General features: G+C 66.2%; 52 protein-coding genes and 1 tRNA gene (2 of these 53 only partly in view). 28 read left to right on the top strand and 25 right to left on the bottom strand.

From position 1 onward, the window contains the following. The 6 genes from CAL28_RS12300 to CAL28_RS12275 all read right to left on the bottom strand — a co-directional run. On the bottom strand, nt 1–383 hold the 5' portion of the coding sequence (locus CAL28_RS12300) for a retention module-containing protein (protein WP_094841649.1). 10,603 nt of this gene lie to the left of the window's left edge; 383 of the gene's 10,986 nt are visible here — the first part of the coding sequence; the start codon lies at nt 381–383; the stop codon falls past the left edge of the window. Between the two features lie 293 nt (nt 384–676). Beyond that, nucleotides 677–1,303 (bottom strand): response regulator transcription factor, encoded by a 627-nt coding sequence (locus CAL28_RS12295; protein ID WP_094841648.1) that lies wholly within the window; start codon nt 1,301–1,303, stop codon nt 677–679. Nucleotides 1,304–1,408: 105 nt separating this feature from the next. Beyond that, nucleotides 1,409–2,830: an HlyD family type I secretion periplasmic adaptor subunit gene (locus CAL28_RS12290; protein ID WP_094841647.1), complete on the bottom strand. Its 1,422-nt coding sequence runs from the start codon at nt 2,828–2,830 to the stop codon at nt 1,409–1,411. Nucleotides 2,831–2,832: 2 nt separating this feature from the next. Beyond that, on the bottom strand, nt 2,833–5,004 hold the full coding sequence (locus CAL28_RS12285; protein ID WP_094841646.1) for a type I secretion system permease/ATPase: 2,172 nt from the start codon (nt 5,002–5,004) through the stop codon (nt 2,833–2,835). Next, a complete protein-coding gene (locus tag CAL28_RS12280) occupies nt 4,982–5,209 on the bottom strand; it encodes a hypothetical protein (protein WP_094841645.1) in 228 nt (75 codons plus the stop codon). Before CAL28_RS12280 ends, CAL28_RS12285 begins: the two co-directional genes overlap by 23 nt. A 6-nt stretch (nt 5,210–5,215) precedes the next feature. After that, nucleotides 5,216–6,799: a TolC family outer membrane protein gene (locus CAL28_RS12275; RefSeq protein ID WP_094841644.1), complete on the bottom strand. Its 1,584-nt coding sequence runs from the start codon at nt 6,797–6,799 to the stop codon at nt 5,216–5,218. Between the two features lie 568 nt (nt 6,800–7,367). Between CAL28_RS12275 and CAL28_RS12270 the strand changes: the two genes are divergently transcribed. The 3 genes from CAL28_RS12270 to CAL28_RS12260 all read left to right on the top strand — a co-directional run bounded on the left by CAL28_RS12270 (nt 7,368) and on the right by CAL28_RS12260 (nt 8,624). Continuing rightward, nucleotides 7,368–7,443: transfer RNA gene (locus tag CAL28_RS12270), tRNA-Ala, on the top strand. A gap of 411 nt (nt 7,444–7,854) precedes the next feature. Then, entirely contained in the window at nt 7,855–8,181 is a 327-nt protein-coding gene (locus CAL28_RS12265; protein ID WP_094841643.1) for an ArsR/SmtB family transcription factor, read from the top strand. Then, nucleotides 8,178–8,624 carry an SRPBCC family protein gene (locus CAL28_RS12260; protein ID WP_176463974.1) on the top strand — a complete coding sequence of 149 codons (447 nt, stop codon included), beginning with the start codon at nt 8,178–8,180 and terminating at the stop codon, nt 8,622–8,624. Before CAL28_RS12265 ends, CAL28_RS12260 begins: the two co-directional genes overlap by 4 nt. On the opposite strand, the gene CAL28_RS29750 is transcribed toward CAL28_RS12260, so the two are convergent. After that, nucleotides 8,606–8,782 (bottom strand): hypothetical protein, encoded by a 177-nt coding sequence (locus CAL28_RS29750; RefSeq protein ID WP_176463973.1) that lies wholly within the window; start codon nt 8,780–8,782, stop codon nt 8,606–8,608. The two genes, CAL28_RS12260 and CAL28_RS29750, sit on opposite strands and share 19 nt — an antisense overlap. A gap of 205 nt (nt 8,783–8,987) precedes the next feature. Beyond that, nucleotides 8,988–10,190 (bottom strand): pyridoxal phosphate-dependent aminotransferase, encoded by a 1,203-nt coding sequence (locus CAL28_RS12250; protein WP_094841641.1) that lies wholly within the window; start codon nt 10,188–10,190, stop codon nt 8,988–8,990. A gap of 257 nt (nt 10,191–10,447) precedes the next feature. Here CAL28_RS12250 and CAL28_RS12245 point away from each other — a divergent pair, with 257 nt between their 5' ends. Beyond that, the gene (locus tag CAL28_RS12245; protein WP_094841640.1) at nt 10,448–11,419 is read left to right on the top strand and encodes a LysR family transcriptional regulator; all 972 of its coding nucleotides are present in this window, start codon (nt 10,448–10,450) and stop codon (nt 11,417–11,419) included. Nucleotides 11,420–11,487: 68 nt separating this feature from the next. Here CAL28_RS12245 and CAL28_RS12240 read toward each other — a convergent pair whose 3' ends face one another. The 3 genes from CAL28_RS12240 to CAL28_RS12230 form a co-directional block, all read right to left on the bottom strand. Next, nucleotides 11,488–12,468 (bottom strand): Bug family tripartite tricarboxylate transporter substrate binding protein, encoded by a 981-nt coding sequence (locus CAL28_RS12240; RefSeq protein WP_094841639.1) that lies wholly within the window; start codon nt 12,466–12,468, stop codon nt 11,488–11,490. Between the two features lie 75 nt (nt 12,469–12,543). Then, nucleotides 12,544–14,175, bottom strand: coding sequence for a hydantoinase B/oxoprolinase family protein (locus CAL28_RS12235; RefSeq protein WP_094841638.1), 1,632 nt, complete (start codon nt 14,173–14,175; stop codon nt 12,544–12,546). Next, on the bottom strand, nt 14,172–16,280 hold the full coding sequence (locus CAL28_RS12230; protein ID WP_254926104.1) for a hydantoinase/oxoprolinase family protein: 2,109 nt from the start codon (nt 16,278–16,280) through the stop codon (nt 14,172–14,174). The genes CAL28_RS12235 and CAL28_RS12230 overlap by 4 nt, the downstream gene beginning before the upstream one ends. A gap of 421 nt (nt 16,281–16,701) precedes the next feature. Between CAL28_RS12230 and CAL28_RS12225 the strand changes: the two genes are divergently transcribed. The 14 genes from CAL28_RS12225 to CAL28_RS12160 all read left to right on the top strand — a co-directional run bounded on the left by CAL28_RS12225 (nt 16,702) and on the right by CAL28_RS12160 (nt 28,355). After that, a complete protein-coding gene (locus CAL28_RS12225; protein ID WP_094841636.1) occupies nt 16,702–17,445 on the top strand; it encodes an IclR family transcriptional regulator in 744 nt (247 codons plus the stop codon). 46 nt (nt 17,446–17,491) lie between these two features. Beyond that, the gene (locus CAL28_RS12220) at nt 17,492–18,241 is read left to right on the top strand and encodes a glutamine ABC transporter substrate-binding protein (RefSeq protein WP_094841635.1); all 750 of its coding nucleotides are present in this window, start codon (nt 17,492–17,494) and stop codon (nt 18,239–18,241) included. An 8-nt stretch (nt 18,242–18,249) separates the two neighbouring features. Beyond that, entirely contained in the window at nt 18,250–18,918 is a 669-nt protein-coding gene (locus CAL28_RS12215; RefSeq protein WP_094841634.1) for an amino acid ABC transporter permease, read from the top strand. Beyond that, a complete protein-coding gene (locus CAL28_RS12210; protein WP_094841633.1) occupies nt 18,915–19,685 on the top strand; it encodes an amino acid ABC transporter ATP-binding protein in 771 nt (256 codons plus the stop codon). The genes CAL28_RS12215 and CAL28_RS12210 overlap by 4 nt, the downstream gene beginning before the upstream one ends. Next, entirely contained in the window at nt 19,678–20,415 is a 738-nt protein-coding gene (locus tag CAL28_RS12205; RefSeq protein WP_440588381.1) for a HutD/Ves family protein, read from the top strand. Before CAL28_RS12210 ends, CAL28_RS12205 begins: the two co-directional genes overlap by 8 nt. Further along, on the top strand, nt 20,412–21,803 hold the full coding sequence (locus CAL28_RS12200) for a formimidoylglutamate deiminase (RefSeq protein WP_094841631.1): 1,392 nt from the start codon (nt 20,412–20,414) through the stop codon (nt 21,801–21,803). The genes CAL28_RS12205 and CAL28_RS12200 overlap by 4 nt, the downstream gene beginning before the upstream one ends. A 22-nt stretch (nt 21,804–21,825) precedes the next feature. Then, nucleotides 21,826–22,659, top strand: coding sequence for an N-formylglutamate deformylase (hutG, locus tag CAL28_RS12195; protein ID WP_094841630.1), 834 nt, complete (start codon nt 21,826–21,828; stop codon nt 22,657–22,659). 164 nt (nt 22,660–22,823) lie between these two features. Continuing rightward, nucleotides 22,824–23,525, top strand: coding sequence for a FadR/GntR family transcriptional regulator (locus tag CAL28_RS12190; RefSeq protein ID WP_094841629.1), 702 nt, complete (start codon nt 22,824–22,826; stop codon nt 23,523–23,525). A 74-nt stretch (nt 23,526–23,599) separates the two neighbouring features. Further along, nucleotides 23,600–24,574 carry a Bug family tripartite tricarboxylate transporter substrate binding protein gene (locus CAL28_RS12185; protein ID WP_094841628.1) on the top strand — a complete coding sequence of 325 codons (975 nt, stop codon included), beginning with the start codon at nt 23,600–23,602 and terminating at the stop codon, nt 24,572–24,574. Between the two features lie 2 nt (nt 24,575–24,576). After that, on the top strand, nt 24,577–25,749 hold the full coding sequence (locus tag CAL28_RS12180; RefSeq protein WP_094841627.1) for a mandelate racemase/muconate lactonizing enzyme family protein: 1,173 nt from the start codon (nt 24,577–24,579) through the stop codon (nt 25,747–25,749). After that, the gene (locus CAL28_RS12175; RefSeq protein ID WP_094841626.1) at nt 25,746–26,885 is read left to right on the top strand and encodes a mandelate racemase/muconate lactonizing enzyme family protein; all 1,140 of its coding nucleotides are present in this window, start codon (nt 25,746–25,748) and stop codon (nt 26,883–26,885) included. The genes CAL28_RS12180 and CAL28_RS12175 overlap by 4 nt, the downstream gene beginning before the upstream one ends. A 24-nt stretch (nt 26,886–26,909) precedes the next feature. Further along, a complete protein-coding gene (locus tag CAL28_RS12170; protein ID WP_094841625.1) occupies nt 26,910–27,485 on the top strand; it encodes an isochorismatase family cysteine hydrolase in 576 nt (191 codons plus the stop codon). A 70-nt stretch (nt 27,486–27,555) separates the two neighbouring features. Then, nucleotides 27,556–27,888 carry a type II toxin-antitoxin system PrlF family antitoxin gene (locus CAL28_RS12165; protein ID WP_094841624.1) on the top strand — a complete coding sequence of 111 codons (333 nt, stop codon included), beginning with the start codon at nt 27,556–27,558 and terminating at the stop codon, nt 27,886–27,888. Then, nucleotides 27,885–28,355, top strand: a complete 471-nt coding sequence (locus tag CAL28_RS12160) for a type II toxin-antitoxin system YhaV family toxin (RefSeq protein WP_094841623.1) — start codon at nt 27,885–27,887, stop codon at nt 28,353–28,355. Before CAL28_RS12165 ends, CAL28_RS12160 begins: the two co-directional genes overlap by 4 nt. 145 nt (nt 28,356–28,500) lie before the next feature. On the opposite strand, the gene CAL28_RS12155 is transcribed toward CAL28_RS12160, so the two are convergent. The 4 genes from CAL28_RS12155 to gcvA form a co-directional block, all read right to left on the bottom strand. Further along, a complete protein-coding gene (locus tag CAL28_RS12155; RefSeq protein ID WP_254926103.1) occupies nt 28,501–30,105 on the bottom strand; it encodes a serine hydrolase in 1,605 nt (534 codons plus the stop codon). Nucleotides 30,106–30,479: 374 nt separating this feature from the next. Then, nucleotides 30,480–30,800, bottom strand: coding sequence for a helix-turn-helix domain-containing protein (locus tag CAL28_RS12150; protein ID WP_094841621.1), 321 nt, complete (start codon nt 30,798–30,800; stop codon nt 30,480–30,482). Continuing rightward, entirely contained in the window at nt 30,800–31,162 is a 363-nt protein-coding gene (locus tag CAL28_RS12145) for a type II toxin-antitoxin system RelE/ParE family toxin (protein ID WP_094841620.1), read from the bottom strand. Before CAL28_RS12145 ends, CAL28_RS12150 begins: the two co-directional genes overlap by 1 nt. Before the next feature lie 690 nt (nt 31,163–31,852). Continuing rightward, nucleotides 31,853–32,758, bottom strand: coding sequence for a transcriptional regulator GcvA (gcvA, locus tag CAL28_RS12135; protein ID WP_094841619.1), 906 nt, complete (start codon nt 32,756–32,758; stop codon nt 31,853–31,855). A gap of 129 nt (nt 32,759–32,887) precedes the next feature. Between gcvA and CAL28_RS12130 the strand changes: the two genes are divergently transcribed. Continuing rightward, entirely contained in the window at nt 32,888–33,730 is an 843-nt protein-coding gene (locus CAL28_RS12130; RefSeq protein WP_094841618.1) for a DMT family transporter, read from the top strand. Nucleotides 33,731–33,756: 26 nt separating this feature from the next. On the opposite strand, the gene CAL28_RS12125 is transcribed toward CAL28_RS12130, so the two are convergent. The 3 genes from CAL28_RS12125 to CAL28_RS12115 are packed head-to-tail and all read right to left on the bottom strand — an operon-like array spanning nt 33,757 to nt 37,170. Then, nucleotides 33,757–34,899, bottom strand: a complete 1,143-nt coding sequence (locus CAL28_RS12125) for an alpha/beta hydrolase family protein (RefSeq protein WP_094841617.1) — start codon at nt 34,897–34,899, stop codon at nt 33,757–33,759. Nucleotides 34,900–34,949: 50 nt separating this feature from the next. Then, nucleotides 34,950–36,143, bottom strand: a complete 1,194-nt coding sequence (locus tag CAL28_RS12120) for an alpha/beta hydrolase family protein (protein ID WP_094841616.1) — start codon at nt 36,141–36,143, stop codon at nt 34,950–34,952. 52 nt (nt 36,144–36,195) lie between these two features. After that, entirely contained in the window at nt 36,196–37,170 is a 975-nt protein-coding gene (locus CAL28_RS12115; RefSeq protein WP_176463972.1) for a Bug family tripartite tricarboxylate transporter substrate binding protein, read from the bottom strand. A gap of 478 nt (nt 37,171–37,648) precedes the next feature. Between CAL28_RS12115 and CAL28_RS12110 the strand changes: the two genes are divergently transcribed. Next, on the top strand, nt 37,649–38,467 hold the full coding sequence (locus CAL28_RS12110; protein ID WP_094841614.1) for an IclR family transcriptional regulator: 819 nt from the start codon (nt 37,649–37,651) through the stop codon (nt 38,465–38,467). Here CAL28_RS12110 and ppc read toward each other — a convergent pair. The 6 genes from ppc to CAL28_RS12080 all read right to left on the bottom strand — a co-directional run bounded on the left by ppc (nt 38,430) and on the right by CAL28_RS12080 (nt 46,296). Next, nucleotides 38,430–41,279 (bottom strand): phosphoenolpyruvate carboxylase, encoded by a 2,850-nt coding sequence (gene ppc, locus CAL28_RS12105; RefSeq protein ID WP_094841613.1) that lies wholly within the window; start codon nt 41,277–41,279, stop codon nt 38,430–38,432. The two genes, CAL28_RS12110 and ppc, sit on opposite strands and share 38 nt — an antisense overlap. Beyond that, nucleotides 41,276–41,656 carry a VOC family protein gene (locus tag CAL28_RS12100; RefSeq protein ID WP_094841612.1) on the bottom strand — a complete coding sequence of 127 codons (381 nt, stop codon included), beginning with the start codon at nt 41,654–41,656 and terminating at the stop codon, nt 41,276–41,278. The genes ppc and CAL28_RS12100 overlap by 4 nt, the downstream gene beginning before the upstream one ends. Nucleotides 41,657–41,846: 190 nt before the next feature. Further along, complete coding sequence (locus tag CAL28_RS12095; RefSeq protein ID WP_094841611.1) at nt 41,847–42,155, bottom strand: YciI-like protein; 309 nt, start codon at nt 42,153–42,155, stop codon at nt 41,847–41,849. An 81-nt stretch (nt 42,156–42,236) separates the two neighbouring features. Next, nucleotides 42,237–43,202, bottom strand: a complete 966-nt coding sequence (locus CAL28_RS12090; RefSeq protein WP_094841610.1) for a Bug family tripartite tricarboxylate transporter substrate binding protein — start codon at nt 43,200–43,202, stop codon at nt 42,237–42,239. 245 nt (nt 43,203–43,447) lie between these two features. Further along, nucleotides 43,448–45,316, bottom strand: a complete 1,869-nt coding sequence (locus tag CAL28_RS12085; RefSeq protein WP_094841609.1) for a PhoX family protein — start codon at nt 45,314–45,316, stop codon at nt 43,448–43,450. 68 nt (nt 45,317–45,384) lie between these two features. Next, on the bottom strand, nt 45,385–46,296 hold the full coding sequence (locus CAL28_RS12080; protein WP_094841608.1) for a LysR family transcriptional regulator: 912 nt from the start codon (nt 46,294–46,296) through the stop codon (nt 45,385–45,387). Between the two features lie 203 nt (nt 46,297–46,499). On the opposite strand from CAL28_RS12080, the gene CAL28_RS12075 reads away from it, so the two are divergent. The 5 genes from CAL28_RS12075 to CAL28_RS12055 all read left to right on the top strand — a co-directional run bounded on the left by CAL28_RS12075 (nt 46,500) and on the right by CAL28_RS12055 (nt 52,479). Beyond that, complete coding sequence (locus CAL28_RS12075; protein WP_094841607.1) at nt 46,500–47,495, top strand: Bug family tripartite tricarboxylate transporter substrate binding protein; 996 nt, start codon at nt 46,500–46,502, stop codon at nt 47,493–47,495. Between the two features lie 7 nt (nt 47,496–47,502). Beyond that, nucleotides 47,503–49,038, top strand: a complete 1,536-nt coding sequence (locus CAL28_RS12070; protein WP_094841606.1) for a M81 family metallopeptidase — start codon at nt 47,503–47,505, stop codon at nt 49,036–49,038. A 15-nt stretch (nt 49,039–49,053) separates the two neighbouring features. Further along, on the top strand, nt 49,054–50,214 hold the full coding sequence (locus tag CAL28_RS12065) for a DSD1 family PLP-dependent enzyme (protein ID WP_254926102.1): 1,161 nt from the start codon (nt 49,054–49,056) through the stop codon (nt 50,212–50,214). Nucleotides 50,215–50,395: 181 nt separating this feature from the next. Next, nucleotides 50,396–51,658, top strand: a complete 1,263-nt coding sequence (gene oxlT, locus CAL28_RS12060) for an oxalate/formate MFS antiporter (RefSeq protein ID WP_094841605.1) — start codon at nt 50,396–50,398, stop codon at nt 51,656–51,658. A gap of 65 nt (nt 51,659–51,723) precedes the next feature. Further along, on the top strand, nt 51,724–52,479 hold the full coding sequence (locus CAL28_RS12055; protein WP_176463971.1) for a 4'-phosphopantetheinyl transferase family protein: 756 nt from the start codon (nt 51,724–51,726) through the stop codon (nt 52,477–52,479). Here CAL28_RS12055 and CAL28_RS12050 read toward each other — a convergent pair. Next, a complete protein-coding gene (locus CAL28_RS12050) occupies nt 52,434–54,083 on the bottom strand; it encodes a cyclic peptide export ABC transporter (protein WP_094841603.1) in 1,650 nt (549 codons plus the stop codon). The two genes, CAL28_RS12055 and CAL28_RS12050, sit on opposite strands and share 46 nt — an antisense overlap. Nucleotides 54,084–54,219: 136 nt before the next feature. Between CAL28_RS12050 and fhuF the strand changes: the two genes are divergently transcribed. The 3 genes from fhuF to CAL28_RS12035 form a co-directional block, all read left to right on the top strand. Continuing rightward, nucleotides 54,220–55,041, top strand: coding sequence for a siderophore-iron reductase FhuF (fhuF, locus tag CAL28_RS12045; RefSeq protein WP_094841602.1), 822 nt, complete (start codon nt 54,220–54,222; stop codon nt 55,039–55,041). 155 nt (nt 55,042–55,196) lie between these two features. Continuing rightward, nucleotides 55,197–56,147, top strand: coding sequence for a GNAT family N-acetyltransferase (locus CAL28_RS12040; protein WP_094841601.1), 951 nt, complete (start codon nt 55,197–55,199; stop codon nt 56,145–56,147). Between the two features lie 10 nt (nt 56,148–56,157). After that, a protein-coding gene (locus CAL28_RS12035) for a lysine N(6)-hydroxylase/L-ornithine N(5)-oxygenase family protein (protein ID WP_094841600.1) crosses the window boundary here: on the top strand, nt 56,158–57,408 show its 5' portion. Its footprint extends 51 nt past the window's final position; only the first 1,251 of its 1,302 coding nucleotides appear in the window; it begins with the start codon at nt 56,158–56,160; the stop codon falls past the right edge of the window.

Below are 57,408 nucleotides of genomic sequence, written 5' to 3'. Positions count from 1 at the left end.
ACGAAGCTGCTGCCGCCGGCATCGCCACCGCCCGCCACCAGGGCAGCCGTGGGATCCAGGTTGTCGAACGGGTCCTGGCCATTCTGCAGGGCCGCCAGCAGGCGGTCGGAATCGGTGCCGGTGGGCGGCGCCACGGCGGCTTCGGAGCGATCGACCGGCTGGCCCGCCATATCGGCATTGAACGCCACATCCCGGTTCTCGCCGATCGTCAGGGGCATGCCGCCTTCCGTCTGCAGGGCGACGGTGGCGCCCGTTGCAGTCACGATTTCGGTATCGGGCGGGATCCGGCTGCCGGCATGCAGTTCGGTGAGCGACCCATCGCTATTGCGTATCCAGGCGCGTCCGACGACTTGCGTAACTACGGCGGGAGTGGAGAAGGCCATTTTTTAGCTCCGGTTTTAGATGGCGTAATCCTAAAGACCCGGACCAATGGCGGATATTGTCCTGGAGGACAGGTTCTGCGATGGAATGAAGATGCCGGAGGCCGTTCGGGGACATTCGCCCACCTGGATGGCAGGGCAGCCCACCGGCCGCCCTAGGCGCCGGATTCCGGCCTACGCCGGACGGCTGCGCCCGCTGCAGGCCCGCTACCGGAGGCCGCCCCTTGGGTGTCCGCCGTCCGTCCATCGGCCGGCCGGCGCAGGGCCCGGGATGGAAACGCCGGCGCAGGCCGGCGTCACCGGCTGATGCCGTGCACCCGCAGCGCGAGCTGCAGACGGTCGCTCACGCCCAGCTTTTCGAAGACGGAGGATAGATGCGCCTTGACCGTGCGTTCGGTAATACCCAGGGCAGCGGCGATCTCGCCGTTGGCCTCGCCCACGGCGGCGCGGCGCGCGACCATGTCTTCGCGCTCGGTCAGCACGTTGGCATGCCATTCCTCTTTGCCGCCGGCACGGTTCTCCACCAGGCGCAGCAGCCGCGTCACCAGCGACCGGCCCATCCAGATTTCGCCGGCATCGACCACCTCCAGCACCTGGTTCAGCAAGGCGGGGGGCGCATAGGTATGGCAATACCCGACGGCGCCGGATGCCAGCACCTTGGTCCCCTGCTCGTCATGGGGACGGGCGCTGGCGACGATGGTCCGCAGTCCCCTGATCGCGCCGGTCCATTGCTCGGAATTCCACGCGGGCAACCTGGGAATGTCCGCGTCCACCACGGCCAGCGACCTGCCCTGCTCGCGCCAGCGCGCCAGATCCGCCAGGGCACGCCCACGCGCGGGCAGCCAGCGGCGCGCGTCCAGGCCCGACCAGTGTTTCCATAGCAGATCGTCGTGAGTGACGAACAGAACCGGTGCCACGTGCATCAATACCTCTTCCAGTAGCCTGCCGCCGCGCGACGTGACGCGCCGCGACAGGTATGCGGATGGGAATCCGAAGGAACGTACGGACTATTGAATCGAGCCAGCCTGCTAACGTTCGGTGAATGCGTTCTCTTTGGCGCGCAGGATGGGTTTGAGCAGGTACTGCAGCACCGTCCGCTTGCCGGTCAGGATATGCACTTCGGCGACCATGCCGGGAATAATGGGCAGGTGCTGGTCGCCGACCGTGGCTTTCGAGGTCCGGACCCGGACGATATAGAAGGAGTTACCGCGCTCGTCGGTCACCGTATCGGCGCCGATCTGCTCCACCACGCCCTCCAGGCCGCCGTAGATCGAGAAATCGTAGGCGGTGAATTTGACCTGAGCCTTCTCCTGCGGGTGCAGGAAGCCGATATCGCGCGGCAGGACGCGCACCTCGAGCAGCAGCGTATCGTCGGTCGGGACGATCTCGATGATGTCCTTGCCCGGCTGCACCACCCCGCCCACCGTATTGGCCAGCAGCGTCTTGACGGTGCCGCGCACCGGCGAGCGGATTTCCGCCAGCTTGACCTTGTCGGCCAGCGCGAGCTTGCCCTCGCGCAAGGTACGCAGCTTGGTGGTGGTATCGGACAGGTCGCTGCGCGCCTGGTTGCGGATGTTCAGTTCCGCCTCCTTGGTCTTGCTCAGCGCTTCCTGGATCGATGCCTGGATACGATCGATCTGGGCCTCGGCGGCCTTCTGGTCGCCGCAGCTCTTGGCGACGTCGCGCTGCAGGCGCAGCAAATCGACCTCGGAAACCGCGCCGCTGCTCAACAGCGGACGTGTCACGGTAAGTTCCCGCGACGTCAACGCGCAGGTCGTCGATGCCTGGTCGCGCTTGGCCTGCGTTTCGCGCAGTTCTTCCTGGCGCTGCTTGACCTGTTCCTTAGCGACGTTGATCGTGGCGTTCAATTCGTTGGTGCGCTGGATCCAGGCATTGCGCTCGGCTTCGGCCGCCGCGGGCAGCTTCTCCTGGACTTCCTCCGGCACCTCGAAAGGTTCGCCGGTCGCCAAAGCATGCAGGCGCGCGGCCTTGGCTTCCAGCGACAGGTACTCGGCCTGGTTTTCGCCCAGCGAGGAATTGAACCGGGTGGGGTCGATCTTGAGCAGGATCTGGCCGGGTTCGACAGTCTGCCCGGGCCTGACCATGATCTCCTTGACCACGCCGCCGTCCAGGCTTTGCACCACCTGCACCTGGCGGGAGGGCACGACCTTGCCTTCGCCGCGGACCACTTCGTCGATGGGGCTGTACGCCGCCCACACCAGCAGGCCGGCCACCACGACCAGCGAGGTCCAGAGCAGCACGCGCGCGCCGCGCGCGTCGGAATGGTAGATCGCCCACTCGGCATTGCCGGCGTAGCCGGTCGTCACCTTGGGCTTGCCCCGCTCCTCGCCGTCCAGCAGGACGTCGAACAGCTTGACGAACAGCGTCCGTGGCAGACGCACGAGGGTCCCCAGGAACGAACCGCTTTCGTTCGCGACATGCGTGTCCATGCTCAGCTCCCTCGTCCCACCCGGCCCGTGCGCAACGCTTCCACCACCTGTTCCTTGGGACCGTCGGCCACGACGCGGCCGCCATCGATCACGATCAGGCGGTTCACCAACTCGAGCAGTGCGGTGCGGTGCGTGATGAGGAACATCGTCTTGTTGGACCCGGCCGCCGCCAACTGGCCGCGCAGGCGCGATTCGCTCTGGTGGTCCATGTTGCTGCTGGGCTCATCCAGCAGCAGCACCGGCGGATCGTTGATCAGCGCCCGCGATATCGCCACGGACTGCCGCTGGCCGCCCGACAGCGATTCGCCGCGTTCGCCGATCAGCATGTCGAAGCCGTCCGGATGCACATTGGCGAATTCGCTAACGCCGGCGACCTCGGCCGCCGCCAGGATGCTGGCGTCATCCGCGTAGGGCGCGCCCATGGCGATGTTGTGCTTCAGGCTGCCATAGAACAGCACCGGATCCTGCGGCACATAGCCGATCGCGCGGCGCAGGTCCGCCGGATCGATCTGGCGGACGTCGACGCCGTCCAGCAGCACCGTCCCTTCCGTGGGCTGGTAAAGGCCCATGATCAGTTTTTCCAGCGTGGTCTTGCCGGAGCCGATGCGCCCGATGATGCCGACCTTGTCGCCCGGGTTCAGCTTGAAGGACACATTGCGCAGCACGGGCTGCGCCGCGCCGGGATAGGCGAACGTCACGTCGCGGAACTCGACGGATCCGTGGAAGACCGGACGGTGCAGGAATTCCGCAGTTTCCGGGCGTTCCACGGGCAGCTGCATGTAGTTGTCGATCGACCCCAGCGAGGTGCGGGCGTTCTGGTACTGCAGCAACAGTCCGGCCACCTGGCCCAGCGGGATCAGGCAGCGGCCGGAGATCATCGACGCCGCGATGATGCCGCCCATGGACACCGCCGAATCGTGGGCAAGGTACACGCCGATGGTCACCACCGCCACGGATACCAGCTGCTGCATCGCGGCGACGAAACCGACCGTCGTGCTGGACATCAGCTTGAGCTTGCTGCTGATATTGGCGATGTACTCGGTCGAGCGCTCCCAGTTCCGCTGCATCGCGCCCTGGGCATTCAGCGTCTTGACCGTCTCGAAGCCGGTCAGGGCCTCCACCAGGGTCGCATTGCGCTGCGACGATGCCTGGTAGGACGCCATGGTCAGCGTTTCCATGCGGAACTGCGCGGCCAGCGACACCAGCACGATCAGGACGATGGCGACCACCGGCGGAATGACCATCCACGGCGAAATCCACGCCAGCACGAGCAGGAACATGACCACGAACGGCAGGTCCACCAGGGTCGTGATGCTGGCCGATGCGATGAAGTCGCGAATGGATTCGAAGGAACGCAGATTGGCGGCGAACGAGCCGACCGACGCCGGCCGCCCTTCCATGCGCAGATCCAGCACCCGCTCCATGATAAGCGCCGACAGCTTCACGTCGACCCGCTTGCTGGCGCTGTCGATGACATGCGCGCGCGCCGTGGTCAGGATGGTATTGAAGATGACCACGATGGCGATGCCCACCACCAGGACCCAGAGGGTCTCCAGCGCGTTGTTGGGCACGACGCGGTCGTACACGTTCATCGTGAACAACGGCATCGCCATGGCGAACACGTTGATCAGCACCGCCGCCAGGATGGCATCGCGGTACAGGCGGCGGTTCTCGAATATCGCCGACCAGAACCAGTGCCGGCCGCGCACCTTGCCGACTTCCGGCGAACGGGCGTCGAAGCGGAATTGCGGCCGCACGAAACAGGCCATGCCTGTGTAGTCCTGCGCCAGTTCTTCGGCGCTGATTTCCACGGCACCCGCGCCCAGCTCGGGATGGCTGATCAGGTATTTGCCTTCGCGCGCCTCCAGCAGCAGGCAAGCGCGCTCGCCATGCAGCAGCAGGATCGCGGGCAGGATATCCGTCGGGATCTCCGCCACCGCGCGCTTGACCATGCGGGCCGACAGGCGGGCCCGCGCCGCGGCGCGCGGCAGCAGCGCCGGCGTCAGGCGCTGGTCCACCAGCGGCAGCCCGGCCGACAAGGCCTGCGGCGTCGCGGGGACCCCATGCACCCGGGTCAGCTCGACCAGGCACTCCAGCAAGGGATCGTCATGAACCGCGCGCGGATCTACGCGCCACGAGTCCACCGAGCGGTCAAATGACTTGTCCGTCTTCATCGTCCAACAGATCCAGATGTTCGGATAACCGGGCCCGGTGCTGCTTACGCTCGTTAAGCTTGCGCTGCGCGTGCGGCGGCAGGTCAGTCAGCCGCAGCGTGCCGTTGGCGATCAAGGCGTCTATCAGATCTTCGAGTACACGAACGAAGTCCAGATCCAACTTGGAAAATTCGCCGTCCTGATCCTTTTCGCCTTGAGTCGCCATGGCAAATCACCACTTCGGGGAGGAACCCGGCTGGGCCGGGCTGGGTTGCGAGGATTTGCCCGCGGGGATGAGATCCGGGGGCGTCATGCCGCTGTTGTAGTTGACCTTCACGGGCTCCAGGCGCGACGCATCGGGCACCGTCGAATTGCACAGCTTGATGACTTCGTCGCTGACCTGCAGCTTGCCGTTCTCTTCCGGCGTCTCGTCGTTGGCGGGACGCAGGCCCAGCGCGGGCAGCAGTTTGTGCGACAGCGTCAGCCAGCGGTACTGCGCGACCTGCAGGTCGTACAGCGCATTGGTCAGCGCGCGGCGCGATTCGAACAATTCGTTTTCCGTGTCCAGCAAGTCCAGCAGCGTGCGCTGGCCGATCTGGAACTGCTGGCGATAGGCATCGCGCACCTTGGTCGTCGCCACTTCGTGGTCGCGCAGGAACGGCAGGGCCTGGCGCAGGTGCACCACGTTGTTCCAGGCAATCGCCAGATCCTGCTGGATATTGCGGCAGGTGTAATTGCGGACATCGCGCGCGGCATAGCTCTGGGCGGACGTCTGACGTACCCGCGCCGAATCGGCGCCGCCGCGGTACAGGTTGTACGACATGACGACCTGTACGTTGGTGCTGCGCGTGTTCTTGTAGTCCGGACCCGGCTGCGACGTATCCGTGCCGTTGGACGCCACGAACTCGAACTTGGGCGAGAACGCGCCCTTGGACGATTGCACGCCGGCATCCGCGGCTTGCAGCAGCGCCTGCTTGGAGAGGAAAGCGGGATTGCTGCGCAGCGAATCGTTGAAGTTCTTCGGATCCTTGGGCAGCTTGTCTTCCAGACGGGGCGGCGGCGCCAGGGTCGACGGCACATCCAGCCCGGTGACGCGGCGGAAGCGCTGGGTCACGTCATTCAGGTTGGCGCTTTCGGTCATCAGGTTGGTCTGCGCCAACGCCAGCCGGCCACCGGCCTGTTCCAGGTCCACCCGGCGGCCCACACCGGAATCCGCGCGCTCGCGGATCTGCTTCATCGTTTCTTCGTGCAGGCTGTAGTTCTGGCGCGCCAGCAACTCCAGGTCACGGTAACGCTCGACGTCCAGGAAGGCCTGCGTCGCGTTGAAAGCCATTTCGTCGCTGGTGGCCAGCAGGTCGTAGAAGCGCGACAGTTTTTCGAAACCGGCCTGCTTCACGTCATTGGAGGTCTTGAAGCCGTCGAACAGCAACTGGCGCAATTCGACCGTATAGCCGGGACGGTTCCAGCTGGCCGAGCCCTGGCCCGGCAGGTTGCTTTGCCATTCATGGCCAAGCCAGCCTTGCGTGTTGACTTGCGGCAGGAACCCGCCGCGGGCGACGTTCTGCCCTTCCAGGGATGAACGGAAGTCGTTGTAGCGGGCCTGGATTTCCGGGTTGGTCAGCAGCGTCTGCTCGACGACCTGGTTCAGGCTGGCGGCGCCTTTGGCACCCGTGGCTTGCGCAACCGGTGCGTTGGTGGCCGGAACGACGGGAGGCTTGGCGAGCTGGCCGTTGGGCTGGCTGGGTTGAGCGACGGCGGCAGTGGCGGCGGCAGTTGCAAGTACAGCAACAAGATGCTTCAGACGAAACGAATGCATGTCTTTCCCGTGATGCGTGATCGTGGTTGAGTAACAGCTGATTGCCCGGCTGTAATACTTCGCGCTCAGCACGTGCCGCTCCGCATACAGGTTTTTTTAAGAGGAACGGTCGACGAAACAGCTATGACGAAACTGCGGCGGGCATTGTCTGTTTCGTTCAACGCTGCATCAACTCCATAAAAACGCGGTTTATTTCATAACGTCTCAAGCAGATGTAAATATTATGGTCGCAGGCGCTTTCGTTTCGTAGACACATTTGTAAGCCCAACAGCACACTTGCATGCTCTACAGTAAGAACTCCTGCCAATTTGGTCCAACTTCTGCGAAATCTGTACGATTTCCGGGCCCGGGCCAAGAGACGACAATGTAACGACGAGGGGAAACCCTAGAAAATCGGCTTTTGCCGGTGGTACGAAGCGACATTGTGGTTATGTAACAACATGTCTTGATACACACATATATCACTGCCTGGCGGGCAAAAAAATGCCTTCCTGAGGCCGCGAAACCCCGCACGGGAGGCGCGCCCGGGCTAAAAGTTTTCTGGTATAGTTGCGGACTTGCTTGATGTGGGGCGGTAGCTCAGCTGGGAGAGCGTCGCGTTCGCAATGCGAAGGTCGGGAGTTCGATCCTCCTCCGCTCCACCACCAGATTCCAGCGACGTCCACGGATGTCCGAAACAGCGCCGAAAGGCGCTGTTTTGCTATGGAAATACGGCCGCCGGGGTCCCCGTATTTCCCATTGTTTGCCAGAACCGCGTTCTGGCCTCGAACCTTTTCATTCAAGGCGATGTAGAGAGCTGGCCTCATCGCCAATGCAGCATCGTTCGGAACGCTCCCCTGATCAGCACCGTCCAGCAGTCCGCCATTTCCGTTGCTGGAAAGCAGCGCGAGATGGTCCTCAGCGGTCCAGCATCCGTCGGGGATCTGCTTGCCGTGCCCCGAGTCGAGCGCCCCTTTCCAAGCCGCTGCGACCGTACGCACATACCAACTTGACGCGGAAACGAGGGGTCGAAAAATACACTTGACTTAACTAATTCGTGAATTAACATATTGGTTATGGATTCACTTGACCCTGTCTTCAACGCGTTGGCCGACGCTACCCGGCGGGCGATCCTTGTTCGTTTGGCGCAGGGAGAGGCGACTGTTGGAATGCTCGGCGAGCCGTTCACGATTTCGGCGCCGGCGATCTCGCGGCACCTCAAAGTGCTGGAGGATGCGGAGCTGATCGTCAACGAACGGCGGGGCAAACAGCGAGTCTGCCGCCTGCGCCCGGAAACGCTGGCCAGTGCCCAGCAATGGCTCGATTTCAGCCGCCGCTTCTGGACCGCGAGCCTTGGGCGGCTCGATGACCACCTGAAAAACTCTCCAAAGGAAATATCGTGAACATCGACGACGAAACGACGCTCGTGATCACCCGGGTTTTCGACGCATCGCCCGAGGAGGTGTTCGATGCCTGGCTGACGCGGGAGCAATGGCAAGCGTGGATCGGACCCGAAGGCATCAGCTGCAAAGTGCCCGTTCTGGAGGCGTATGTCGACGGCAAGTATCACATCGACATGCAAATGTCGGACGGCTCTCGCCTGCCGGTTTCCGGCAGATTTATGACTATCGACCGACCGAAGACGCTGTCATTTAGCTGGGGATGGGATGGCGATCCGTCCCGGCAAAGCGTGATCACGCTGACGTTCCAGCACAGTGAAGGGAAAACGGAACTCACTTTGAGGCAGGAGGGCCTCGGCAGTGTCGCTAATCGCGATGATCACTGCCAGGGTTGGAACAGCGCGCTGAACAAGCTCCAGCGTTTTCTTCAGAAAGGACGGCTGTGATGCACACGGAGGGACGGTCGCGCGATGCCGCGATGGGCAGCTTCCGCCACGACAATCGACAGCGCGATGAGCCCCACCCCGACCAGGCTTAGGTAATGCGGGTCCAGGAACAGGGTGATGAAGCCGCCCAGGGCCTCGGCTTTTCCGATCGTGAGCAAATGCGGCGCGCATTCCTGCGCGTGCTGGGCCAACCGCCCCAGACCGTCCGCCACTTGTCCCGGGCAAGCCGTGCACCTGCCGCGCCGGCCGGCACAACGCGGGCGGAATCCCCCGCGCACCCGGCTCCCGCCGATAATGGACGTCGATTGCCGGCGGCCATCACGCCTGCCCGCAATGCGCGGTGATGCGGCGCGGGGACTAGCCTCAGGCAAGTCGTTCGCAGGCGCGCCGCAGGCGGTCGCAGCCTTCCTTGATGGTATCCATGGACGCGGCGAACGACAGGCGGAAGTACGGCGACACCCCGTAGGCCGCGCCCTGCAGAACGGCGAAGTCCACTTCTTCCAGCAGATACATGATGAAGTCCTCGTCGCTGCACAATGCCCTGCCCTGCGGCGTCCGGCGTCCCATCAGTTGTGCGCAGGAAGGAAAGGCATAGAAGGCGCCTTCCGGCACATGGCACCGGATCCCGGGGATATCGTTCAAGGTACCCACCAGGAAATCGCGCCGCTGCTGGAAGATTGCCGTGCGTTGCGCGATGAAATCCTGCGGGCCGTCCAGCGCCTCGCGCGCGGCGGCCTGGCTGATGGACGATGGGTTGGACGTGCTCTGCGACTGCAGCTTGGTCATCGCCTTGATCAGTTCGCCCGGGCCGCCCGCGTAGCCGATGCGCCATCCCGTCATGGCATAGGCTTTGGATACGCCGTTTACCGTCAGCGTGCGCGACTTCAGTTCCGGTTCGACCTCTGCCATGGTGCTGAACCGGCGCCCGTCGTAGAGGATGTGTTCGTACATATCGTCCGAGAGGATCCACACCTGAGGATGGCGCAGCAGCACCTGCGCCAGCGCTTGCAGCTCCTGGGCGGAATACGTCGCGCCGCTGGGATTGTTCGGCGCGTTCAGTATCAGCCACCGCGTGCGCGGTGTGATGGCGCGCTCCAGTTCGTCGGGGCACAGCTTGAAGCCGTCCTCGACCCGCGTCGGCGCGAAGACGGGAGTGGCGCCGGCAAGCAGCGCGATATCCGGATACGACACCCAGTACGGTGCCGGCACGATGACCTCGTCGCCCTTGCCCACCGTGCACATCAAGGCGTTGAAGATCACCTGCTTGCCACCCGTGCCCGCGATGATTTCTTCCTTCTTGTAATCCAGGCGGTTCTCCCGCTTGAACTTGTCCGCGATGGCCGCCTTCAGCTCCGGCGTGCCGCCCACATCGGTGTATTTGGTGCGCGATTGCGCCATGGCGCGCATGGCAGCCTCGATGATGTTTTCGGGAGTGTCGAAATCGGGCTCGCCGGCGGTAAGTCCCAGGATATCGCGCCCGCTGGCGCGCAATTCGCGCGCGCGCTGCCCCGCCATCGAGCTGGGAGACGGCTTGATGCGATTGACCCGGTCTGCGAGTAAGCCCATGTCTGTGTCCTTTGCGGTTCGTGGCGATGGCGCCGGTGTGCACATTCCCGGAAATGGGATCGTCGGCATGAATTCTAGGAACGGGCTTTGTTCATAACAAACAATGAATTTCGATTGTTTATTCGTTTCCATCAATATATGATCGGAAGCCGCCGGGCCTCGTCCGATCGGGCGCGACCTTTCGCCACGACGATCCCACGCACGCGCTTTTAAGCCCCAAAGACGCCCCGCCCCGCGCGGTGCAATCCAATCCGACCATGCTGCGCAATATCTCCCTCCGACACCTGCGATGCTTCGTGGCGGTGGCCGACGCCGGTTCTTTCACGGTGGCCGCCTCGCGCCTGTTCCTGACGCAGTCCTCGCTGACCGCCACCATCCAGCAGTTCGAGGAAACCGTCGGGGTCAAGCTGTTCGACCGCAGCACGCGCCGCGTCGCCATGACCAACGAAGCCGTGCGCTTCAAGGTGGAAGCCGAAAAGATACTGAGCCACTTCGACGGCGCGCTCAGCGACCTGCAGGCCTTTTCGCAGGGACGACAGGGCCATATCCGGATCGCCGCGGCGGCCTCGGTGATCGAGCATTTCCTGGCCAGCGCGGCCCATGCCTTCAAGACGGAATATCCGGACACCACGATCTCGCTGCGCGATGCCGGCGCGGAACTGGTCGAAACCATGGTGGCCGGCGGCGAGCTGGATTTCGCGGTGACCAGCCGGTACCGAGGACACGACGACCTCGTATACACCCCCTTGCTGGAGGACCGCTACGGGGTCGTATGCGATCCACGGCATCGCTACGGCGCCAGCCGCAAGCCCTTGCGCTGGTCCGAGCTGGACCCGGCGGACTACGTCAGCTTTTCGCCGGACACGGGCATCGGGGCCTTCCTGCGGCAGAATGCCGGCCGCAAGGACATGTTCTCCGGCATGCGCGACGAAATATCCAGCACCACGTCGCTGCATGCGGTGCTGCGCATGGGCGCCAGCTACGCCATTATTCCGGCACTCGCGGCGGGCATGGGACAGTTCGCGCCATTCGTGTTCCGCGAAGTAAGCGGGCCCAGGCTGTCGCGCGAGATCTGCCTGATCAGCCGCAAGCTGCGCGCGCTGTCGCCCAGCTCCACACACCTGCTGGAATTCATGCGCCGCGCCATCGACGAACGCGCCTTGCCACCCGGCGTCAGGACACTGGGCGGCAGGCGGACATCGAACAAAAGCCCCGCGCCGCGCAAATAGCTGGCAGCCCATCCCGCCGGGCCGCGCCCGCGCAGGGTGCCCGCAAGCCGGAAGACCCGAGGCCTCTTCTATTCCAGGCTGATCCCGGCCTTATCGATGACCTGCTTCCATTTGACGGTTTCGCTGCGCATCAGGTCGCTCAGGGCCTGAGGCGGGCCGCCGGCCACTTCGAATCCCAGGTCCTGGAGCTTCCTGCGGGTGTCGGGATCCTGCAATCCGCGGTTGAAGGCTTTGTTCAAGGTGTCGATGATCGGGGCGGGTGTGCCGGCCGGCGCCAGGAAACCGTACCAGCCGATCAGCTCATAGCCGGGCACGCCGGACTCCGCCACGGTGGGCAGGTCCGGATAAGCCGGCAAGCGCTTGGCCGTGGTGACCGCCAGCGCGCGCAATTGGCCGGTCTTCACCAAGGGCATCGCTTCGGGCAGGATCGCGAACATATAGGCCGTCTGCCCGCCGACCAGGTCGGTCAGGGCCGGCGCGCCTCCTTTATACGGGACGTGCGTGGCGTTCGTGCCGGTCAGCCGCTTGTACAGCTCGCCCCCCAGGTGCGCGGGCGTGCCGGCGCCCGACGACGCATAGCTGGCCGAACGTCCGGGGCCTTTCAGCCATTCCGTCAATTCCTGCACGGACTTTACCGGCACCTTGTCGTTGACCACCACCAGGCTGGGCAGCATGGTGGCCAGCACGATGGGCGTGAAGTCTTTCTGCGGGTCGTACGGCAACGTCTTGTACAGGCTCTGGTTCACCGACAGCGCCGTCGAGGTTCCCAGGAACAGCGTGTAGCCGTCGGGTTCGGACTTCGCCACAAAAGAGGCGCCGATATTGCCGCTGGCGCCGGGACGGTTCTCCACGATCACCGTCTGGCCCAGCGATTCGCCCACCTTCTGGCCCAGCATGCGCGCCAGCACGTCGGTCGAGCCGCCGGCCGGGTACGGCACGATTACCCGTATCGGCTTGCTCGGATATGCCGGCGCCGCCGATACGCCCCCCGGATTCAAGGACGCCAATATCGATAAGGCGGCCATTCCACACGTCAACGCTAGCTTCATCTGCTTTCCCTTGGATCGGCCGCTGCGGCGGCCTGGTTGATTTACCGAACCCGGCGGCGTCGTTCGCCGCCGGGTTCAGTCCGCCGAGATATAGCCTTGGGCGATATCCCGTGTCCTTGCCGCGGCATCCCGCTCCGCGGGGTCGCCGTAGCCCCCGCCCCCGGGCGTGCGCAATACCACTTCGTCGCCGGGATGCAGCACATGCGGGCGGCGGCTGTCGATGGCCTCGCCATTGACGATGACCTCGCCCAGCGCGCCATCGCCGCCGCCGCCCAGTCCCGGCGCGGGCACGCGCAGACGCTCGGTCAGGAACACGATAGCCAGCGGCGCGTGATGCCGGCTGACAAAGCAGATCTCCTGGCCCAGCCCGCCGCGATAGGTCCCCTGCCCGCCCGAGTCGGCGCGCAGGCGCTTGTACTTGAAGAACAACGGGGCTTCGCGTTCGGCCACTTCAATGGGCGTGGCCGAGATATTGCTGGGCCAGGACATGACCGATGCGCCGTCCTTGCCGGCCGTCCCGCCCATGCCGCCGTTATAGAACAGCACGGTGGCGAAGGGCCGTCCGTCCTCGCGCGTACCGCTCAGGTTGGCGATCCACAGCGGCGAGCCGACGCCGGCCATGACCTTGCGCGGCAGGATCGCGAACAAGGCGCCGAAGATCACCGTGGGCACATAGTGGCCGGTACAGGCACGGCCGCCCACCGGCGCCGGCATGCGCGGATTCAGGATGGAGCCTTCCGGTGCCGTGATACCGATGGGACGGAACAGGCCATCGTTGTTCGGCAATTCCGGCAGCAGCAGGCTCTTGATCGCGTACACCGTCATCGCGCTGGTGTAGGCCAGCACGCAATTGATGCCGCGCGGCTGCTGCGGCGAAGTCCCGGTGAAATCGCATTCGATTTCTTCGTCGTGGACGCGCACCCGTACGTGGTACTGGAACCGGTTCTCGAAGCCGTCGGTTTCCATGGCGTAGCGGTACTCGCCGTTCGGCAGTTGGCGTATGGCGCGGCGCATGGCCGCTTCGCTGCGATCGAACAAGGCCCGCGCCAGCGCATCGATACCGGCCAGGCCGTATTCATCCAGGATGGCGTCGAGGCGATTCGCGATCAGCTCCACCGCGCCGACCTGCGACCAGATGTCGCCCACCGTCTGCTGCGGCGTCCGGACATTGGTGCGGATCAAGGACAGCAGCGTCTCGTCCGCCTGGCCGTCGCGCAGCAGACGCATCAGCGGAATATGAAAGCCTTCCTCGAACAATTCGCGCGCGTCCACCGAGCGGATCTTGCCGCCGATGTCCGGCACGTGCGCGGCGGAGGCCGCGAAGCCGACCAGCACGCCGCCATGGAAAATCGGCTTGACCAGGCTGACGTCGTTCAGGTGCCCCGTACCGATCCACGGGTTGTTGGTGATGAACACATCGCCGTCGCGCATATCCTCGCGGCCGAAGCGCGCGATCGTCGCCTGCACGGTACGCGGCAGCGTGCCAATGAAGGACGGAATGCTGCCGGAATTTTCCGCCAGGGAACGGCCGGCGGAATCGGTAAGCACCACGGCGAAGTCGTTCGCCTCGGTGGATAGCGTCGAGAACGATGTGCGGACGATCAGCTTGGCGGCTTCATTGACCACGGAACGGATCCGCGTCCAGAACACTTCCAGGAAGATCGGGTCTGCCGCCGGGTCGCCGTGTCGGCGGTTCGGATGGGTCATGCCTGCTGCTCCTGAATCGTGACGATCAAATTGCCGCTTGGAAGTTGCCGGACGTGGCCGCGCGGGCCGACGACCAGGGTGGATCCCTCGTCCTCGATCAGCATCGGCCCGACGCGGTCGAAACCCGGATGCAGGACGTCGCGCTTGTAGACCGGGGTATCGACAAAGCCGGCCGACTCGCGGAAATAGACGGCGCGCATGCCGGCCGGTTCGATAGGGCCGGCCAGCTTCATGTCCGCGTGGGCCAGCTGCTCGCGCGGCGGCGCGGTTGCGCTGACGCGCAGGTTCAGCAGTTCGATGGGCACGTCCGGCGGAGTGCGGCCGAACTTCTCGCGATAGCCGGCTTCGAATGCGCGCAGCAGCGCCTGGCGTACCGTCTCGCTGTCGGCGGCGCCCGCGCCCGCATAGGGGCCGGGCGGCAGATCCACCGTCAGGCTGAAACCTTGCCCGGCGAAACGGCCATCGGCGCTGCGCCGCGCCGCGCACGGCCCGAAGGCCGCGTCCAGCGGACGGAGGGATTCGACGGCGTTGCGTTCCAGCGCCGTGTAGGCGTGTTCCAGGTCCTCCAGGCTGTCCACGGCCGGCCGCACGTTGACCGTGCGCGAGCGGTCGGCGCGCGCCGGCGCGACCAACAGGCCATAGGCCGAAGCCACGCCGGCGGCGGGCGGGCAGATGATGGTGCGCACGCCTATCTTCTGCGCCACGTAATAGGAATGCAGCGGACCGCCGCCACCGGTGCACAGCAGCACGAAGTCCCGCGGATCGCGGCCGCGTTCGGCGACGTGCACGCGCGCGGCCCCGGCCATGTTCTCGGCAACGATGTCGTGGATGCCCCAGGCGACGTCGATGGCGTCGTGGCCCAGTTCCGTTCCCATGGCGTCGAGAGCGGCGCGCGCCGACTCGCGGTCGATGGACATCGTCCCCCCCGCGAAATAGTCCGGATTCAAATAGCCCAGCAGCAGATTGGCGTCGGTCACGGTGGGTTGGTCGCCACCCAGTCCGTAGCAGACGGGCCCGGGTTCGGAACCGGCGCTATGCGGTCCCACCTTCAACAGGCCCAGTGCGTCCTGGCTGGCGATACTGCCGCCGCCGGCGCCGATTTCGATCAGGTCGATCGTGGTGATGCGTATCGGCAGGCCGCTGCCTTCGGCGAAGCGCTTCTGGCGCGCGGCTTCGAAGCCGAACGAGATCGAGGGCTGGCCGCTTTCCACCAAACAAAGCTTGGCCGTCGTCCCGCCCATATCGAAGGCCAGCAGATCGGCCTGACGGTCGCGCTGGCTGTAGTGGGCCGCCGATATCGCGCCGGCCGCCGGGCCGGATTCCAGCAGTTCGATGGGCACGCGCCGCGCTTCGCCCAGGTGGGACAGACCGCCATTGGAAAGCATCATCAGAATGTCGGCGCGCAGGCCCAGATCGCGCAGGCGGCGTTGCAGGTTGTCCAGGTAGCGGCTGGCCAGGGGCTTGATATAGGCATTGGCCGAGGTCGTCGACATGCGCTCGAACTCGCGCACGACCGGAGCGACCTCGCTGGAAAGGGTGATCGCCAGATCGGGGAATTCCCCCTGCACGATCTCACGGACCTGCCGCTCATGTTCGTCGCTGGCATAGGCGTGCAGCAGGCACACCGCGAGCGACTCGATCCCGTCGCGGACCAGCGCGCCCACGGCGGCGATCACTTCGCGCGCGTTCACGGGCTCGATTTCGCGGCCCCCGGCGTCCATGCGGGCGCCGATCTCCGCCCGCAGACGCCGTTCGACCAGCGCGGGCGCTGCCTCGATCTGCAGGTCGTAAAGGTCGTACTTGCGTTCGTGACCGATCTCGACCACGTCCCGGAAGCCCCGCGTGACCAGCAGGCCGGTCCTGCTGCCACGACGCTCGATGAGCGCGTTGGTGAACAGCGTCGTGGCATGCACGATACGCGTGACCTTCGCCGGGTCGATGCGGCGGGATGCCACGATCCGGCCCACGCCGTCCGCGACGCCTTCGGCGGGGTCGCCGTGCGTCGTCAGCACTTTCAGGCTGTACAGGGTCGAAGCCCCGTAGTCCAGCGCCACGATATCGGTGAAGGTACCGCCGATATCGATCCCGATCGCCCACCCTGCCACGTGCTTCTCCCTGTATGGCCAAATATCCGCCGGATCATAGGAGTGGACATTGATTTATTCCAATGAAAAATAACGAATCACTTTTCGCCAAATCCGATATATCCGGCCTATGCCCCAGCGTGGCGCGTCGATGCGGGCGAACCGCCCGCGGCGATGTTCCGGTGTGGTGCGGTGGGCGCGCCGCCGGCCTGCGCGGTGCGCCGGAATGGGGCAGGCACCGGCCGTTTGTCCCACCGCATGGGACAACGCGGCGCATTCCGTATCCTAGGGTAATCCCTTAATAAACCACATTCTCCGAAAAATCAGCTACTTACGCCTGCCGGATGGGTACGCCCCGCTCATCCAAAATACGCAGCCGATTCCCACCGGATGGGACTCCGCGCTTGGCGCGCGTGCCGCGCTGGCCGATACTTGCGCCATCATGTCTGCCGCCGCGAACTCCCCCGCTTCCCAAGACCGCGTCCTGCTGGTGCTGGCCACGCTGGCCCAATGGAATGGCCCGGCCACCGCGCAGGAGCTGGCCGACGCGACCGGGCTGCCGCGCAGCTCGCTGTACCGTCAGCTGGCCCGCCTGAAGCAGTGGGGCTTCGTGCAGGAAGAAGACGGCACCTATGCCCCCGGACCGGTAGGCCTGCAACTGGCGCAGGGCTTCGATGCCAGCTCCAATCTGGTCCACATGGCGCGCATGGACATGCAGAGGCTGGTGAAGCAATCGCATGAAAGCGTGGGTCTGATCGTGGCGGTGAATGACCGCGCCATCTGCCTGGACATGCTGGAAAGTCCGCAAGCGCTGCGCTGTTCCTTCGAAAAAGGCCGCAGCGTGCCCTTGCGCAAGGGTGCCACCGCCAAATGCCTGCTGGCCCACCTGCCGGCTGCGCGGCGCGATGCCGTGCTGGATGCCTGGCAGGGCGACTCGACGGATCCGCAGTTGCCCGACCGCGCATCGCTGGCCGCGATCCGCAAGGCCGGCTACGCATGCAGCCAGAATGAAATCGATGAAGGCGTCTGGGGCGCCAGCGCCCCCTTGTTCGGTCCTGGCCAGCGCCTGGCCGGCTGCATGACGCTGATGGCCCCGATCGCGCGCGCCCTGCCCCGCGAAGGCGAACTGATCGAAATGGTAGTGGTGGCCGCCGCGCGCGTGTCCCGCCTGTTGAGTTTGAGTTGACCCCCGCCCACCGGACCTGCGTGTCCTGAACCCCAAGGAGCCTTTCATGAAAGCCCTAAGCCGCCGCGCCCTGATGGCCGCGATCGCCCTGTGTCCGATGCTGTGGGCCGCCGCGCCGGCCCCCGCCCGCGCCGACGACGTGATACGCGTCGTCACCGACGCCACCTTCCCTCCCATGGAGTACGTCGAAAACGACAAGCTGACCGGTTTCGATATCGAATTGGTCGAAGCCCTGGCCAAGGCCATGGGCAAGAAAGTCGAATGGACTCAGATCGATTTCAAGGGCCTGATTCCCGGGCTGGTGGCCAAGCGCTATGACATGGCCGTGTCCGCCATCTACATCACCGACGAACGCCGCAAGGTGGTCGACTTCGGCGACTCCTACTATGCCGGCGGCCTGGTCGCGATGGTCAAGGCCGACAACACCACCATCAAATCGCCCAAGGATCTCGAGGGCAAGCAGGTCACCGTACAGGTGGGCACCAAGTCGGTGAGTTACCTGAAGGAAAACTATCCCGGCGTGAAGCTGGTGGAAGTGGAAAAGAACGACCAGATGTTCAACCTGGTGGCCATCGGCCGCGCCGATGCCGCCGTCACGGGCAAGCCCGCCGCCTATCAGTACGTGCGCACGCGCGGCGGCCTGAAGGTGCTGCCCGAGCAGTTGACGACCGAAGCCTACGGCATGGCCGTGCGCAAGGACAAGCCCGAGCTGACCGCCAGCCTGAACAAGGCGCTGGCCCAGCTGAAGGCCGATGGCACCTACGACGCCATCGTCAAGAAGTGGTTCAGCAACTGAGGCCCTGAATGGATCTGGATTTCTCCCCGGTCTGGGCCAACTGGCCCGACCTGCTGCGAGGCGCCGCCGTCACGGTGGAGATCGTCTCGGTGTCGCTGCTGTGCGGCTGCGTGATCGGGCTGCTGGTCGGTATCGGCCGGCTGGACCCGCGCCGGCACGTCGTCTACGGCATCTGTTCGGCCTACGTGGCGGCGATCCGCGGCACGCCCCTGCTGGTGCAACTGTTCATCCTGTTCTTCGGCCTGCCGCAGTTCGGCATCATGCTGCCCGCGTTCGTGTGCGGCACCATCGGCCTGTCGGTCTACAGCGGCGCCTATGTCTCCGAGATCGTGCGGGGAGCCATCCAGTCCATCGACCGCGGACAGGTCGAGGCCGCGCGCTCGCTGGGCATGCCGGCGCGCATGGCCATGATCAACGTCGTGCTGCCGCAGGCCTTCGTACGCATGATTCCGCCGCTGGGCAACGAGTTCATCGCCTTGATCAAGAACTCCGCGCTGGTCTCGCTGCTGACCATCCACGACGTCATGCACGAGGGCCAGAAAATCATCTCCGTGTCGTACCGTTCGCTGGAGGTCTACCTGGCCATCGCGGTGATTTACTTCATCCTGACCGGCGCCACGACATTCCTGCTGCGCCGTATCGAGCTGCGCCTGCGCGCGGGAGGAATGGTGCAATGAGCGCGGCCGATCAACTACCCATGGTCCGCATCCGCCAGTTGACCAAGGCCTATGGCGATAACGTCGTCCTGCGCGGCGTCGACCTGGACGTCATGCCGTCGCAGGTGGTCGTGGTCATCGGCCCCAGCGGATCGGGAAAAAGCACCCTGCTGCGCTGCTGCAACGGCCTGGAGCAGGCGCAGGGCGGCGACATCGAGATCTGCGGCCGGCCGCTGCTGGCCAACGGACGCATGCTGCCCGATGGCAAGCTGAACAAACTGCGCGAAGAAGTGGGCATGGTGTTCCAGTCCTTCAACCTGTTCGCGCATCTGAACGTCCTGCACAACATCACCCTGGGCCCGCGCAAACTGCGCGGCATCCCGCGCCGGCAGGCTGAAGAAGAAGCCCGCGCGCTGCTGGAGAAAGTCGGGCTGGCGCACAAGGCGGACGCGATGCCGGCCAGCCTGTCCGGGGGGCAGAAGCAGCGCGTCGCCATCGCGCGCGCCCTGGCCATGAAGCCACGGGTGATGCTGTTCGACGAGCCCACCTCGGCACTGGATCCGGAACTGGTCGGCGAAGTGCTGAAGGTGATGAAGATCCTGGCGACCGAAGGCATGACCATGATGGTGGTCACGCATGAAATGGCTTTCGCCCAGGAAGTCGCGGACAGCGTGGTGGTGATGGATGGAGGCGGCATCATCGAAGCCGGCCCGCCGTCGCGGATCTTCACCATGCCCGATCAACCTCGCACGCGCGAATTCCTGCAGGCGGTGCTCAAGCGTGGCTGACAGACTTTCCCCCGGGAGCGGCGAGACGGCCGATCGGAACCGAAGCGCCACGCTCCCTGGGCTGACACATTTCCGCCTGGCCGACCTGCCCGCGCAACCCTGGAAAAACGGCGGCGGCCTGACCCGCGAAATCGCGTGCTGGCCGCCCGGCGCCGGACTGGACGATTTCCTGTGGCGCATCAGCGTTGCCCGCATCGACGCCGGCGGGCCGTTCTCGCGCTTCGCGGGCGTGGACCGCGTCATCACCCTGCTGAGCGGTCCCGGCGTCGTGTTGCGTGGCGATTTGCCGGCGGGGGAACACGCGCTGACCCGGCCGCTCGCGCCTTTCGCCTTCCCGGGCGACGTGGACGTCGACTGCGTTCTGCAGGGCGGCGCGTCGGAAGACTTCAATGTGATGAGCCGCCGCGGCTCCGCGCGGACACGGGTGACCGTCATCCGTGACAGCGGCGAACTGCCGCCCATCGCATTCGGCCTGCTGATGGCCGTCGGCGGCACCTGGGAGGTCGATACCGGCGATGGCGCGCGGCATGTGCTGGCGCCTTGCGCCGGCCTGTGGTGGGCCGGCGCGACCCAACGCTGGCGCGTGCGCGGCGCCGCACCCGAAGGCGATGCCCCTGAAACGGGATTGCTGGTCGTGGACATCGAGCTCCCTTCCCCGAACGATGGCGCGGGCGGCAACGCCCGCGCGCAGGCCACCCGCGACGACACGCGCGGACAGGAACCGATATGAACGGAACACACAGTCTTTGGGCCGCGGATGCGCTGCTGCCGGGCGGCTGGGCGCGCGACGTCGCCTTGTCCTGGGATGCGCATGGCCGCCTGACGGCGGTTCGGCCCGGCACGGCCCCCGCACCGGACCAGCCACGCGCCACCGGTCCGCTGATTCCCGGCATGCCCAATCTGCATTCGCATGCGTTCCAGCGCGGCTTCTGCGGCTTGACCGAATACCGGGCCCAGGCTGCCGACAGCTTCTGGAGCTGGCGCGAGCTGATGTACCGCTGCGCCGGCCGCATCGACCCCGCCCACGCCGAGGCGATCGCCACCTGGCTGTATGTCGAAATGCTGGAGGCCGGCTACACCGGCGTCTGCGAATTTCATTATCTGCACCACGATCCGCGGGGACAGCCGTATGCCCAGGGCCCGGAAATGGCGCAGGCCATCCTGCGCGCGGCGGCACGGGCCGGTATCGGCATGACGCTGCTGCCGGTGCTGTACCAGACCGGCGGCTTTGGCGGCGCCGCGGCACATGCCGGCCAACGCCGCTTCCTGCACGACACGGCGGCCATGCTGCGGCTGCTGGATACCTTGAAGCCCGCCTGCGACGCGCAAGGCGCACGGCTCGGGCTGGCGCCGCATTCGCTGCGCGCGGTGCCGCCCGCGTCGCTGGCCGAGGCCCTGGCCGGCCTCGACGCCCTGGACCCGGGCGCGCCCATCCACATCCATATCGCCGAGCAGGTCAAGGAAGTGGAAGACTGCATTGCGTGGAGCGGCCTGCCGCCCGTGCGCTGGCTGCTGGAGAACGCGCCGGTGGGACCGCGCTGGTGCCTGGTCCATGCCACGCATATGACGCCGGAGGAAGCCGTCGATGCCGCGCGCACCGGCGCGGTGGCCGGCCTGTGCCCGACGACCGAAGCCAACCTGGGCGATGGACTGTTCGACATGGCCCGCTGGCGCGAAGGCAACGGACTGTGGGGCATAGGCTCGGACAGCCACTCCACCGTCAATGCCGCCGAAGAACTGCAATGGCTGGAGTACGGCCTGCGCCTGACCACGCGCCAGCGCAACGTGATGGCCGATGCCGAACAACCGCACGTCGCCACCGCGATGACGCTGGCCGCCGTGGCGGGCGGCGCCCGGGCCAGCGGACGCGCCACGGGCGGCCTGCAGCCCGGCGAACAGGCCGACTTCCTGGAACTGGACGCGCAGCATGTCGCCCTGGCCGGTCTGCCGGCGCGCGATATGCTGTCGGCCCATGTATTCGGCAGCCACCGCACGTCCGCCATACGCAACGTCTGGGTGGGCGGACAAGCCCGCGTGCGGGAAGGCCGCCATGCACTGCGCGACGAGGCCGCGGCGGCATTCGTCCAAGTGCGCCGCATGCTCGTGGCGGAAAGCTGATTCATCATCTGGAGGAACATCCATGTCCCAAGCCCTGACCGACCGTCCCGTCTACACCTTCCGGCAAGGCACCGCGCCGCTGCTGGTGTCGATGCCCCACGTCGGCACCTACGTGCCCCCCGCGATCGCCGACCGCCTGACCGACGAGGCGCGCCAGGTACCCGACACCGACTGGCACCTGGAACGCCTGTACGACTTCGTGGTCGGCATGGGCGCATCGGTGCTGGCCGCCACGCATTCGCGCTACGTCGCCGACCTGAACCGCCCGACCGATGGCAGCAGCCTGTACCCGGGCCAGAGCGTGACTGGCCTGTGCCCTGTCGACACCTTCGACGACACGCCGCTGTACCGCAACCCGGATGACGTCCCCGGCGAGGCCGAGGTCGCCGCGCGCCGCGCGCAGGTCTGGCAGCCCTATCACGACAAACTGGCCGAGGAGCTGGCGCGGCTGCGCGCCCGGCATGGCGCGGTGCTGCTGTGGGACGCGCATTCGATCCGCTCGGTGCTGCCGCGATTCTTCGAAGGCAAGCTGACCGACCTGAACCTGGGCACGGGCAAAGGCATCGCCTGTGCGCAGGACATCGCCGAAGCCGTCTACGGCGTGGCCCGCGAGGGCGAGCCGCAGGGCTATACCAGCGTACTGAACGGACGCTTCACCGGCGGCTACATCACGCGCCACTACGGACAGCCGGAACAGGGCATCCATGCCATCCAGCTGGAGATGACGCAGTGCAGCTATATGCAGGAAGCCCTGCCCTTCGACTACCTGCCCGAACGCGCCACCCGCATCCAGCCGCTGCTGCAACGCATGGTACAGACGGCATTCGACGGCGTGCAGCGCACGCGTAAAGCGTAAGCGAAGCCGCCGCGCCGGGCCGGACAAGCGCGTCGATGGCGTGCTTGCCCGGCCCCGAAACATTTCAGGCCGGCACCCACCGGGGTCTTGCGCCCGCAAAACATCCACTTGTATGATAACCATGTGACCGGCTCACCTGCTGGCCTGCTCGAGGACGCTTCCCCATGCCGCCTGCCCTGCGCAATGCCAACCTGACGGAAAAGCTCAGCGAGATCCTGGCACGCCAGATCGAGTCGGGCGAGCGCGCACCCGGCAGCCGGCTTCCCACCGAGGAACAGCTCGCCGCGGAGTACGGTGTCAGCCGCACCGTCATACGCGAAGGCATCGCCCGCCTGAAATCCGACGGGCTGGTCACCACCCGGCAAGGCCTGGGCGCCTTCGTCGCCGAAACCCTTACCGCCGCGCCTTTTCGCATCATGGCCGGCGCCGAATCGCCGCAACAAACCGTCCAGCAGGTCTTCGAGCTGCGGATCGGGGTGGAGACGCAAGCGGCGGCGCTGGCCGCCGAACGGGCCACCGCCACGCAGTTGCGCGAAATCCGCGCCGCCCTGAAAGAGCTGGAACACGTGCAGAAGCACGGCGGCGACGGCGTGGAGCAGGACATGCGCTTTCATCGCGCCATCGCACGCGCCACCAACAACCGCGTCTACGACGACTTCACGCGTTTCCTGGAGCGCCATGTCCGCGCGCAATTGAGCATCAGCCGCGGCAACAGCAGCATTGCCGGCTGGCTGCAGGCGGTGCAACAGGAACACCAGGCGATCTACGACGCCATCGCCGCGCGCGACAGCGCGGCGGCCGCGACGGCCGCCGGCGCGCACCTGCGCAACGGCATGGAGCGGCTGCGCAAGTTCCACGCCCATTAGGGCCGCCGCGCCCGGGGCGACACCCCGCCTACGCCCGGAGACACGGACGAGGCAACTTCCCTGGAGGAGACGACATGAAGGCACGACATTGGTTGGCCATCCTGGGCGCCGTATCGGCGCTCGCGTTCGGCACGGCGCCCGATAGCGCGCGGGCCGCGTATCCCGACAAGCAGCTCAAGCTGATCGTCGGATTTCCCCCGGGCGGGGGTACCGATATGCTGGCGCGCTACCTGGCCCAGCAGTTGGGCAAATCGTTGGGGCAGACCGTGGTGGTCGAAAACCGTGGCGGCGCCAATGGGGTGATCGGCACCACGGAACTGGCGCGCTCGGCCCCCGACGGCTACACCCTCATGCTGACGATCTCGTCGCACATCACCAACGGCCTGCTTTACAAGGACCTGCCCTATAACGTCCTGAAGGACTTCACGCCGGTCTGCGTGGTGGCGACCTCGCCCTTCGTGCTGCTGGCCAATCCCCACCTGCCGGCCAACAACGTCGCGGAGCTGATCGCGCTGGCCAAGGCCAAGCCGGGCAGCATCAACTTCGGCTCGCCCGGCAACGGCTCGACGCAGCACCTGTCGCACGAGCTGATGAACCAGATGGCCGGCATCAAGATGACCCACGTCGCCTATCGCGGAGGCGCGCCGGCCATGAACGATCTGCTGGCGGGCCAGGTATCGCTGATGTTCCTGACCACCGTCCAGTCCCTGCCCTTCCTGAAAGACAAGCGCCTGAAGGCCCTGGCGGTCAGCTCGGCGCAGCGCGCCGCGGTGTTGCCCGACGTCCCCACGGTGGCCGAAACCGTGCCGGGCTACGACTCGGATGTGTGGTTCGGCGTCATCGCGCCCGGCGGCACGCCCCAGCCCATCGTCGACAGGCTGAACAAAGAGATCGTGGCGATCGTGCGCAAGCCCGAAACCCAGCAGTGGCTGGCCCAGCAAGGGGCCGTTCCCGTCGGCGATACGCCCGCCGAATTCGCCGCGCTGATGCAAAGCGAATATGCGAAGTGGGCGGACGTCTTCAAGAAAACCGGCATCAAAGCGGAGTAACCATGGCAGCTATCGAATCGGTATCGGCCTGCATCGCCAGGGTCCCCCTGGACAACCCGGTGCAGTTTTCCACGCGCACCGTCAACGCGCGCGAATACTGCCTGGTGCGTGTCCGCGACACGGACGGCGTCGAAGGCATCGGCTATTGCTACGCGGTCAACACGTCCGGCCGCCTGCTGCAGGTGGCCGTGACGGACCTCCTGGGCCCTCTGCTGCTGGGCCACGACAGCTGGCGCGTCGAAGGGCTGTGGCGCGAGATGTACCAGGAGGCCCTGCTGCAGGGACGCGCCGGCGCCGTGCTGCGCGCCTTGTCCGCGCTGGATGTGGCGCTGTGGGACCTGAACGCGCGCAGCGTGGGCAAGCCCTTGTACAAGCTGCTGGGCGCGGTGGTCACGGACAAGGTGCCGGCCTACGCCAGCGGCGGCTACTACTGGCCCGGCAAGACGGACGACGACCTGGCCGCCGAAATGCGCGCCTTCGTCGACGAGGGCTACGCGGCGGTCAAGATCAAGGTGGGCAAGCTGCCGCCCGGACAGGAAGCCGCGCGAGTGGGCAAGGTACGCGAGGCGATCGGCCCGGACGTGCACCTGATGCTGGACGCCAACAACGCCTGGCCCGACCTGCCCACCGCCTTGCAATACATGGAGCGCATCGAACCGCACCGTCCCTATTGGATCGAGGAACCGTTCTCTCCCGACGATATCGACAATCATGCCCGCCTGGCGCGCGCCACCCGCGTTCCCGTGGCGACCGGTGAAATCGAAGCCGGCCGCTGGCGCTTCAAGGACCTGCTGGAGCGCGGTGCCGCGACCATCCTGCAAACGGACGCCACGGTGTGCGGCGGCATCACGGAATGGCGGCGCATCGCGGCCACGGCGGCCAGCTACGGCGTACCGGTAGCCCCGCATGCCTGGCATGACATCCATGTGCACCTGGTGGCGTCGTGCCCGAACGCCAACTGGATGGAGTTCATGCCGGACGACCATATCGTCAACCTGCGCCGCCTGCTGGACCGGCAGTTGGTCGCCCGCGGCGGCCAGCTGCTGCTGCCGACAGAGCCCGGCCTGGCCTTTCGTTTCGACGAGGATGCGGTGGCGCGCTACGGCGTCACCTATCCCGGCAATTCCGGCCCCTGGGCCACGCTGACCGCCCATCGCGGAGGAAAACCCGCATGAAGATCACCGCCATACAGACCATGACACTGGAAGCGCCGCTGGAAAAGCCCTGGCGCATCTCCACCTTCACGCTGGCCTCGCTCACCGCCACGGCGGTGCGGATCGTCACGGACGAGGGTATCCACGGCACCGGCGAATGCATTGCCCGCCTGGGGCCGGGCGTCGCCGCCGCCGTGGTACGGGAGATCCTGGCCCCCGTGCTGATCGGCCGCGACCCGCAGCATGTGGAGGGACTGTGGGAAGACATGTATCGCACGATGCGAGCACGCGGGCATTCCCGCGGCTTCCTGATGGAAGCGATCGCGGGCGTCGATATCGCGCTGTGGGACCTGCTGGGCAAGGCCGCCGGCCGGCCGACCTGGCAATTGCTGGCAGGCTGCGGACGGCGGCAGATCGAGGCGTATGCATCGTCGGTGCTGCTGGATACCCCGGAAGTCATGGCCGACGAGTCGCGCGCCCTGGTGAAACAGGGATACCGCGCCATCAAGCTGAAGGTGGGACAAGGCATCCACGCCGACATCCCGCGCATCGAAGCGGTGCGCGCCGCCGTCGGACCCGATATCGAGATCATGCTGGACGCGAACGCGGGATACGACCCCACCTCCGCCATCGTCGTCGGACGGGCGGCGGAACGCCTGGGCGTCTATTGGCTGGAAGAACCCGTGCTGGCGGACGACCTGCCCGGCTATGCCCGCGTGCGCGGCGCCGTCAAGGACATCCGCATCGCGGCCGGCGAAGGCGAATTCACCAGCGCGGGCTTCAGGCCCTTCTTCGAGCAAGGCCTGCTGGATGTGGCGCAGCCGGACATCGCCCGCGCAGGCGGCTTTACGGGATGCCGCCGCATCGCCGCCCTGGCGGATGCCTACAACATCGCGGTGTGCCCGCATACGGGCGCATCGGGGCCGATCTGCATCGCGGCGTCCATGCATCTGTCGGCCGCGATACCGCGCTTCCGGTATTTCGAAGACATGTATATCCGCAACCCATTGCATGACATGCTTGCGAGCCCCCTGCCGGCGCAACGGGACAGCGTGATCGCGCTGACGGACGAGCCGGGGCTGGGGCTGGCACTGGACGAGGACAAATTGCGCGGGTTCTCGCGCGACGGGATGGGGTGGCAAGATGTAGCAAAATAGCCTTTTCCCACGGCTGCGGCGCTTATGTCGACTTCCACTGCCCACTTCGTGCCGGCGCGCACCGCGCTGCTGGTGATGCATTACCAGACCGACATCATGGCGCTGTTCCCTTCGGCGGCGCCCGCCTTGCTGGCCAATACGCGCAGCCTGTGCGACGCCGCCCGGGGCAAAGGCGTCGGCGTCTATTTCGCGAAGATCCACTTCAGCCCCGGCTATCCCGAAGTCAGCCCCTTGAACAAGAATGGCCAGGGCATCAGGCAGCTTGGCCTGTTCGTCAACGACAGGATCTCGCCCGAACTTGGCCAACGCGCCGACGAACCGCTCATCGTCGCGCATCGTGCCAGCGTCTTCTTCGGTACCGACCTGGAAGCCCGCCTACGCGCCCGGGGCGTCGATACGCTGATCATGGCGGGCATCGCCTCGACCGGCGTCATGCTGTCGTCCATCGCACACGCCAGCGACGCGGACTTCCGCCTGTTCACCGTGAAGGATTGCTGCTACGACCCCGATCCGATCGTGCACGAACATCTTTTCGCCACGGCATTCGAGTCGCGTACCACGGTGCTTTCCCTGGATGAGACGTTGCAGTTGCTTGGCTAGCGTGGAGTGCACGATTGACACAGGTAATGCAATTGCATTACCATGCGATACTCCTTACTCGGAGGGTCCCATGCCCACGACCATGGAAGCCGATTCCACCTTGACAGACCGCTACCAGACCACCGTCCCGGAGACGGTGCGGCGAGCGCTTGGCTTGAGAAAGCGGGACAAAATCCACTACAGCATTCGTTCCAACGGTGAGGTCGTGCTCTCGCGTGCGGAAGCCGCCGAGGATGACGATCCGGCGCTGGACGCCTTCCTGACATTCCTTGCCCACGACATCGCGATGCACCCGGAACACTTGGTGCCGCTGACGAATGACCTGCTCAAAGCCGTGCAAAAAGCAGCCGCGGAAGTGGATGACTTTGATCTCAACGCGCCTTTGTCAGCGGATGACGAATGACAGTTGGTTTGAACGGGCCCGTCACGATTCACGGCTGGACCATCTATCTCCATCCCCTCTTTAGAGCCCAGCTCGCCACGCTACAAGACCAAGTCGACGCACTACGACTCAAAGATCCGGGCGGCTACCACCGCCGGAACGCCTCCAAACGACTGGCCGCCATAGCGCGTTTGGCGTTCGATGTCATTCCGCAGGATCCCACGCGATCGGAATACCGTCAGGGCGGAACACTTGGGGAACACCACAAGCATTGGTTCCGCGCCAAATTCTTTCAACAGTACCGCCTGTTCTTTCGATATCACCTCACCAGCAAAATCATCGTCATGGCCTGGGTCAACGATGACGGCACGAAGCGCGCCTACGAAAGCGACGACGATGCATATCGAGTCTTTAGAAAAATGCTGGAGAAAGGCAACCCTCCGAACGACTGGGATGCGCTTGTCAGTTCGGCCAAAGCCATAAAGTAAAACGGATACAAAGGCGCACGCCGGCCGATGGCGCTGATCGACGGCATCTCGGACCGGGCCAACTACATGCTGGTCCGGGCGCGGCGCTTTTCCTGATTTAGCGCAAGATGCCAGGGGCATGGACCACAGGCGCGCGCCTCGCGGATCAATCGCGGCGAAACGTACCCAGGCGATTCTTATCCAGCAATTCCACCGTCATCGAGGCCATGGCGTGCGCGCCAGCCCCGCTGAAATCGACCGCGGACACGGATCCTTCCTCGTAGTTCTCGCCATGCATATCGATCACGAAGCGATCGCCATCCCAATGCCGCAGGCGAAAACGCATGTCCCTGGGGCCCAGCACGAGCGTGAGGCCGCCTGTGTCCGCAACGACGCGAGCGGTGCCGAAATACTCGTTACCGTAATCGCCCGTATAGAAGCCCGGCTCGCGCGCGGGCGCCGGCTGGCTTGGCGGCTGCCTGCCGACCAAGGTCCCGACCGGCTCGGCATAGGGCTTGAACAAAGCCTGATAGCCGGCCAGCCAATCCCTTCGGATTTCGCCAAACTGCACCAGTTCCATGAACTCGGCGATCAGCGCCTCGGCCGCGCCGACCGGCGCCGCATTGGTCAGCACGACGATGCCGACCCCGGCGGACGGCAGTATCGCGAAGGCGGTGCCGGCGCCCAGCGCGAATGCGCCCGAATGGCTGATGCTGGTGCGGCCCGAGGGCTGCACATTCAGATTGAACCCATAGCCGTACATGTCCGCCCTGGCGCTGGGCGACGAAGCGGGCCGCGAAATCACCTGCGGCGTTATCGCAGGCAACAGCGCGTCGGCCGGGATAAAGGGCTGGCCGGCCGCATCGTCGCCATTGCCGATCAGCATGGCCAGCCACTTCGCCATATCGTTGGCGCTTGAACTGACGCCGCCGGCGGGCGATTGCGCATCGGGCTCGCGCTGGTACTTGGGCCGGTAGACGCCGCCGCTCTTGATGTGGCCGTGGGCCCGGTTGCCGGTACCTTCGAAGTCGGCGAAGCGCGAGCTGGTGCGGTCCATATGCAAGGGTTTATAGAGCGCCTGCTCCGACAGGCTCGCCCAATCCGTACCGGCGGCCCGCGCCACCGCTTCCGCCGCCGCGGTCACGCCGAAATTGGTGTACTCGTACGTCGAACGAAAGGGATGCAGCGGCAGGTACCGCAGCCGTTCCAGCACCTGGGCACGGTCGTAGCCCAGGTCCTCCAGGTCGTCGCCGGCATGGTCGGGCAGCCCGGAACGATGAGAGTAAAGATCGGCCAGCGTCACATGGGCGCTTACCCAGGGATCGGCCAGCTGGAACCGCGGCAGGTATTTGACGACGGGATCGTTCCACCGGACGCTGTGCTTGCCGACCTGATGCGCCACAACGGTGGCCCCCACGGACTTGGACAGCGAGGCAAGCTGAAAGACGGTATCGGCGTCCACGTCGCCGTCCATGTCGATATTGCGCACGCCGTAGCCCTGGGCGAAGACCTTGCGGCCCTCGTGCACGACCGCGACCGACATGCCGGGAATACCGGTGCGCCGCATGATCTCCCGCGCCAGCCCGTCGATCTGGCTGACCGCGGCATCGATCCGCCCAGGCGGAATGGGGACCCCGGGCGTCTCGTTGGGCGGCAATTCGGGAACGACAGGCACGGCCGCGCAGGCGCAACTCCCGCCAGCCACCAGCGCGACACAGATCAGGCGAGCGGCCATGCGCAGGTGGCGCAGCATCATTGAAGTCCTTGTCATGGATACGACGGCGCGATCGTGGAAGGGTTCCAGTGCCGGGGAGCCTGCCCCCGGTTGGCCAAGGCCGGCGTGTTGCATCCGGCTGCGCAGTCCGCATCGCTCGAAGAGGCACCATGCTCGGAATCGGCAAACCGACCCGCGATGTCGTCGCCCTCCAACGGACCTTACGGAGTTTTCCCGCCGAGCTCAATGTGGCTCTTTGCACGAGATGGGCATTACACCCGTCGGGTCGGGCCGAGGGGCCGGCCAGTCGGGCCTTCTGCCGTCGCGCCCGCGCGCCTACGATTCCGGAGTCGCTCCAGCATGCGTCTCGCCCCCGTCCGAGACGGGCTCCGGACGCATTAACCCATCGAGAAAATCACCATGAGCCAACGTTAAGCGGCAACGGTGATACCCGGTGCATGGGCGCGCCGAGCCGGCTGAACCACAATTTCAACATGCTGATCCAACGAAACCAACGCCTGCATCAGCCGTTCGAGCGAAATGTTCTGAAGCTTGTACCGACGTACCTGCGACACCTTCGGCTGGGTCATACCTGTAATCGCCGCCGCTTCCATCTGGTTCAAGCCCCGCTGGTCGATCAACTCGTTGAGCTTGAGCGCGAGCGCCGCCTTCGCCGACAGTTCCTCTGCATCATCGAACCCAAGGTCGTGCAATACGTTGTCGGTGCCTTGAGGATTGTCTTTGCGTACCATCAGGTTCTCCCACCCGCCCCATAGCGGGCGAGCACTGCTTTCAACCGCTTCTCGATCAATTCCACGTCCGGCCGTGGCGTGGCGATACCGGATTTCGACTTCTTCTGAAATGCATGGAGCACATGCACTGCATCGCCCACCTTCACGGTATAGACCGCGCGGAATGTGTCGCCCCGGTGGTCTTCCACTAGTTCGTGCACACCAGAGCCAAGCCCCTTCCAAGGCTTGGCCGAATCCGGCGTGCCACCCAACTGGACGATAAACAGCGCCACGCCCATATCCTTTTGCACGTCGATCGGGAACTCCTTGAAGTTCTTTTTCGACGAGCCTTCCCAATACAAAAGCTTGCGTTTCTGAATCACTAATATACCCGTTCGTATATAAATTGCAAGTGCTCGAATTGTCGCAACGTCCACGCGGCGATTCGGGCCTCACGGTTCAGGGATAGCGGCGTCCTGTGACTCGGACGCTGGCGCGGTCGCAGTCCGCTTCGTGCCAGGCGGTACGACACGCGATGGACTTTTGCGATGCCGGTAAGGACGATCGTTGCCTTGGCTGGTGCGAGTTTTGTCGCCTTCCCGATAGCGGGAGCCTCTACTGACAGCGCAGCCGGTGCGCGGCCGCCGATGGTGTCCCGCCGCTGGTTCGCGAACTTCTCGGCGGTGGCCCAAATCGGGTCGTCCTCGGTATGCACATACGTCCTGAACATCGTGTCGGTATTGTGCGAGGTCAGCCCCGTGCCGACCTTGGCGGGAACGCCTGAACTGGCGATGTCAGCGGCAGCACGATGACGGATGCCATGTGTACGACGTGCGGCAGTTTCGCGCTATCCAGAATGCGCTTCCACGTGTTGTAGTAGCTGCCTTCGGGGAGCGGTTCCTCGCCATGTCCCGAATCAACGCCGTGATGTGCGTTCGCGTCACATCGGTCCCGGCCGATCTGGCGAATTGGCTGGATCGGAGGTTCATACCGCCGGAGGCGGTCGACGGCGATGCCTTCCGGTGGGGGCCGGCGATCTGGGATTTCTGACCGCCACGCCGACCGGGACGGGCTTACACCGCTGGCGTTCCCGCGCTCGCGCCCTCGCCCTCGATCCATGAACGAAACAGCATGACGCGTTCATCGGCGGATTTTTCTTCCGGAACGTAAGTGCAATAGCTGCGCGACGGCAGGCGGGGTCCCGCGAGCGGCGCGATCAATCGGCCGGCGGCGAGATCGTCGGATACCAGCGCGGTGGGACCCATCGCGACGCCGATGCCGTCGATCGCGGCCTGCAAGGTCAGATAGAAGTGGTCGAAAGTCAGGCTGGCGGCCGGCGTCAGGCCGGGCACCCCTGCCCTGGCCAGCCAGTCCGGCCACAGCCGCGGCAGGCTGGAGGTATGCAGCAAGGTGTGCTGCCGCAAGTCGCCGGGCGCATGCAGCGGCAGGCGCCGCATAAGCTCGGGGCTACAGACCGGCAGCCTTTCTTCGGACAGGAAAGGACGCATCGAGTACCCGTAGAACGTGTCCGGGCCGCCCCGGATGACGATGTCGTGGCTTTCGTCCAGGCTTTCCAACGGCCCGTTCGACGTCTGCACCTTGACCTCCACGTCGGGATGCAGGGCGCGGAATGTCGCCAGCCGGGGCACCAGCCAGCGCAGGGTGAAGGTCGCGGGCGCGTTGACGGAAAGTGTCCGGGAGACCGTTCCCGGCACGCCGTAGGCCGCGGTGGCCTGCGCCAGCTGCTCGAACAGGGGCCCGATCTTTTCCAGATACGCCTGCGCGGCGGGCGTCAGCGTGACCCGCCGGTTGTGCCGCTCGAACAAGGGTGCGCCCAGCCATCCCTCCAGCAGGCGCACGTGCTGGCTTACTGCGCCGTGCGTGACGTGCAATTCCGCGGCAGCCTCCTTGAAGCTGCCCAGCCGGCCGGCGGCCTCGAAGGCCCTCAAGGCGTTCAGGGGCGGCAATATCCGTCTCATGTGGAAGATTTTCTAACTCGACGGGGCAATTTATCTGGTTTGTCGCGCCGACACAAGATAGATAACCTATCGAATTCGATTTGACCCTTTTCGCCATCCCGTTTCCGCTCCTCTCCGGGCCCGACACCCATGTTCAGCTATACCGGCGGTATCGTCCTGCTAGCCGCCGTTCTCCACGCGAGTTGGAACGCGATGCTGCACGGCAACCGCGACCGATTCCTGTCCATGACCTGGATGAGCGTCGCCATCGCGGCGGTGTCCACGCTGGTCGTGCTGGACCACCCCTTGCCGCCCGCTGCCTCCTGGCCGTACATCGCCGCGTCGGGACTCGTGCACATCTTCTACAACCTGTGCCTCGTCCGCTCGTATCGACGCACCGACCTCGCGCTGGCATACCCCATCGCGCGAGGTTCGTCGCCGCTGATCGTCACGCTGGGCGCGGCGCTGTTCGCGCACGAGGAAATCGGCCCTCTGCGCGCGCTCGGCGTCGCGATGATATCGGGCGGCATCATTGCCATCGCCCTGCAGGGCCGTCGCGTGTCGCGGGCCGGCGTCCTGGCCGCGCTGGCGACCGGCGCGACCATCGCCGTGTACACCGTGATCGACGGCATCGGCGTCAGGTTGGCCGAGGGCCAGGCGCTGGTCTATACCGCCTGGATGTTCCTGTTCTATTGGCTGATGCCCGCCCTGTTCGTCGCGGCGCGCGGATTCGCGCCGCTGTGCAGGCCGGTCCTTGCCGAGCCGATGTCGGTCGCCGTGTCGCTGGCCGGTGGACTGGTATCGATCGCCGCGTATGGCATCGTTATCTGGGCACTGCAATCGGACGCGATGGGCGCGGTCTCGGCCTTGCGCGAGACCAGCGTGGTGTTCGCCGTGCTGATAGGCAGGCTGTTCCTGCGCGAGACGGTCAGCCCGACACGCTGGCTGGCATGCCTGGTCGTCGCGGCTGGCGCTGTCTGCCTGGGGCTATGAATTGCGCATCTTGAAATGCCTGGAATTCAGAGCGTGTCCCCGAGCCAATCGGCGATGATGTTGGCCCCGACCTGGCGATTGTCTTCCTGGCAATGTTCGCTGCCGCCTTCGTACGCGGTCAGTACCCGCAAGGTCTTGTTCTTCGCTCCGACGGCCTCGTACAGGCGGCGCGCGAATTCCACCGGGACGATGGTGTCGTTTTCGCCGTGCAGGCAGAAGAAGGGGCATAGGAGATCGCCGGCGACATCCTGCAGCCGGTAGTCTTCCAGCTTCTTCATGCAGGCGTCCATATCGGGCTTGCCCAGCACCCATGGCAATTGGAAATTCGGCGCGGATATCTTGGTGCCGCCCGACTCCATGATGCGGCGGCGGCGGGTCCAGGCCTCGTGGTAATCGAAATGGCCGCCCCAGGCGACGCAGGCGGCAAAGCGGTGGTCCTTCGCGGCGGCGCGCGGCGCATAGTAGCCGCCCATGGAAAACCCCATTACCGCCACCCGCCGGGCATCCACCTCGGGCCGCGCCGCGACCCAGTCATAGGCCGCGCCGGCGGGCACTTCGTAGTCGTAGCGGCTGGGTATGCCCTGCAGGCGCAGGGCCTCGCCCTGTCCCGGGCCGTCGATGGCCAGCACATGTATTCCGCGCCTGGCGATTTCGATGCCGCCGAACAGCACGCTCATCTCCTTGGCGTTGTCCAGGCCGTCGAACATCACCACCGTGGGGGCGGGGCCGTCCACGTCGGCGCGCAGCCACCAGGCAGGCAGCGTCGTGCCCTCATAAGGAACTTCCGCGCGCGTGATGCGCGGATAGCGCCGCTCCAGTCCCTTGGCGAAACAGCGCAGGCAGTCCCGATAGGTTTGCCATTTGCGTTCGGAAGGCGCGATGAACCGTTCGCCGCAGAAGTAGTAGACCGCGGCGCGCAGGTAATAGGCGCCCGACGTCAGCCGGTGGCCCCTGGCCTCTTCGTCGTCGCCGAAGCCTTCGATGCGGCGGGCCATGTCGACCCACTCCTTCCACCACAGCTCATTGTCGCCCTCGTGGCCCTTGAGCTTCTGGCCGATCTGGTCGATCTCGCTGATGGACGCGGCGCCCCAGCCCGCCATTTCGATGCCGAACATCATGCCCTGCGACCACATATGGTTGCTGGGGAAATACTCGAACCAATGACTCATTTCCTTCTCCAATTGCCGCGCCGGACCGGGAGCGACGGACCGCGCGGCCTTTATCCGGGAAAGAACGACAACCCGGCCTGATCGATGCCGAACACATCCGCCAGCCAGTCCAGCATCAATTCCTGTCCCAACGTGGGGTTGTCGTGCTGGCAGTGTTCGGCCCCGGTTTCCTCGGCGCTGGTCAGCTTCAGCGTGGCCTCGATGCCATGCGCGAGCGCGTAGTCATGGACCTTCCTGACCGTCTCCACGCCCAGCACGTCGTGGCCGCCGTGGATGATCAGGTAAGGGCATTTCATATGTTCCAGCACGCCTTCCAGCGTGAAGGGCCGCGCGATCTCCGTGGCCTCGGCCATGCTGCCCGCCCCGAACACCCACTTGATATGGCCCGCCAGGCCGTGGTTTTCGTCACGGGCCTTCCAGCGTTCGTGGATATCCCAAATGGCGCCGTGGGAGATGCAGGCCGCCAGCCGCGCGTCCATGGACGCGGCCCGCGCCGAGTAGTAGCCGCCCAGGCTGGATCCGCTGACGGCGATGCGGCTGGCGTCGACGTCCGGACGGGCCGACAGCCAATCGATGCAGCGGCCGATGGGCACCTCATAGTCGTAACGGGTCGCCAGGCCATGCCGGCGCAGCGCCCCGCCCTGCCCGGGTCCATCGACCATCAGCACCGACATGCCGCGCTGCACGGCCCCGCGGCCGTTCATGAACCAAAGTTCATCCTTGTACGAATCCAGCCCGCCCACGGAGATCAGCACGGGCTGCCGTGGCCCGCCATTGGCCGCGCGCACGAAATACGCCGGCAAGGTCTTGCCGTCTTCATAGGGAATCTCCACGACTTCCGCCGGCGGACTCATGCGCGTGAAGGCATTGGCGGAGGCGCGCTCGGCTTGCGTAAAAGCGTCGAGCCGGCGCGGATCGTCGGGCTTGAGCCAGAACTCGGCCTCGCGGTAGTAGTTCGCCGCGCGCAACCAGCAATTCATCGCGGTGCGGATGTGGCCTTCGCGCAAGGCCTGGTCGCCGCGCCGGGCGTTGCGGTCGGCGATGTGACGCCAGGCGGCGTACCAGGTTTCGAAGTCTCCGGGCACGATATGCGTGGCGGCCTGGAAAACCTCGCTGACGGCGCCGCCGCCTTCCTGCGTCTCGCCCAGGCCGCGCCGGAACTGGTATGACATCCAGAAATCGTCCGGCCAGTGATGCCAGCCGAACGCTTCATATTTGGGTGCGGGGTGTTCAGAGGCAGCCATGCCGCGTGTCTCCTTGTTGTGGCCCGTGCCGTCGCCCGGCGCGGAACGCCGGTCACTTTTTCCTGGCCAGGCCAAGATTGCTTATCGTGCCGCCCCATTTGGCGTAATCGTCGGCCCAGACTTTCGCGAACTGGGCCGGCGTGCCGGTCGCCGCGTCCAGGCCCAGCCGCTGCGCCTGCACCTGGACCTGCGGATCGGCAACCGCCTTGTTCAGGGCGTTATTCACTTTTGCCACCACGTCGGCGGGGGTACCGGCCGGCGCGAACAAGCCGAACCATCCCAGCGCCTCGTAGCCAGGCACGCTTTCACCGAAGGTGGGGATATTCGGCGCGTTCGGCGCCCGGCTGCGGCCCGTCACGCCCAGCGCGATCAAGCGGCCGTCCTGGACATAGGGGTACAGGCCCGAGTAGCCGAACACCGTCAACTCGACACGCCCGGACATCAGGTCCGACATGATCTGGGTGCTGCCTTTGTAAGGGACGTTCGTAAAATCGAAGCCCGCCTTTTCCTTCAACAGCTCCATCGACAAATGGGGGAAACCGCCCTCCCCGTTGGTGCCGACGCGCACCCGGCCGGGATGCTGCCGGGAATATGCGATCAATTCCGGCAACGTCTTCGCCGGGAAATCCGGCTTGGCCACCAGCATCATGTAGTTGGTGTATGCCAGCGCCACGGGCGCCAGCGTCTTGCGTACATCGATGGGCCAGTCGTTGGTCAAGGGCGCCACCACCACCGCGCCCATCTGCCCCATCACCAGGGTATAGCCGTCGGGTTCGGCGCGCGAGGCCATCTGCAGGCCGATCAGGCCCGATGCGCCCGGGTGGTTTTCCACGACGATGGACTGCCCCAGCGATTGCGCCATGTCGTTGCCGAGCAGCCGTGTGATGACGTCGGCCAGGTCTCCGGGCGGATACGGGACGATGATGCGTATCGAATGGTCGGGATAACCCGCGGCGCGGGATGGGGTCGGGCTGGCGAGCGCCAGGGAAAGCAGAATCCCGATGGTCCAGGCGAAGATCTTGTCCATGCAACGACCCCCTTTGTTGAAGGCATGCCGCGTGTCCGCGTGGCGCCTTCGTTCCCCGTGATTGCGCCGGCTCGAGCGGCCGTGCGCGTTGTCAGGGCGATATTGGAACCCGCCGAAACGGCCGTCAATGTTTCGGCCGGTTTTTCCCATTTAGTAAAACCCGGCGCAAATGGTGCGGCGCGATGGCGAGGGTGGCGCGCGGCAAGGCCGCCAGCTCCCCCCGGTGGTGCGCGAGGCCGGCACCAAAAGCGCGCGGCACCTTCGTTCATGCACCGCGATCGCGCGCGCGGAACGCCCGGGTAGGGATCGTGCGGCGCGATGCGAAAAAGGGGTTTGTCGCGCGCATGGCGCGTGATATTTTGAGGCAACGCAGCCGTCGCGGGAAACGCGGCCCCGGCAGCGCCGCATCGATGCATTCCCAGTATCTGGAAATTTGTATGACGTCCTGGATGACCGCTTCAGGCGGTTGATACGAACCATGCAAAACCGAGCTTCGCCGGCCAGCACCGTGGGCCGCGCCGTCGATCTGCTGCGCCTGATTGCCAGCAGCCCGTCGCAGCACTTGCGCCTGATCGACCTGGCGCGGCGCGCCGACATGGAAAAATCCACCGCGCACCGCCTGCTGCAACGGCTGGTCAGCGAACGCATGCTGGTGCGCATCCCCGGCCAGCGTGGCTATCGTCTCGGTCCGCTGATCTACGAGCTGGGCCTGTGCGCGCTGCCGGAAAACAATCTGCGGGAAACCTGCCACCCGCATTTGCGGCGCCTGGCGGAACAGACCGGCGATATGGCCTTCCTGGTCGTGCGCAGCGGCTTCGAAACCGTATGCCTGGACCGGATCGCGGGCAACTTCCCGATCCAGACCTTGACCTCGGGCGTGGGAGACCGGCATCCGCTGGGCGTGGGGGTGGGCGGGCTTGCCATCCTGGCCGCGATGAGCGACGAGGAAATCGATATCGCCCTGCACGCCATCGCGGACAAGCTGGCGCGGTACCCGAATTTCAGCGCCGCCTCGCTGCGCGAATCGATCCGGCAAACGCGGCAAATCGGCTACGCGCTGGATGACGGCGTCGCGGCCGCCGGCGTCAGCGCCATCGGCATGGATATCCGGCAACCCGGCGGCATGGCCGCCGCCGCGGTGTTCGTCACGACGATCTCCCAGCGCATGGATCCGCCACGCAGGGCCTTGCTCGGCAAGTATCTGTCGGCCTGCGTGAAGCATGTGCAGGCCGACATGTCGCGCGGCGCGGCGGGCCCGCTCAGCCGCTATTGCGCAGACCCGCCGCAATCCCGTTGATGGAGATGTGGATACCGGTTTTCACCACCGCGTCGCCGCGTCCTTCGCGATAGCGCTGCATCAACTCCACCTGCACGTGGTGCAAGGGATCCAGATAGGGAAAGCGATGGCTGATCGAGCGCGCCAGGACCGGATTGTTCGTCAGCCGCTCGCCCTCGCCGGTGATGCGCGATAAGGCCTGCGCCGTGCGGTGCCATTCGGCTTCGATGACCGGGAAGATGCGATCGCGCAGCGCGGTATCGGTCACCAGCTCGGCGTAGCGGGAAGCCAGGGCAAGATCGGACTTGGCCAGCACCATATCCAGGTTCGACAACAGCGTGCAAAAGAAAGGCCAGTCGCGGTACATATCCCGCAGCAGCGTCCAGGCGGCCTCGGCGTCGTGGCCCGCCTCTTCGACGAAGGTGCGCACGGCGGAGCCGAACCCGTACCAGCCGGGCAGCGTCAGGCGGCACTGGCCCCAGCTGAAGCCCCAGGGAATGGCACGCAGATCCTCGATCCGCTGGCCGCCGCTGCGCGATGCCGGACGCGAGCCGATGTTCAATTCGGCGATCTCGCGGATGGGCGTGGAGCCGAAAAAATACTCGCGGAAACCCGGGGTTTCGTACACCAGTGCCCGGTACGCCCGCATGCTGGCATCCGACAGGGCCGCCGCGGCGCGCAGGAAGGCATCCGGCGCGGACTGCTGGGTGCGCAGCAGCGTCGTTTCCAGGGTGGCGGCGACCAGCGTTTCCAGATTGCGGCGGCCGATGTCCGGGTTGGTGTACTTGGAGGCGATGACCTCGCCTTGCTCGGTCAGGCGCAGCTGGCCGCGCACCGTTCCGGGTGGCTGCGCCAGGATGGCCTGGTAGCTGGGACCGCCGCCCCGCCCTACCGTGCCGCCGCGGCCATGGAACATGCGCAGCTTGATCGGGGCACGCGCGGCGAATTCGTCGAACAGCGAGGCCAGGGCGACCTCCGCGCGATAAAGCTCCCAATTGCTGGTGAAAATGCCGCCGTCCTTGTTGCTGTCCGAGTAGCCCAGCATGATGTCCTGCTCGGCGCCGCTGCGATGCACCAGATCGAAGATCCCTGGCAAGGCATAGAAACCGCGCATGATGGCGGTGGCGTTGCGCAAGTCCTCGATGGTTTCGAACAGCGGCACGACGATCAGTTCCGCCCGCGCGTCCTCGCCCAGCAGCCCGCGCATCAGCCCGCATTCCTTCTGCAGCAGCAGGACTTCCAGCAGATCGCTGACCGTTTCCGTATGGCTGATGATGTAGTGCCGGATGGCGTGCCGGCCATAACGCTCGCGCATGACCCGGGCGGCTTCGAAGATGGCCAGCTCGCCGCGCGCCAGTTCGGAATACGCGGATCCGGGAACGCGTAGCGGGCGGGGATCGTCCAGCAGCCGCAGCAACAGATCGACCTTTGCCGCCTCGTCCAGCGACGCGTAATCGGCATGCACGCGCGCCACGGCCAATAGTTCCGCGATGACGGCCTCGTGCTTGTCCGAGCTTTGCCGCAGGTCCACCGTCGCCAGGTGAAAGCCGAACACGCTGGCCGCGCGCATCAGCGGGTGCAGCCGCTGCGCGGCCAGGGCGCCGGCATGATGGCTGTCCAGCGACGCTTCGACCACCTTGAGATCGTCCAGGAACTCTTCCGCCCGTGCATAAGGCGGCTGCGGCGCCACCGGATGCGGCGCGGCCTCCCCGCCCGTCAAGGCCTGGAGCGTCGCCGCCAGCCGCGCATACGCGCCGGACAGCGCCTTCCGATAGGGTTCGTCGCGGCGATGGGCGCTATCGTCCGGCGAGCGGTCCGCCAGCGCCTGCAGGGCCGGCGCCACGTCCACCAGATAATTGGACATGGATAATTCGCCACCCAGCTGGTGGACCTCCGCCAGGTAGTGGCGCAGGGCGATTTCCGACTGGCGCTTCAGGGCATAGGCGAGCGTGTCGGCCGACACATTGGGATTGCCATCGCGGTCGCCGCCTATCCACTGGCCCATGCGCAGGAAACTGGCCACGGCATGGCCGGGCATCTCGCGCTCCAGGCTGGCGTACAGGCGCGGGATTTCGCGCAGGAAGGTCGTCTGGTAGTAGCTGAGCGCGTTCTCGATTTCGTCGGCGACGGTCAGCCGGGACATGCGCAGCAACCGCGTGGTCCATAACTGGATGATGCGGCCGCGCAGCTGGGCGGCGTTGGCGTCCAGCTCGCGCGCCAGCACGGCGTCGGCGGCACCCGCCACGCCATGGCCACGGATGTCGTCGCGTTCGGTCAGCAGTTGCGCGATGGCGCGCTGCGCATCCAGGATGCTCTTGCGCTGCACCTCGGTGGGATGCGCCGTCAGCACCGGCGACACATGGCTGTCTGCCAGGGTGCGCGCAATGCGATCGGCCGCGACGCCGGCCGCGCGCAGCCGCCCCATCATGGCCTCGATGCTGCCTTCCTGCACGTCGCCGCCGCGCTCGCGCGCCACGCGACGGCGGATGTAGTGGCGGTCCTCGGCCAGATTGGCCAGCAGGCTGAAATAGGTAAAGGCGCGCACCACGCAGACCAGCATGATGCCCGGCAGCGATTGCAGCAGGTTCTTGAGCGTCTGGTCCGCCTGCGCATCGTCGTCGCGGCGAAAGGCCACGGCCAGCTGGCGCACTTGCTCCACCAGCGTGTAGGCCTCGTCGCCTTCCTGTTCGCGGATGACTTCGCCCAGCAAACGTCCCAGCAGGCGGATATCGTCCGCCAGGGGCTGTTGCGAGGGCGCGGCGGGCGGCGTGCCGTCGTCGCGGCCGGCATACGCAGCGGCACCGGCATCGGGGGCAATGGAGGCGCCGCTCATGCCGCGAGCTCCGAGATTTCGATCAGGTTCAGGTCGGGGTCGCGCACATACACCGAACGGATGCGCGAGGTCGCTCCGGTGCGCATGACGGGGCCTTGCTCGATCTCTACATGGTGCTCGCGCAGGCGCTGGATGACCTGCTCCAGGGGGACGCTGGCGATAAAGCACAGGTCCAGCGCGCCCGGCACCGGCAGATGCGCCTTGGGTTCGAATTCCCGGCCCTTGACGTGCAGATTGATCTTCTGGTTACCGAAAGCGTAGGCTTTGCGCCCCTCGCCGAAGGTTTCCAGGCGCATGCCGAGGATATCGACGTAGAAGCGCGTGCACGCGGCTTCGTTCGCCGTGGTCAGAACCAGGTGATCCAGATGGTCGATCAATTTGCGAGTCTCCCAGGGTTGCCTGCGGCCCCGGGGTGCCGGGACGGCCGCGGCCGCCACGCGGACCGCCACCGGGATAGACGATGCCGGCACGCGGGCGACAGCACGACTGTAGGAGATTCTGCCCGCCTTGGGAATTCATGTTCCGGATAGGCACCCTTCGCGGGCGGTTAAGGCCGCCGGACCGGCGTCAGGCGCCGCCGGGCCTGACCGGCGTGGCGGCTTTCGCGCCGACCACGGTGTGCCAGGGCTTGACCGTCCAGCGCGTGACCAGGCCATTGACCACATAAGGGTCGTTCCTGGCGAAGGCTTCCGCTACCGCCGGGCTATCCGATTCGAACAACAGAAGCGCGCTGTCGATCGGATCGCCGGCGGCGCCGGCCAGGACGATTTCGCCGCGTTGGGACGCCCGCCAGGCCAGGTCCAGGTGCGCGTCGCGGAACTGGCCGCGGCGGGCAAGGTAATCGGGCGCCAACTCGTAGGCAAGCAGGTAGTGCATGATCCATGCCTCCAGGAAAACGGCCGCCGGAACACCGGCGGCCGTGTCGATGACATACGGTCGGGCAAGGCGCCCGCCGGCTTACTTGCCGCCCTTCAGGATGTCATGCCACTTGTTGGTCTGGTCGACGATGAACTTGCCGAACACTTCCGGCTTCTCGCCGCCCGGCTCCGCGCCGATGGTTTCCAGCACCTTGGCCATCTGCGGGTCCTTCAAAGCCTCCAGCGTGGCCTGGTACAGCTTGGCCTGCACATCCTTGGGCACCTTGGCCGGAACCACCAGGCCATACCACGTCGAGAAGGTGTAGCCCGGCAGCCCGGCCTCGTCGATGGCGGGAATCCCGGGGAAGTAGGCGCTGGGCTTCTCGCTGCTGACACCCAGGGCGCGGACCGTGCCGGCCCGGATCTGCGAAAGTGCCGAGCCGCTGGTTTCGATGGCCATCTGGATCTGGCCGGAAATCAGGTCCGCCATCATCGGCGCGCCACCCTTGTAGGGCACGTGCGCGATATCGATTTTGGCCATTCTCTTGAACAGCTCGCCAGCCAGGTGCTCCGTGCTGCCGATGCCTGCCGAACCGAAGTTCAGCTTGCCCGGATTCTTCTTGGCGTAGTCGATCAATTCCGGAATGGTCTTGACCGGCAGGTTGTTATTGACGATAAGCAGGTTCGGCGAGGACGCGATGATGGTGATCGGCGCGAAATCCTTTTCGAAGTCGTAGGGCAGCTTGTCGTAGGTCGAAGGCGCGATGGTGTGCGCGATGGTCGACAGGAAAATGGTGTAGCCGTCCGGATTGGAACGCGCAACGTACCCCGCGCCGATCGTGCCGCCCGCGCCGGCGCGATTGTCCACGATGACAGGCTTGCCGAGTTTCTTGGCCAGGGCTTCCGCCAGCGGGCGGCCGACGATGTCGGTGGTGCCGCCGGGCGGGAACGGGACCACAAGGGTGATCGGCTTCTCGGGCCAACCGGCGGCGTGGGCCGCCAGGGTGCCGGCGCAGAGCACGGTGCCTGCGAGCAACTTCCCCAGCAGGGATTTGCCGAATTTCATGTTTTCTCCTGATATCCAGGTTTGTGGGAGCTTGGCAAAAACGGTCGAGGGGCGGCTGATGCCGCGCTTTTTGAAGACCGTCGCGTCCCGCGAGCACTTGCGGCAGGATTGTATACCCGCGTGTACAAGCGCCTTCCCCGCCGCGCGGGTGCTCTGCCGCGGCGGCGCGATCCCGCAAGGGCGGGCCCGCCCGGTACGCCACGCGGGCGATCGCGGCCTGCCCGGGGATCGTGCGCCCGGCGGGGCTACGCGCCGACCGGCGCGCCGTCCGTGCGCCGTATGGCCAGGGTCGACGAACGCGGTGTGCGACCGGCGGTGGGCCAGGCCTGCGTGGGGTGCTGGATGTTGACGAAGAACGTGGTGAGGTCGGGCGTGTAGGCGACGCCGGTCAGTTCGCAGCCGACCGGGCCGACCAGGAAGCGCTTAGATTGCCCGGTCGCCGGATCGACGCAGTACATGCCGTTGTTGCCGAAGACGGCCGGCGTGGCGACCGCGCCCAGGTTCATATCCGTCTGGACCCATAACCGCCCTGCCGGATCCTGGCGCAGGCCATCCGGGCTGCTGAAACTATCGCCCTGGATATTGCCCGCGAGATTCGGTTTGCCTTGCGCGGCCGCCTGCCGCGGATCCCCGGCCAGCAGGAAGATGTCCCAGGTGAACGCGGTCGCCAGCGGCGAGTGCCCGGCTTCCGTCCAACGGATGATATGGCCATGGTGGTTCTCCGGCCGGGGGTTGGCGTCGTCCACCGGCACCTTGCCGCCCCGGCCGTTGTAATTGGTCAGCGTCACGTGGATATCCTTGCCGGGACCGACGGTGATCCACTCGGGACGATCCATCACCGTGCCGCCGGCAGCCACGGCGGCCCGTTGGCATTCGACCAGTATGTCGGCCTGCGTCGCGTAGCCCTCGGCGGCGGTAAGGCCGGGAAGGCCCTGCTTCAATGGAAGCCATTTGCCCTGGCCCGAGGGTTCGAACCGCGCGACATACAGCGTGCCTTCGTCCAGCAATCCCAGGTTGGCCGCGCGGTCCGCGGCATCGTAGGGCCGGTCGGGCACGAACTTGTAGATGCAGCCTGGCGTGCTGTCGTCGCCCATGTAGAACGCCACGCGCCTGTCGGCGTCGTCCAGCCAGGCGACGTTTTCATGGTTGAAGCGTCCCATGGCGGTGCGCTTGACGCCCTGCCGCAGGATCCGGCCCTGTGGATCCAGCTCCACCACCCAACCGTAGCCGTGCCTGGGCTGGCTGGAATCGAAATAGTTGAACGTCGCTTCCTCGCAGGTAAGGTAGGTGCCCCACGGCGTGGCGCCGCTGGAGCAGTTGTTCAAGGTGCCGGTTACCGTCGCGCCGACGCGTTCGCGCGCCGGGCCGCCGACGTCATAGACCGTGTTGCCCGTATAGCGGCGGTTGTAGCGGGAATCGCGCTGGATGCGCCATGTACCGCCATCGAACTCGATTTCGATGATGGAAACGCCGACCGCCGACAGCGCGACGCGCTTTTGTTCGGGCGTCGCTGTCTTTTCGTCGAAAGCGTTGCCCGGGAACGTTTCCTCGGCAAAAAAGACCCGCATGTCGACCTGTTCATGATTGATCGCCAGCAGCCCGCCCCTGCGCGGGTCGACGCCGGGCAGCTCGAAGTAATGCATGCCGTCGTGATCTCCGCCGGCGCGCCGGCCCGCGACGTCCCAGGAGGGAAAGACGCCTTCGGTCCAGGACGTCGATCCCGCTTCGACGGCGTCGCCTGAAGAAAACAGCACCTGTACTTCGTACCCGGGCGGCACGACGACCCGATCGGCCAGCGAGCGGGGCACGGACTCGAAGCGGACGGTGTAGTCCTGGGCGGGGTCCAGTCCCGCCGTGTAGGGCCGCCCGGTATCCGGCGCCTTGCCGCCGACATCCGCGCCACCGTTGGTTCTATCCGCATTCCCCGCCAGGGCGGGCGCGCCGAACAGGGAAAGCACGGCCGCCCCCAGGCCGGACTTCAGCCAGATCCGCCGCGCCGGATCGAATGCCAGTACGTCGTCCAGCGTCTGGCCCGGACGCGGCGTCGGCGGTTCGGCCGCATCCGGCAACAGCGCAAGGCAGCGTGTCTTTGCTTGGTCGGTCGAGTGCGACATGCGGTTCTCTCCTTGCCGGGCGGCGTTCGGTCCTGCACATGTTGCCCGGCAAGTTTGACAGCTTCTTGTCAGCCGGCCACCGTCCAGGGATGCGCCTGCACCTCCGCCCGCAGGCACGTCAGGAAATGGGAAGTCCGGGCGGAGCGCTCCTGGCGCGAGGGCAACAGCGCGATCACATCCGCATCGGGCAGGCGCCAACCCGGCAGCAGCGCGACCAGCCGGCCATCGCGCAGGTCGCCCGCGACATCCCATTCCGACCTGACCATAATGCCCATGCCCGCGACCGCCCAATCATGGACCACCGCCCCTTCCGTGCTGGCCAGGACCGGATCGATGCGCACACTGGCCGTTTCGCCGCGCGCGTCGGTGAAACGCCAGAGCGTGACGTCCTCGTCGTTTTCCCGCAGGGCGATGCATTCGTGCGTCCGCAAGTCCTCCGGACGGGCCGGCATGCCGCGCCGCCGCAGGTAGGCGGGCGCGGCGCAGAGGATGCGCCGGTTGGCCGCGATGCGATGCATGACCAGCGCCGAATCGCGCAATTCGCCGATATGGACCAGGACGTCCCACCCGTCCTCGGCCACGCGGCCGGGGCGGTCTGACAGCGTCAGCGTGGCGGTGACTTCGGGGTAATCGCGCCGCACCCGCGCGACGGCGGGCCCCACGTAGCGGTGGCCGAATCCCAGGGGCGCGAGGACGCGCAGATGTCCCGCGATGACGCTGCCGCGGCTGCCCAGCGTATCGGCCAACTGACCGAGGTCCTCGCAGATCCGGCGCCCGCGCGCGGCCAGCAGCTCGCCTTCGTCGGTAAGCGCGATGCGCCGGCCGGTCCGTTCGACCAGCCGGATGCCCAGGCGCCTTTCCAGTCCCGCCAGCCGCTGGGTGACGGCGGGCGGTGTCACATCCAGCGTGCGCGCCGCTTCCGCCAACGAGCGCGCGGCCACCACGGTCAGGAAAAAACGCAGGTCTTCGCTGGACAGCAACCCCTTGCTCCATTAAGCCCCGGCTTAAGAATGGATTCATTGCCGGTTAACCCGGGACTTTAGCCTTATCTCCATACTTGCGGCATCCGTGCTTTACCTCATTGCCGTTCACGGCGGCCGCACCAGCCATGGACACGGGCCCGCCCGTGTATCCGGCGGGGACCGGCCAGCGGCGCGGCCTCGCTCCCCATCCTGGAGGTTGTATGCGACGTACCCTTGCCCATGCCTGGACCACCCTGATCGCCGCCGGCGCGCTGGGACTGCTGGCATCCACCGCCCACGCCGCCGGCTCCGACTGGCCCAACCGGCCCGTCACGGTCATCATTGCCTCGGCGGCCGGCGGCTCGGCCGACGTGCTCAGCCGGATTGTGCTCAAGCACGTGGCCGAGGATACCGGCGCGAACTTCGTCGTGGAGAACCGCCCGGGCGCGGCCGGCAACATCGGCATGGCGCAGATCAAGCGCGCGGCCCCGGACGGCTACACGCTGGGCTACGGCAATATCAATACGCTGGCGGTCAATCCGGCGCTGTTCAAAAAACTGCCCTACGACGCCGTCAAGGATTTCGCGCCGGTAGGCCAGATGTTCGCCGTCTATAACCTGCTCGTGGTACGCGGCGATTCGCCGATCCATACGGTTGCGGACCTGATCGCCCAGGCCAAGCGCGAGCCCGGCAAGATGTCGTATGGCGCGGCGGGCATCGGCAGCAGCGGCCAAATGGCGGGCGAACTGTTCAAGCAGATGGCAGGCGTGGACGTGATGTTCATTCCCTACAACGGCGATCCCGCGTCGCTGTCCGACCTGGCGGGCGGACGGCTGGACTACACATTCACCAATGCGTCCGTGGCCTATCCCCTGGTCAAGAGCGGCAAGCTGCGAGCCCTGGCGATCACCAGCAAGGATCGCGTGGCGCTGTTCCCCGACATGCCCACCTTGAACGAACTGGGCCTGAAGGGCTACGAGAATGTATCCTGGGGCGGCCTGGTGTTCCCGGCCGGCACGCCGCAGCCCATCATCGACCGCCTGTCGCAATCGTTGCGGAAAGTGCTGGTCAGCGATTCCCTGGCCAAGGATCTGGCCAACACCAGCGCCTCGCCGGGCACGCCCGGCACACCGGAGGAGTTCGCGCGCTTCATCGCGGCCGAGCAGCGCAAATGGGGCGACCTGATCACCGACGCCCATATCGAGAAACAGGATTGATCACGCCATGTCCCTACGCATTGCCCTGCTGGGCTTCGCCATCGAATCCAACCGCTACGCGCCGGTCTCCACCCGCGAAGACTTCGTATCGCGCGCCTATCTGGCCGGCGCGGAGCTGATGCGCGACGCGCGCGACGCGACGCCTCGCATGACGCCGGAAATCCCCGCCTTCGTGCGCCGCATGGATGCCACCGCGGAATGGACGCCGGTGCCCATCCTGTTCGCCAACGCGGAATCCGGCGGGCCGGTGGAACACGGTTTCTTCGCCGATACGCTGGCGCAGTTCGAGAGCCGCCTGCGCGCGGCCCTGCCCCTGGACGGCGTCTATATCTGTGAGCACGGCGCGGCGATCACCACCGAGGAGGACGACCCCGACGGCCTGGTCTTCGAAACCGTGCGGCGCATCGTCGGTCCGAAGGTACCGATCGTCGCCACGGTGGATCTGCACGCCAATGTCTCGGACCGCATGGTCGACCAGGTCGACACCTTGATTTCCTATCGCCGCAATCCGCACGTCGACATGGCCGAACGCGGCGCGGAAGCCGCTGACGTCTTGCGCGAGCTGCTGGCCGGCCTGCGCGTGGAAGTCGCCCATGTCCGCATGCCGGTCTGCGCGCCGCCCACGCAGTTGCTGACCGCGGCGGGCACCGGCCCCTACGCGGACATGATCCACAAGGCGGAAGCGCTGGACGATCCGCGCATCCTGAACGTGTCGGCGATGGGCGGATTCGCCTATGGCGATACGCCGAAGAATGGCTTGACGGTCCTGGTTACCACGCGCGGCGACGCCGAACTGGCCCGGCGCACGGCGCTGGACCTGGTCACGCCGGCATGGCGCGACCGCGCCGCCTTCTTTCCCCAATTGATGCCGCTGGACGACGCGGTGGCCCTGGCCGTGGCGACGGGCAACGATGCCGCGCGGCCGCCGGTCCTGCTGGCGGACGTGGCCGACAATCCGGGCGGCGGCGCGCGGGGCAACACGCCTTACCTGTTGCGGGCGCTACTGAAGGCCGGCGCGCGCGGGGTGATTGCCGGTGTCGTCACCGATCCCGAACTGGCCGCCGACGCGCATGCGGCCGGCGTGGGCGCGGCCCTGCGGGCACGCTTCAACCGCAGCGAAACCACGCGCTATTCCGAGCCCTTCGAGGCCGATGCCACCGTGGTGGCGCTGCGCGACGGCAAGGGCGTGGGGCGGCGCGGCCAGCTGGCGGGGTGCAGCTTCGACCTGGGCCCTTCGGCCTTGATCGCCGTCGACGGCATCCAGATCGTCGTCATCACCCACCGCCACCAGTGCCACGAACCCACTTTCTTCGAAATGTTCGGGCTGGACATCGGCGCGGCACGCACCGTCGTGGTCAAATCGCGCGGTCATTTCCGTGCCGCTTTCGACGAGTTCTTTCCGCCGGAGCGCATCCATAGCGTCGACGCGCCGGGGCTGACCTCGCCCATCCTGTCGCGCTTCGACTTCCGGCGCCTGCCGCGCCCCGTCGTGCCGCTGGACCCCGATACCGAATGGACGCCGACCGTACGGCTGTCCCATTAAACCCATGGAGACTTCGTGACCACGTCGATCATCGATCACGACCGCCTGCAAGGACAGGAAACGCCCAGCCTGGTGCTGGACGAACGCCGCATGACGGCCAATATCGAACGCATGCGCGAGCGCGCCCGCGCCCTTGGCGTGCAACTGCGCCCGCACCTGAAAACCCCGAAATCCATGGACGTCGCGCGCCGGGTCATGGATACGCCGCAAGGGCCCGCGACCGTCTCGACGTTGCAGGAAGCGGAGCAGTTCGCGCAGGCCGGCGTGAAGGACATCCTGTACGCCGTGGGTATCGCCCCCAACAAACTGGACCGCGTGGTAGCGCTGCGGCAGCAGGGCGTGGACCTGACCATCGTGGTCGACAGCGTCGACGGCGCGCGGGCGGTGGCGGATAAATCCCGCGCCAGCGGGATGCGCATTCCCTGCCTGATCGAGATCGATTCGGACGGGCATCGGGCCGGCGTGGCACCGGGCCAGACGGACCGCCTGCTGGCCATCGGACGCGCGCTGCAGGACCACGGCGCGGAACTGCGCGGCGTGATGACCCATGCCGGCGAATCCTATAACTGCGATACCACCCAGGCCATCGAAGCCATGGCCGAACGCGAACGGGCCGCGGCGGTCTCCTGCGCGCAAGCGCTGCGCGCGGCCGGGCTGCCCTGCCCCGTCGTCAGCGTGGGCTCGACGCCGACCGCCCTGTTCAGCCGCGACCTGACGGGCGTCACCGAGCTGCGCGCGGGCGTCTTCGTATTCTTCGACCTGTTCATGGCGGGCCTGGGCGTTTGCCGCCAGGACGACATCGCGCTCAGCGTGCTGACCACGGTGATCGGCCATCAGGAGGACAAAGGCTGGATCCTGGTCGACGCCGGATGGATGGCGATGTCGCGCGACCGCGGCACGGCCAAGCAGAAAGTCGACCAGTATTACGGCGTGGTATGCGACATCGATGGCAAGCCGTATGCGGACCTGGTCATGCGCGAGACCAACCAGGAACAAGGCATCCTGGCCCTGCGTCCCGGCAGCACGGCGACGCTGCCCGACCTGCCGCTGGGCACGATGGTGCGGATATTGCCCAACCACGCCTGCGCCACCGGTGCCCAGCACGAGATGTATCACGTCATCCAGGACGATTCCGGCCGGGTCGTCGCGCACTGGCCGCGCTTCCGCGGCTGGTAGGCCGGCGACAGGATACCCCCGACGCCGCACCACGCAGGGGCATGCGCTGCACCATAAGTGCGTGCCGGGCGGCCACGGACCGGGGCATGAACCGCATGCCCAAGGCGCATCGCCCCGCCGTGGAGTTGGCACAAGCTTTGCATCAGGCTTACTCCAGACCAACAAGGCCTGGAGCCATCTCATGAGCGTATCCACGGAAGCCGCACTCGACACACCCAGGGACATCCTGGGCAATCGCTGGACCCAGCTGGGACTTGGCCTGATCTGCATGATGGCCATTTCCAGTCCCCAATATGTCTGGGCGCTTTTCACCAAGCCCCTGTCCGCCAAGCTGGGCGTACCGCTGTCCGAACTGCAGATCACCTTTTCGCTGCTGATCGTGCTGCAGACCTTTTTCTCGCCCTTCCAGGGCAGCCTGATCGACCGCTTCGGTCCGCGGCGTCTCATCGCCCTGGGCACGCTGATGTCCGGATGCAGCTGGATCCTGGCCGCATCGGCCGGCAGCATCGGCATGCTTTACCTGACCTACGGCATCGTGGGCGGCCTGGGCACGGGCATCGTCTATGTCGGCGTGGTCGGCCTGATGGTGCGCTGGTTTTCCGACCGGCGCGGCTTCGCCGCCGGCATGGTTGCCGCCGGCTACGGCATGGGCGCCATCCTGACGACCTTCCCCATCGCCAGCGCCCTGGCGGAGTCCGGCCTGGAAAACACCCTGTGGCGCTTCGGCGTGCTGTTCGCGGTGATCGGCGTGATCGCCGCGCAGGGATTGCGATCGCCCGTGGACGCTGCCGCGACGCAGGCGCAGCCGCAAACCGCCGGCGCGGCCAGCGGCCTGGCGCCGCGCGAGATGCTGAAGCAGCCGCTGTTCTGGCTGATGTTCGTCATGATGACGATGATGTCGACCTCCGGCCTGATGGTGACGTCGCAAATGGGCAGCTTCGCGCGCGATTTCGGTGTCGCCGATCTTCTGGTCTTCGGCATGGCCGCGCTGCCGCTGGCGCTGACCGTGGACCGCCTTACCAATGGCCTGACACGGCCTTTCTTCGGCTGGGTGTCCGATCGCTTCGGACGTGAGAACACCATGTTCATCGCCTTCGCCCTGGAAGGCTGCGCGATGGCGATATGGCTGGCGACGCGCGAACATCCGCTGCTTTTCGTCTTGCTGTCCGGCGTGGTTTTCTTCGGCTGGGGGGAAATCTTCTCCCTGTTCCCTTCCACGCTGACGGACACATTCGGCACGCGCCATGCCACGGCCAACTATGGCTGGCTGTATATCTCCCAGGGAATCGGATCCATCCTGGGCGGCCCGCTGGCCGCGCTGATGCACGAGAAAACCGCCAGCTGGCATCCGGTTTTCTACTCCGCCATCGCGCTGGACATCGCCGCCGCCCTGCTGGCGATCGCCGTGCTCAAGCCGCTGCGCGCGAAATACCCGGCGCGCTGAGCGGGACCGGCGCGCCGCGCGCCGATACAATCGGCGCTACGATACCGATGCGGCACGCACGAGGAATGGAAAACGGAGAACGCCGGACGCGGGCCTGGGAAGACCAGGCCGTGCCCTTGTCCCTGCCGGGCACGCCGGGCGACCTTCGAATATGGTGCCTGGAACTGGACCTGGCGGCGCCTGTGCCGGAGCCGGCCCTGGCGCTGCTGGACGCCGCGGAGCGCGCGCGGATGGACCGCTACCGGCACCGCGCGGACCAGGTGCGTTTCGGCATGACCCGGGCGATGCTCAAGCGCCTGCTGGCCAGCCATACGGGCGCCGAAACCGCGCCGGACGCTGCCGCCATCGCCTTGGCCCATACGGCCGCGGGGCGCCCGGTCTGGCCGGGATCGCGACTGCATTTCAACGTGGCGCACTCCGGCGCGCTCGCGCTGATCGCGATCTCGCGTCTGCGCCCGGTGGGCATCGATGTCGAACTGCGCAAGGACCTGGACATCGACGCCCTGGCCGCCATCGTTCTTACCCCGCGCGAACGACAGTTGCTGGGGCAGGCGCCCGCCGCTGTCAGACGCGACGAGTTCTACCGCTACTGGGTATGCAAGGAAGCCGCGCTGAAAGCCACGGGCCGCGGCATCGCCGACGCGCTGCAGCGCGTCGAAGTCCGCACCGATCCCGCGGCAAGCGATGCGCACGCCATACACTGCGAGGACGCCGCCATGGCGGACCGCGATCTCCTGCGGTCGCTGAACCTGCGCATCCTGCCTTTGCCCGGCGCCTATGCGGGCGCGGTCGCCTGGGCATCCGGGGCGGATGCCGCCTGAGCCGGCACGCCTTCCGACAGACGGCCGTTTTCCATGCGCAGCACGCGATCGGCGACAGCGAAGTAGCGGTCGTCATGCGAAATGACCAGCACCGCCTTGCCCCGCGCCCGCAGCTCCGGCAGCAGCTCCAGGTAGAAGACCCGCTTGAAGACCGGATCCTGGTCGGCCGCCCATTCATCGAAGACCAGGAAAGGCCGGTCTTCCAGATAGGCCGCCACCAGCGCCAGCCGCTTGCGCTGGCCTTGCGATAGCGCGCGTGTATCGAACGCCCCATCGCGCACCCGCACCTTGTGCTGCAGATGCAGTCGCGCCAGCCAGCCGTTGGCGTCGCGATCCAGCGACTCGCGCGGCGCCTCCAGCAAGCGGTCGAACAAATGGAAGTCCGAGAAAATCGCGGTGAAGGCCTGGCGATAGCGGTCGCGGTTCGCGTCGTCGATGTTCTCGCCGCCGAACAGGACCTGGCCGCTTTCCGGGCGATACAGGCCCACCAGAAGCTTGGCCAGCGTGGTCTTGCCGCTGCCGTTGCCGCCGACCAGGAAAACGATTTCGCCCGGATCCAGGACCAGGTCCACCGGTCCCAGCGCGAAAAAATAATCGCTTTGCTCGTGGTAATACCGGTGCATGACGCCGCGCAGTTCCACGCGCGCGCCGCGTGCCGCGAAACCGGCGGGCGCGGACGGCTCGCGCGCCACCAGGTCGCCGGCCACTTCGGCGATGCGCCCCGCCGCCACCTTGGCCAGATTGGCCCGCGGGATGTTCAGCAGCAAGGCCTCCAGGGGGGCGACCATGTACAGGAACAACAGCGCGAAGCCCGTCATGACGCGTTGCTGGGACGGCTCGCCCGTGGCCAGCACGAAAAGCACCAGGCCGATGAAGGCGTAGATCAGGAAGCTGCTCCAGCTGGCCGACACCACGAAAATCGACATGCCGCGGGTGCGCGCCCGGCGTACCGCTTCGATGGAGGCGTTCAGCATGTCGGCCAGGAAGGCCTGGCGCTTGCCGCGGTTCAACCGCAATTCCTTCGCGCCGCCGCTGATGGAGCGGAAGTGGCCGAACAGCGCGTCCTGGTGCCGCGAGGCATCGTCCAGGTGCCGGATCGCGCGCAGATGGGCCAGGTGATAGCCCAGCGAGCCCAGTCCGACGACCAGCAGCGCCGCCAGGAAGACGCGCCACGAGAGCATGGCCATATAAACCAGGCAGCCGGCCACGACGACCGTATTGGTCAGGATGGCGGGCAAACTGACGAAGTACTGGGCCACGTTGGCGCTGTGTTCCGTCAGCGCGGATTGCAGGCGGTCGGCGCCCACCCGTTCCTGGGAGGCGAAATCCGCGTGGACCGCGCGCTCGGCGATAGACCGGCGCAGGTCGGCATGCGTACGCTGGCTGAGGCGTTCGAACAGCAGCGCGGACACCATGCGGAAGACCATCACCAGCACGGCGGTGGCGGCGAAGCGCCATGCCAGCTGCGTCCGGTCGGCCGACGGCGCGGTCAGCGCAATGTTGATCTGGGCCACCAGCAGGACGCTGGCCGCCCCGGTGCCGATACTGGCCAGTGTCGCCATGGCCAGCAGGCCCCGCGTCTGTTTGACGAGCTGTTTGATCACTGGGGGCACCGGCTGTGAATGAAGTCCATGCCATAAGGTGACGAACCAGAGGGGGCGATGTTTACCCGACTGAATTTTCGCCGCGCCGGTTCGTCTGCATAACTATGCCGCCCGCAAAACTTCCTCCGGCGCCGACGTGCCGTACCGCCTGATCGCGCCGCTCGTTCCCCTGTACGCCGGCGGCCTGGAGCGGCACGCGCGGCGGCTGGTGCTGGAATCGGATACCGGTCCGGACACCCGGGCGGACACATCGGCGGCCATGCGGGACCCGGCCGGGGACGGTGCCCGGGCCGCGCGGCCCACGCTGGCACGCGTGCTGGCCGACCCCCGCGCCCTGGACCGCCTGCTGGATGCGCAGGCCCGCCACTTCCGAAGTACCGATCGCATGGTGGTGGCATCGGTCTGGAGCCTGACCTATTTCGAACGCCTGATTCCGTCGGTGGCCGCGGCGGCCAGCGTGCTGGGACGCGTGCTGCCCGTCGGCGCGGCCGAGGTCGTGCCGCGCTGGGCGCGCGATGGTTCCGCATGGCGCTTCGTCCTGCCGCACCACGGCACCCCCATGGCCGGCGCCCCGACGCTGCACCGTTATGCCCCGCTGCTGGAGGATCACCTGCGTCCACTGGTCGAAGCGCTGGCCATCCATGCGCGCCTGCCCCGCGCCGTCGCCTGGGGCAACGCCGCGCGCCTGCTGGACATGACCCTGTCGCGCCTGGACCAGGCGATGCCCGGCCAACCCGGTATCGCGCTGGACCGCCAGCGCTTGCTGGATACGGCCACGCTGCAAGGCGATGCGCCCAACCCCCTGTACCGGCAACAACGATATGCCGAGCGCGGCGGCCGGCATGTGGCGCTGTTGCGCCGTTGCTGCCTCTATTACCGCCTGCCCGGTCACGGCTATTGCGATCCGTGCCCGCTCGCGCCCTGCAATCGGCGGCCAGCGGCGGTCCTGCCGGACTGACCGGCCAGGTCGGCCCGGACGGCCCGCGCCCGGATCGATGCGCCGGACCATGGCCGCGCCGGGGCTAAACAGCAACCTTTCTCATTCGTCTCTCAAGAATACGGACCGCATCATGGCTGCACGCCGGCCGGGCCCTTACTGGGGGAAATGGATCGATGGACCAAGCAGGGGATCAGACGCAATCGCCACGGCTGGCATGGCCGGGGCCGGGCGGCGCTATCCCGTCATTCGACGACCTGCTGGCGGCCGCCGAAGCCGCCTTCACGCGTTATCCGCTGGCCGACGCCATGGTGCTGGACGCACCGCCGCCGTATCTGGAACGCCTGCGCATCCAGGGACTGCTGGATGCGCCGCCGGACGGCCAGACGCGGCTGGCGGCCGATGCCTTTTACCAGTACGCACCGCTCTGGCTGCCCGAGCGGCGCGCGGAACCCTTCCCCCTGCGTTACACGATGACGGGCGGCTACCGCCACCCGCTGCGCCCGCCCAAGCCCGCGGGCGTTGTCTACCGGCGTCCCATTTCCTGGCTGGGGGCCACGCTGTCGCTGCGCGTCGCCAGCGCGGAGCTGGATAGCGAGCGGCTGAACCGCTGGATGAACGATCCGCACGTGGCCGCCTTCTGGCAGGAAGAAGGCCCCCTGGAAAAACACCGCGACTATCTGCGGCGAGGTGCCGAGGACCCGCACATGCTGGCCTTGATCGCCTGCCTGGACAACGTGCCCTTCGGCTATTTCGAAACCTACTGGGCCAAGGAAGACCGCATCGCGCCCTTTTGCGAGGCGCGCGACTACGACCGCGGCTGGCACGTGCTGATCGGCGAACCGGCGTTCCGCGGCGCGCGCTACGTGCCCGCCTGGCTGCCGTCGATTTCGCATTACCTGTTCCTGGACGACCCCCGCACCCAGCGCATCGTCATCGAGCCTCGCATCGACAACGCGCGGATGCTGCGCAATCTGTCGCGCAGCGGCTACGCGCTGGAGAAGGCCTTCGACTTCCCGCACAAGCGGGCAATGCTGGGCACGCTATCGCGCGAGCGCTTCTTCGCGGAGCGCTTCTGGATACCTAGAGGACCGGCCGGCGCATACATCGCCGCGCCGGCATGCTGAACGGGACGACATGCACGTACACGATCTGATCGGTATCGGTTTCGGACCTTCGAACATTGCCTTGGCCATCGCCCTGGAAGAGGTCCATGGCCGGGCCGCGTCCACGGGCGCGCTGTTCATCGAAAGACAGCCGCGCTTCGCCTGGCATCCCGACATGATGCTCGATGGCACGCATATGCAGATTTCCTTCCTGAAGGACCTGGTGACGCTGCGCAACCCGGCCAGCCGCTATTCCTTCCTGAACTATCTGCACAGCAAGGGCCGCCTGCAGGACTTCATCAACCTGAAAACGTTCTTCCCCAGCCGGCAGGAATTCAACGATTACCTGACCTGGGCGGCGGCCCATTTCGACGATTGCTGCGCCTATGGCGAACACGTCCTGGACGTGCAGCCCGAGCCGGCGGGCGGCGTGGTCGAGCTGCTGCGGGTGCGGTCCCGCGCCGCCGACGGACGCCTGCGGGAACGGCTGGCCCGCAACCTGGTGGTCAGCGTGGGCGGCCGCCCGCGCATTCCGGAAGTCTTTGCCGGATGGATGAAGGACGGCCGCATCTTCCATACGAGCGGCTATCTGTCCTCGCTGGCCAGGCAGCCGCGGCTGGAGCGGGTCGCCGTGATCGGCGGCGGCCAGAGCGCGGCGGAAATCTTCATGCACCTGCACGAGCATCCCGCGCGGCCGCGGGTGGACATGCTGATACGCGGCCATACGATACGGCCCTCCGACGACAGCCCCTTCGTCAACGAGATCTTCAACGCGGACCACACGGATTATCTCTATACGCGCCCGGATGCCGATCGCGCGGCCCTGCTCGCGCAGACGCGGCATACCAATTATTCGGCACCCGACCTGGCGTTGATCGAGCGGATCTACGACCTGCTGTATCAACAGAAAGTCGGCGGCAAGACGCGCCATCGCGTGTTGCGGCGCCTTGAAGCGACGGCCGTGGACGCCGACGAGGCTGGCATCGCGCTGTCGGTGCGCAATCTGCACGACGGCACGCAGGACACGCTGCATTACGACGCGGTCGTGCTGGCCACCGGCTACGAGCGCGACCAGCACCAGGCGCTGCTGGCGCCGCTGGATGCGTACCTGGACGGCTATGCGCCGGATCGCCATTACCGCCTGCGCGCCGACGAACGGTTGCGTCCCGCCATCTATGTGCAGGGCGGCAGCGAAGACACGCACGGCATCAGCGACAGCCTGCTATCCATCCTGGCGGTTCGCTCCTGGGAGATCGGCGCGGCGCTCAGGCGCCCGGAAGCG

The sequence above is a fragment of the Bordetella genomosp. 11 genome, from assembly GCF_002261215.1.
Taxonomy (GTDB): domain Bacteria; phylum Pseudomonadota; class Gammaproteobacteria; order Burkholderiales; family Burkholderiaceae_B; genus Bordetella_C.
This window is presented reverse-complemented; position numbering and strand designations above follow the sequence as displayed.

Coding starts and splice junctions, on each gene's coding strand:
- CAL28_RS12295 (WP_094841648.1), bottom strand. CDS start 1,303: ATGCACGTGGCACCGGTTCTGTTCGTCACTCACGACGATCTGCTATGG.
- CAL28_RS12290 (WP_094841647.1), bottom strand. CDS start 2,830: ATGGACACGCATGTCGCGAACGAAAGCGGTTCGTTCCTGGGGACCCTC.
- CAL28_RS12285 (WP_094841646.1), bottom strand. CDS start 5,004: ATGAAGACGGACAAGTCATTTGACCGCTCGGTGGACTCGTGGCGCGTA.
- CAL28_RS12280 (WP_094841645.1), bottom strand. CDS start 5,209: ATGGCGACTCAAGGCGAAAAGGATCAGGACGGCGAATTTTCCAAGTTG.
- CAL28_RS12275 (WP_094841644.1), bottom strand. CDS start 6,799: ATGCATTCGTTTCGTCTGAAGCATCTTGTTGCTGTACTTGCAACTGCC.
- CAL28_RS12265 (WP_094841643.1), top strand. CDS start 7,855: ATGGATTCACTTGACCCTGTCTTCAACGCGTTGGCCGACGCTACCCGG.
- CAL28_RS12250 (WP_094841641.1), bottom strand. CDS start 10,190: ATGGGCTTACTCGCAGACCGGGTCAATCGCATCAAGCCGTCTCCCAGC.
- CAL28_RS12245 (WP_094841640.1), top strand. CDS start 10,448: ATGCTGCGCAATATCTCCCTCCGACACCTGCGATGCTTCGTGGCGGTG.
- CAL28_RS12240 (WP_094841639.1), bottom strand. CDS start 12,468: ATGAAGCTAGCGTTGACGTGTGGAATGGCCGCCTTATCGATATTGGCG.
- CAL28_RS12235 (WP_094841638.1), bottom strand. CDS start 14,175: ATGACCCATCCGAACCGCCGACACGGCGACCCGGCGGCAGACCCGATC.
- CAL28_RS12225 (WP_094841636.1), top strand. CDS start 16,702: ATGTCTGCCGCCGCGAACTCCCCCGCTTCCCAAGACCGCGTCCTGCTG.
- CAL28_RS12220 (WP_094841635.1), top strand. CDS start 17,492: ATGAAAGCCCTAAGCCGCCGCGCCCTGATGGCCGCGATCGCCCTGTGT.
- CAL28_RS12215 (WP_094841634.1), top strand. CDS start 18,250: ATGGATCTGGATTTCTCCCCGGTCTGGGCCAACTGGCCCGACCTGCTG.
- CAL28_RS12210 (WP_094841633.1), top strand. CDS start 18,915: ATGAGCGCGGCCGATCAACTACCCATGGTCCGCATCCGCCAGTTGACC.
- CAL28_RS12200 (WP_094841631.1), top strand. CDS start 20,412: ATGAACGGAACACACAGTCTTTGGGCCGCGGATGCGCTGCTGCCGGGC.
- hutG (WP_094841630.1), top strand. CDS start 21,826: ATGTCCCAAGCCCTGACCGACCGTCCCGTCTACACCTTCCGGCAAGGC.
- CAL28_RS12190 (WP_094841629.1), top strand. CDS start 22,824: ATGCCGCCTGCCCTGCGCAATGCCAACCTGACGGAAAAGCTCAGCGAG.
- CAL28_RS12185 (WP_094841628.1), top strand. CDS start 23,600: ATGAAGGCACGACATTGGTTGGCCATCCTGGGCGCCGTATCGGCGCTC.
- CAL28_RS12180 (WP_094841627.1), top strand. CDS start 24,577: ATGGCAGCTATCGAATCGGTATCGGCCTGCATCGCCAGGGTCCCCCTG.
- CAL28_RS12175 (WP_094841626.1), top strand. CDS start 25,746: ATGAAGATCACCGCCATACAGACCATGACACTGGAAGCGCCGCTGGAA.
- CAL28_RS12170 (WP_094841625.1), top strand. CDS start 26,910: ATGTCGACTTCCACTGCCCACTTCGTGCCGGCGCGCACCGCGCTGCTG.
- CAL28_RS12165 (WP_094841624.1), top strand. CDS start 27,556: ATGCCCACGACCATGGAAGCCGATTCCACCTTGACAGACCGCTACCAG.
- CAL28_RS12160 (WP_094841623.1), top strand. CDS start 27,885: ATGACAGTTGGTTTGAACGGGCCCGTCACGATTCACGGCTGGACCATC.
- CAL28_RS12155 (WP_254926103.1), bottom strand. CDS start 30,105: ATGACAAGGACTTCAATGATGCTGCGCCACCTGCGCATGGCCGCTCGC.
- CAL28_RS12150 (WP_094841621.1), bottom strand. CDS start 30,800: ATGGTACGCAAAGACAATCCTCAAGGCACCGACAACGTATTGCACGAC.
- gcvA (WP_094841619.1), bottom strand. CDS start 32,758: ATGAGACGGATATTGCCGCCCCTGAACGCCTTGAGGGCCTTCGAGGCC.
- CAL28_RS12130 (WP_094841618.1), top strand. CDS start 32,888: ATGTTCAGCTATACCGGCGGTATCGTCCTGCTAGCCGCCGTTCTCCAC.
- CAL28_RS12125 (WP_094841617.1), bottom strand. CDS start 34,899: ATGAGTCATTGGTTCGAGTATTTCCCCAGCAACCATATGTGGTCGCAG.
- CAL28_RS12120 (WP_094841616.1), bottom strand. CDS start 36,143: ATGGCTGCCTCTGAACACCCCGCACCCAAATATGAAGCGTTCGGCTGG.
- CAL28_RS12115 (WP_176463972.1), bottom strand. CDS start 37,170: ATGGACAAGATCTTCGCCTGGACCATCGGGATTCTGCTTTCCCTGGCG.
- CAL28_RS12110 (WP_094841614.1), top strand. CDS start 37,649: ATGCAAAACCGAGCTTCGCCGGCCAGCACCGTGGGCCGCGCCGTCGAT.
- ppc (WP_094841613.1), bottom strand. CDS start 41,279: ATGAGCGGCGCCTCCATTGCCCCCGATGCCGGTGCCGCTGCGTATGCC.
- CAL28_RS12095 (WP_094841611.1), bottom strand. CDS start 42,155: ATGCACTACCTGCTTGCCTACGAGTTGGCGCCCGATTACCTTGCCCGC.
- CAL28_RS12090 (WP_094841610.1), bottom strand. CDS start 43,202: ATGAAATTCGGCAAATCCCTGCTGGGGAAGTTGCTCGCAGGCACCGTG.
- CAL28_RS12085 (WP_094841609.1), bottom strand. CDS start 45,316: ATGTCGCACTCGACCGACCAAGCAAAGACACGCTGCCTTGCGCTGTTG.
- CAL28_RS12075 (WP_094841607.1), top strand. CDS start 46,500: ATGCGACGTACCCTTGCCCATGCCTGGACCACCCTGATCGCCGCCGGC.
- CAL28_RS12070 (WP_094841606.1), top strand. CDS start 47,503: ATGTCCCTACGCATTGCCCTGCTGGGCTTCGCCATCGAATCCAACCGC.
- oxlT (WP_094841605.1), top strand. CDS start 50,396: ATGAGCGTATCCACGGAAGCCGCACTCGACACACCCAGGGACATCCTG.
- CAL28_RS12055 (WP_176463971.1), top strand. CDS start 51,724: ATGGAAAACGGAGAACGCCGGACGCGGGCCTGGGAAGACCAGGCCGTG.
- CAL28_RS12040 (WP_094841601.1), top strand. CDS start 55,197: ATGGACCAAGCAGGGGATCAGACGCAATCGCCACGGCTGGCATGGCCG.